The organism is Streptomyces sp. PA03-6a (genome assembly GCF_033792765.1).
Lineage (GTDB): Bacteria > Actinomycetota > Actinomycetes > Streptomycetales > Streptomycetaceae > Actinacidiphila.
This window is the reverse complement of the sequence record NZ_JARAVK010000015.1, coordinates 1-56,309: the sequence shown is the minus strand read 5'-3', so window position 1 is coordinate 56,309 and position 56,309 is coordinate 1. Positions and strand designations below refer to the sequence as shown.

General features: G+C 72.4%; 54 protein-coding genes, 2 tRNA genes and 1 riboswitch (1 of these 57 running past the window's edge). Of the genes, 30 read left to right on the top strand and 26 right to left on the bottom strand.

Annotation, left to right across the window (positions count from 1 at the left end; translation table 11 throughout):
• Positions 1-120 carry the beginning of an NUDIX hydrolase gene (locus tag PV350_RS06270; protein ID WP_499513844.1) on the bottom strand. It extends 408 nt beyond the left edge of the window, so 120 of the gene's 528 nt are visible here — the first part of the coding sequence; the start codon lies at positions 118-120; its stop codon lies off the left edge, out of view.
• Positions 117-1,565 carry a zinc-dependent metalloprotease gene (locus PV350_RS06265; RefSeq protein ID WP_499513845.1) on the bottom strand — a complete coding sequence of 483 codons (1,449 nt, stop codon included), beginning with the start codon at positions 1,563-1,565 and terminating at the stop codon, positions 117-119. Before PV350_RS06265 ends, PV350_RS06270 begins: the two co-directional genes overlap by 4 nt.
• Before the next feature lie 128 nt (positions 1,566-1,693).
• On the opposite strand from PV350_RS06265, the gene PV350_RS06260 reads away from it, so the two are divergent.
• The 4 genes from PV350_RS06260 (at position 1,694) to PV350_RS06245 (ending at position 4,741) form a co-directional block, all read left to right on the top strand.
• Positions 1,694-2,797 carry an SDR family oxidoreductase gene (locus PV350_RS06260; protein WP_499513846.1) on the top strand — a complete coding sequence of 368 codons (1,104 nt, stop codon included), beginning with the start codon at positions 1,694-1,696 and terminating at the stop codon, positions 2,795-2,797.
• 59 nt (positions 2,798-2,856) lie between these two features.
• Positions 2,857-3,315 carry a molybdenum cofactor biosynthesis protein MoaE gene (locus PV350_RS06255; RefSeq protein WP_500333085.1) on the top strand — a complete coding sequence of 153 codons (459 nt, stop codon included), beginning with the start codon at positions 2,857-2,859 and terminating at the stop codon, positions 3,313-3,315.
• 146 nt (positions 3,316-3,461) lie between these two features.
• Complete coding sequence (locus tag PV350_RS06250; protein ID WP_179279782.1) at positions 3,462-3,629, top strand: hypothetical protein; 168 nt, start codon at positions 3,462-3,464, stop codon at positions 3,627-3,629.
• Between the two features lie 44 nt (positions 3,630-3,673).
• Positions 3,674-4,741 carry a YlbL family protein gene (locus PV350_RS06245; RefSeq protein ID WP_499513848.1) on the top strand — a complete coding sequence of 356 codons (1,068 nt, stop codon included), beginning with the start codon at positions 3,674-3,676 and terminating at the stop codon, positions 4,739-4,741.
• Positions 4,742-4,806: 65 nt separating this feature from the next.
• Here PV350_RS06245 and PV350_RS06240 read toward each other — a convergent pair whose 3' ends face one another.
• Positions 4,807-5,361, bottom strand: a complete 555-nt coding sequence (locus PV350_RS06240; RefSeq protein ID WP_499513849.1) for a PPA1309 family protein — start codon at positions 5,359-5,361, stop codon at positions 4,807-4,809.
• Positions 5,362-5,486: 125 nt separating this feature from the next.
• Between PV350_RS06240 and PV350_RS06235 the strand changes: the two genes are divergently transcribed.
• The 5 genes from PV350_RS06235 (at position 5,487) to PV350_RS06215 (ending at position 12,135) form a co-directional block, all read left to right on the top strand.
• Positions 5,487-8,369: a UPF0182 family membrane protein gene (locus PV350_RS06235; RefSeq protein ID WP_499513850.1), complete on the top strand. Its 2,883-nt coding sequence runs from the start codon at positions 5,487-5,489 to the stop codon at positions 8,367-8,369.
• Between the two features lie 39 nt (positions 8,370-8,408).
• A tRNA-Met gene (locus tag PV350_RS06230) sits at positions 8,409-8,482 on the top strand.
• A 201-nt stretch (positions 8,483-8,683) separates the two neighbouring features.
• Entirely contained in the window at positions 8,684-10,546 is a 1,863-nt protein-coding gene (locus PV350_RS06225; protein ID WP_499513851.1) for a tetratricopeptide repeat protein, read from the top strand.
• A 51-nt stretch (positions 10,547-10,597) separates the two neighbouring features.
• Positions 10,598-10,671 (top strand) — tRNA-Met (locus tag PV350_RS06220).
• 204 nt (positions 10,672-10,875) lie between these two features.
• Positions 10,876-12,135 carry a hypothetical protein gene (locus tag PV350_RS06215; protein ID WP_500333084.1) on the top strand — a complete coding sequence of 420 codons (1,260 nt, stop codon included), beginning with the start codon at positions 10,876-10,878 and terminating at the stop codon, positions 12,133-12,135.
• Here PV350_RS06215 and PV350_RS06210 read toward each other — a convergent pair.
• Positions 12,105-12,515, bottom strand: coding sequence for a Fur family transcriptional regulator (locus PV350_RS06210; RefSeq protein ID WP_499513853.1), 411 nt, complete (start codon positions 12,513-12,515; stop codon positions 12,105-12,107). The two genes, PV350_RS06215 and PV350_RS06210, sit on opposite strands and share 31 nt — an antisense overlap.
• A 156-nt stretch (positions 12,516-12,671) precedes the next feature.
• On the opposite strand from PV350_RS06210, the gene PV350_RS06205 reads away from it, so the two are divergent.
• On the top strand, positions 12,672-14,132 hold the full coding sequence (locus PV350_RS06205) for a catalase (protein WP_500333083.1): 1,461 nt from the start codon (positions 12,672-12,674) through the stop codon (positions 14,130-14,132).
• A gap of 78 nt (positions 14,133-14,210) precedes the next feature.
• On the opposite strand, the gene PV350_RS06200 is transcribed toward PV350_RS06205, so the two are convergent.
• Together PV350_RS06200 and hisN are read right to left on the bottom strand one after the other, a co-directional pair.
• Positions 14,211-14,600 carry a CBS domain-containing protein gene (locus PV350_RS06200; protein ID WP_499513855.1) on the bottom strand — a complete coding sequence of 130 codons (390 nt, stop codon included), beginning with the start codon at positions 14,598-14,600 and terminating at the stop codon, positions 14,211-14,213.
• 142 nt (positions 14,601-14,742) lie between these two features.
• Positions 14,743-15,540 carry an FIG domain-containing protein gene (hisN, locus tag PV350_RS06195; RefSeq protein ID WP_499513856.1) on the bottom strand — a complete coding sequence of 266 codons (798 nt, stop codon included), beginning with the start codon at positions 15,538-15,540 and terminating at the stop codon, positions 14,743-14,745.
• Between the two features lie 161 nt (positions 15,541-15,701).
• Here hisN and PV350_RS06190 point away from each other — a divergent pair, with 161 nt between their 5' ends.
• Entirely contained in the window at positions 15,702-16,328 is a 627-nt protein-coding gene (locus tag PV350_RS06190; RefSeq protein ID WP_500333082.1) for a TetR/AcrR family transcriptional regulator, read from the top strand.
• 39 nt (positions 16,329-16,367) lie between these two features.
• Here PV350_RS06190 and PV350_RS06185 read toward each other — a convergent pair whose 3' ends face one another.
• From PV350_RS06185 to PV350_RS06170, 4 genes are all read right to left on the bottom strand, one after another.
• On the bottom strand, positions 16,368-16,691 hold the full coding sequence (locus PV350_RS06185; RefSeq protein WP_361798116.1) for a DMT family transporter: 324 nt from the start codon (positions 16,689-16,691) through the stop codon (positions 16,368-16,370).
• A 65-nt stretch (positions 16,692-16,756) separates the two neighbouring features.
• Positions 16,757-17,758, bottom strand: a complete 1,002-nt coding sequence (rsgA, locus tag PV350_RS06180) for a ribosome small subunit-dependent GTPase A (protein ID WP_499513858.1) — start codon at positions 17,756-17,758, stop codon at positions 16,757-16,759.
• Between the two features lie 3 nt (positions 17,759-17,761).
• A complete protein-coding gene (gene aroA / locus PV350_RS06175; protein WP_499513859.1) occupies positions 17,762-19,108 on the bottom strand; it encodes a 3-phosphoshikimate 1-carboxyvinyltransferase in 1,347 nt (448 codons plus the stop codon).
• An 86-nt stretch (positions 19,109-19,194) separates the two neighbouring features.
• Positions 19,195-19,890: a M50 family metallopeptidase gene (locus PV350_RS06170; protein ID WP_499513860.1), complete on the bottom strand. Its 696-nt coding sequence runs from the start codon at positions 19,888-19,890 to the stop codon at positions 19,195-19,197.
• Between the two features lie 54 nt (positions 19,891-19,944).
• On the opposite strand from PV350_RS06170, the gene PV350_RS06165 reads away from it, so the two are divergent.
• The 9 genes from PV350_RS06165 to PV350_RS06125 all read left to right on the top strand — a co-directional run bounded on the left by PV350_RS06165 (position 19,945) and on the right by PV350_RS06125 (position 28,023).
• Positions 19,945-20,760 carry an SOS response-associated peptidase gene (locus tag PV350_RS06165; RefSeq protein ID WP_499513861.1) on the top strand — a complete coding sequence of 272 codons (816 nt, stop codon included), beginning with the start codon at positions 19,945-19,947 and terminating at the stop codon, positions 20,758-20,760.
• 38 nt (positions 20,761-20,798) lie between these two features.
• The gene (locus tag PV350_RS06160; RefSeq protein WP_500333092.1) at positions 20,799-21,431 is read left to right on the top strand and encodes an alpha/beta hydrolase family protein; all 633 of its coding nucleotides are present in this window, start codon (positions 20,799-20,801) and stop codon (positions 21,429-21,431) included.
• Between the two features lie 232 nt (positions 21,432-21,663).
• The gene (locus PV350_RS06155) at positions 21,664-22,323 is read left to right on the top strand and encodes a sigma-70 family RNA polymerase sigma factor (protein ID WP_026251453.1); all 660 of its coding nucleotides are present in this window, start codon (positions 21,664-21,666) and stop codon (positions 22,321-22,323) included.
• Positions 22,320-22,640, top strand: coding sequence for a mycothiol system anti-sigma-R factor (rsrA, locus tag PV350_RS06150; RefSeq protein WP_499513862.1), 321 nt, complete (start codon positions 22,320-22,322; stop codon positions 22,638-22,640). The genes PV350_RS06155 and rsrA overlap by 4 nt, the downstream gene beginning before the upstream one ends.
• A gap of 120 nt (positions 22,641-22,760) precedes the next feature.
• On the top strand, positions 22,761-24,062 hold the full coding sequence (locus tag PV350_RS06145; protein ID WP_499516939.1) for an HD-GYP domain-containing protein: 1,302 nt from the start codon (positions 22,761-22,763) through the stop codon (positions 24,060-24,062).
• Positions 24,059-25,270 carry an HD-GYP domain-containing protein gene (locus PV350_RS06140; protein ID WP_500333081.1) on the top strand — a complete coding sequence of 404 codons (1,212 nt, stop codon included), beginning with the start codon at positions 24,059-24,061 and terminating at the stop codon, positions 25,268-25,270. The genes PV350_RS06145 and PV350_RS06140 overlap by 4 nt, the downstream gene beginning before the upstream one ends.
• A gap of 232 nt (positions 25,271-25,502) precedes the next feature.
• The gene (locus PV350_RS06135) at positions 25,503-26,474 is read left to right on the top strand and encodes a tetratricopeptide repeat protein (RefSeq protein ID WP_499513864.1); all 972 of its coding nucleotides are present in this window, start codon (positions 25,503-25,505) and stop codon (positions 26,472-26,474) included.
• Positions 26,475-26,547: 73 nt separating this feature from the next.
• The gene (gene def, locus PV350_RS06130; RefSeq protein WP_499513865.1) at positions 26,548-27,168 is read left to right on the top strand and encodes a peptide deformylase; all 621 of its coding nucleotides are present in this window, start codon (positions 26,548-26,550) and stop codon (positions 27,166-27,168) included.
• A 66-nt stretch (positions 27,169-27,234) separates the two neighbouring features.
• Positions 27,235-28,023, top strand: a complete 789-nt coding sequence (locus tag PV350_RS06125; protein ID WP_500333080.1) for a hypothetical protein — start codon at positions 27,235-27,237, stop codon at positions 28,021-28,023.
• A 49-nt stretch (positions 28,024-28,072) separates the two neighbouring features.
• On the opposite strand, the gene PV350_RS06120 is transcribed toward PV350_RS06125, so the two are convergent.
• Positions 28,073-29,083, bottom strand: a complete 1,011-nt coding sequence (locus PV350_RS06120; RefSeq protein WP_499513867.1) for a ribonucleotide-diphosphate reductase subunit beta — start codon at positions 29,081-29,083, stop codon at positions 28,073-28,075.
• Positions 29,083-31,467, bottom strand: a complete 2,385-nt coding sequence (locus tag PV350_RS06115; protein ID WP_499513868.1) for a ribonucleoside-diphosphate reductase subunit alpha — start codon at positions 31,465-31,467, stop codon at positions 29,083-29,085. The genes PV350_RS06120 and PV350_RS06115 overlap by 1 nt, the downstream gene beginning before the upstream one ends.
• 130 nt (positions 31,468-31,597) lie before the next feature.
• Positions 31,598-31,757: riboswitch (cobalamin riboswitch) on the bottom strand.
• Positions 31,758-32,004: 247 nt separating this feature from the next.
• Between PV350_RS06115 and PV350_RS06110 the strand changes: the two genes are divergently transcribed.
• A complete protein-coding gene (locus PV350_RS06110; RefSeq protein ID WP_499513869.1) occupies positions 32,005-32,976 on the top strand; it encodes a GlxA family transcriptional regulator in 972 nt (323 codons plus the stop codon).
• Between the two features lie 57 nt (positions 32,977-33,033).
• Here the strand turns inward: PV350_RS06110 and mctP are convergent, their stop codons facing one another.
• From mctP to PV350_RS06095, 3 genes are all read right to left on the bottom strand, one after another.
• Positions 33,034-34,665 carry a monocarboxylate uptake permease MctP gene (gene mctP / locus PV350_RS06105; RefSeq protein WP_500333079.1) on the bottom strand — a complete coding sequence of 544 codons (1,632 nt, stop codon included), beginning with the start codon at positions 34,663-34,665 and terminating at the stop codon, positions 33,034-33,036.
• Positions 34,662-34,919, bottom strand: coding sequence for a DUF3311 domain-containing protein (locus tag PV350_RS06100; protein WP_499513871.1), 258 nt, complete (start codon positions 34,917-34,919; stop codon positions 34,662-34,664). The genes mctP and PV350_RS06100 overlap by 4 nt, the downstream gene beginning before the upstream one ends.
• A gap of 133 nt (positions 34,920-35,052) precedes the next feature.
• Complete coding sequence (locus PV350_RS06095) at positions 35,053-35,832, bottom strand: GntR family transcriptional regulator (protein ID WP_499516940.1); 780 nt, start codon at positions 35,830-35,832, stop codon at positions 35,053-35,055.
• A 225-nt stretch (positions 35,833-36,057) separates the two neighbouring features.
• On the opposite strand from PV350_RS06095, the gene PV350_RS06090 reads away from it, so the two are divergent.
• The 6 genes from PV350_RS06090 to PV350_RS06065 all read left to right on the top strand — a co-directional run bounded on the left by PV350_RS06090 (position 36,058) and on the right by PV350_RS06065 (position 43,745).
• Positions 36,058-37,335, top strand: coding sequence for an extracellular solute-binding protein (locus tag PV350_RS06090; RefSeq protein WP_499513872.1), 1,278 nt, complete (start codon positions 36,058-36,060; stop codon positions 37,333-37,335).
• A gap of 98 nt (positions 37,336-37,433) precedes the next feature.
• The gene (locus PV350_RS06085; RefSeq protein ID WP_499513873.1) at positions 37,434-38,399 is read left to right on the top strand and encodes a carbohydrate ABC transporter permease; all 966 of its coding nucleotides are present in this window, start codon (positions 37,434-37,436) and stop codon (positions 38,397-38,399) included.
• 5 nt (positions 38,400-38,404) lie between these two features.
• The gene (locus tag PV350_RS06080; protein ID WP_499513874.1) at positions 38,405-39,292 is read left to right on the top strand and encodes a carbohydrate ABC transporter permease; all 888 of its coding nucleotides are present in this window, start codon (positions 38,405-38,407) and stop codon (positions 39,290-39,292) included.
• A complete protein-coding gene (locus tag PV350_RS06075) occupies positions 39,289-40,812 on the top strand; it encodes a glycoside hydrolase family 3 protein (RefSeq protein WP_499513875.1) in 1,524 nt (507 codons plus the stop codon). The genes PV350_RS06080 and PV350_RS06075 overlap by 4 nt, the downstream gene beginning before the upstream one ends.
• 47 nt (positions 40,813-40,859) lie before the next feature.
• The gene (locus tag PV350_RS06070; protein WP_499513876.1) at positions 40,860-41,930 is read left to right on the top strand and encodes an SIS domain-containing protein; all 1,071 of its coding nucleotides are present in this window, start codon (positions 40,860-40,862) and stop codon (positions 41,928-41,930) included.
• A 366-nt stretch (positions 41,931-42,296) separates the two neighbouring features.
• Positions 42,297-43,745 carry a sensor histidine kinase gene (locus PV350_RS06065; RefSeq protein ID WP_499513877.1) on the top strand — a complete coding sequence of 483 codons (1,449 nt, stop codon included), beginning with the start codon at positions 42,297-42,299 and terminating at the stop codon, positions 43,743-43,745.
• Between the two features lie 174 nt (positions 43,746-43,919).
• Here the strand turns inward: PV350_RS06065 and PV350_RS06060 are convergent, their stop codons facing one another.
• Together PV350_RS06060 and PV350_RS06055 are read right to left on the bottom strand one after the other, a co-directional pair.
• On the bottom strand, positions 43,920-44,177 hold the full coding sequence (locus tag PV350_RS06060; RefSeq protein ID WP_018563321.1) for a WhiB family transcriptional regulator: 258 nt from the start codon (positions 44,175-44,177) through the stop codon (positions 43,920-43,922).
• 317 nt (positions 44,178-44,494) lie between these two features.
• On the bottom strand, positions 44,495-45,463 hold the full coding sequence (locus tag PV350_RS06055; protein ID WP_499513878.1) for a diacylglycerol/lipid kinase family protein: 969 nt from the start codon (positions 45,461-45,463) through the stop codon (positions 44,495-44,497).
• Positions 45,464-45,537: 74 nt separating this feature from the next.
• On the opposite strand from PV350_RS06055, the gene PV350_RS06050 reads away from it, so the two are divergent.
• Positions 45,538-45,960 carry a hypothetical protein gene (locus PV350_RS06050; protein WP_499513879.1) on the top strand — a complete coding sequence of 141 codons (423 nt, stop codon included), beginning with the start codon at positions 45,538-45,540 and terminating at the stop codon, positions 45,958-45,960.
• 42 nt (positions 45,961-46,002) lie between these two features.
• Here the strand turns inward: PV350_RS06050 and PV350_RS06045 are convergent, their stop codons facing one another.
• From PV350_RS06045 to PV350_RS06005, 9 genes are all read right to left on the bottom strand, one after another.
• Positions 46,003-46,959 (bottom strand): RNA polymerase sigma factor SigF, encoded by a 957-nt coding sequence (locus PV350_RS06045; RefSeq protein ID WP_499516941.1) that lies wholly within the window; start codon positions 46,957-46,959, stop codon positions 46,003-46,005.
• A gap of 43 nt (positions 46,960-47,002) precedes the next feature.
• Positions 47,003-47,416, bottom strand: coding sequence for an ATP-binding protein (locus PV350_RS06040; RefSeq protein ID WP_319138557.1), 414 nt, complete (start codon positions 47,414-47,416; stop codon positions 47,003-47,005).
• A gap of 206 nt (positions 47,417-47,622) precedes the next feature.
• On the bottom strand, positions 47,623-48,132 hold the full coding sequence (locus PV350_RS06035; protein WP_499513880.1) for a GNAT family N-acetyltransferase: 510 nt from the start codon (positions 48,130-48,132) through the stop codon (positions 47,623-47,625).
• Positions 48,133-48,142: 10 nt separating this feature from the next.
• Positions 48,143-49,033 carry a 1-aminocyclopropane-1-carboxylate deaminase/D-cysteine desulfhydrase gene (locus tag PV350_RS06030; protein WP_500333078.1) on the bottom strand — a complete coding sequence of 297 codons (891 nt, stop codon included), beginning with the start codon at positions 49,031-49,033 and terminating at the stop codon, positions 48,143-48,145.
• Between the two features lie 16 nt (positions 49,034-49,049).
• A complete protein-coding gene (locus PV350_RS06025) occupies positions 49,050-50,567 on the bottom strand; it encodes an ArnT family glycosyltransferase (RefSeq protein WP_499513882.1) in 1,518 nt (505 codons plus the stop codon).
• A gap of 597 nt (positions 50,568-51,164) precedes the next feature.
• Complete coding sequence (locus PV350_RS06020) at positions 51,165-52,226, bottom strand: NAD(P)H-dependent flavin oxidoreductase (protein ID WP_499513883.1); 1,062 nt, start codon at positions 52,224-52,226, stop codon at positions 51,165-51,167.
• Positions 52,226-52,957, bottom strand: coding sequence for a CoA-transferase subunit beta (locus PV350_RS06015; RefSeq protein WP_499513884.1), 732 nt, complete (start codon positions 52,955-52,957; stop codon positions 52,226-52,228). The genes PV350_RS06020 and PV350_RS06015 overlap by 1 nt, the downstream gene beginning before the upstream one ends.
• Positions 52,954-53,784 (bottom strand): CoA transferase subunit A, encoded by an 831-nt coding sequence (locus PV350_RS06010; protein WP_499513885.1) that lies wholly within the window; start codon positions 53,782-53,784, stop codon positions 52,954-52,956. Before PV350_RS06010 ends, PV350_RS06015 begins: the two co-directional genes overlap by 4 nt.
• Entirely contained in the window at positions 53,781-54,548 is a 768-nt protein-coding gene (locus PV350_RS06005) for an enoyl-CoA hydratase family protein (RefSeq protein ID WP_499513886.1), read from the bottom strand. The genes PV350_RS06010 and PV350_RS06005 overlap by 4 nt, the downstream gene beginning before the upstream one ends.
• Before the next feature lie 54 nt (positions 54,549-54,602).
• Between PV350_RS06005 and PV350_RS06000 the strand changes: the two genes are divergently transcribed.
• The gene (locus PV350_RS06000; RefSeq protein ID WP_499513887.1) at positions 54,603-55,388 is read left to right on the top strand and encodes an SDR family oxidoreductase; all 786 of its coding nucleotides are present in this window, start codon (positions 54,603-54,605) and stop codon (positions 55,386-55,388) included.
• Positions 55,385-56,309 (top strand): SDR family oxidoreductase (locus PV350_RS05995; protein ID WP_500333077.1); only part of this gene is annotated, 925 nt, incomplete at its 3' end. The genes PV350_RS06000 and PV350_RS05995, both read left to right, overlap by 4 nt.

Sequence of the window (56,309 nt, the reverse complement as noted above, 5' to 3'; positions counted from 1 at the left end):
CCACATGCCGTCCGGGTGCGCCTCCAGGTGGGCCAGGTAGGTCTCCCGGAGCCGCTCCTGCCCCGTGTCGGGCGCGGACCAGTCCTTCAGGACGCGTACGGCGTCGTCGTGCAGGCTCACTTCTCGTCGTCGCCCTTGCCCTCGTCGGTACCGTCGTGCTCGTCCTCGTCCCGCCGGACGTCCTTCCCATGGCCGCCCGCGGCCTCGCCGAGGATCTTGTCCAGCTCGGAGAAGTCCAGCTGCTCGTGGTGGACGAAGCCGTCGGGGTCGTCCAGGTCGGCGGCGGTCGGCAGCATGTCGGGGTGGGCCCACAGCCCGTCGCGCCCGTCGACGCCGCGCGCGTCGGTGAGCGAGGCCCACAGCCGGGAGGCGTCCCGCAGCCGGCGGGGCCGCAGCTCCAGGCCGATCAGCGTGGCGAAGGTCTGCTCCGCGGGGCCACCGCTCGCCCGGCGCCGGCGCAGCGTCTCGCGCAGTGCCCCGGCCGACGGCAGGTGCGGGGCGGCGGCCGCGTGCACGACCGCGTCCACCCAGCCCTCGACGAGGGCCAGGGCCGTCTCCAGACGGGCCAGCGCCGCCTTCTGCGCGGGGGTGTCCTCGGGCTGGAACATGCCCTGCTGCAGGGCGTCCTGGAGCGCCTCGGGGTTCGACGGGTCGAGCTGGCCGACCGCGTCCTCCAGCTTCGCGGTGTCCACCTTGATACCGCGGGCGTACCCCTCGACGGCGCCGAACAGGTGTGCCCGCAGCCACGGCACGTGGGCGAACAGCCGCTGGTGCGCCGCCTCGCGCAGCGCCAGGTAGAGCCGGACCTCGTCCTGCGGCACGCTCAGGCCCTCGCCGAAGGCCTCCATGTTGGCGGGGAGCAGCGCGGCCTTGCCGGCCGGGCCGAGCGGCAGGCCGATGTCGGTCGAGCCCACGACCTCACCGGCGAGCGTGCCCAGCGCCTGCCCGATCTGCGTGCCGAACATGGCGCCGCCCATGGAGCGCATCATGCCGAGCAGCGGGCCCGCCATGGCCTGCATCTCCTCGGGCAGCACATCGCCCATCGCCGTCCCGACGCGCTCGGCGACCGGGTCGACCAGCTCCTTCCACACGGGCAGGGTCGCCTCGACCCATTCGGCCCGGCTCCACGCCACGGCCGAGCCGGCGCCGGAGGGCATCGACGTCACCCCGTCGAGCCACAGGTCAGCCAGCCGCAGCGACTCCTGGACCTTCGCCCGGTCCGCGGGACCCACGCTGACGTCCTTCGAGCCGTCCGGGGTGCCCTGGGCCACCGTCTGCCGGGCGATGTCCTTGGCCATGTCCCAGTTCACCGGGCCGCCCTCGTACGAGAGCATCTGGCCCAGCTGCTGGAAGGCCGCGCCCAGGTCGTTGGGGTTCAGCGAACCGAACATGGCGGCGAACGGGTTGTCCCCGCCGGCGCCGCCGCCGAAGGGATTCCCGCCGCCGTAGCCGAAGGGATTGGCCGGTCCCCGGGAGCCGCCGCCGGAACCGCCGGACTTCTTGCCGTCGTCCCCTTCCTCGGGCTCCTCGGGAGGGACTCCGAATCCGAATGGGATGTCGCTCACGGTTTCCTCGGCTCTGTGTGTTGTGGGCTGTACCTCCAGCCTAGACACCCGTCAGGCAGGATGGCTGCGTACGGACCGCGGTTGCGGACCGCGCACCCGGTACCAGAGACAACCGTGGGAGACACCTGGTGAGTTCCCCAGAACCGACCGTTCGCCCAGAGCGGAGCGGCGGCAGGGCCCCCGCCGGACCTGTGGTCGCCGTCACCGGCGCCGCCTCCGGTGTCGGCCTGCTGCTGGCCCTGCGGCTGGCCGAATCCGACCAGGTCAAGAAGGTCGTGGCGATCGACGAGCGCCGCGGCGACGTCCCCGGTGCCCAGTGGGCGGTGCTCGACGTACGGGACCCGGCGATCGCCGAGCGGCTGCGCGGCGTGGACGTCGTCGTCCACCTCGCGCTCGACCTGGACCTGGAGTCCGACCCCAAGGCGCGCAGCGCCTTCAACGTGCGCGGTACCCAGACGGTGCTCACCGCGGCGGCCGCCGCCGGCGTGCCGCGCGTGGTGCTGTGCACCTCGGCCATGGTCTACGGCGCCCACCCGGACAACGACATCCCGCTCGCCGAGGACGCCCCGCTGCGCGCGACCGCGGAGGCGTCCTTCGTGGGCGACCTGCTGGAGATCGAGCGGCTGGGCAAGCGCGCCCCCCGGGCGCACCCCGGCCTCAACGTGACCGTCCTGCGCCCGGCCGTGCTGGTCGGCGGCACCGACACCGCGCTGACCCGCTACTTCGAGTCGCCGCGGCTGCTGGTGGTGGGCGGCAGCCGCCCCTGCTGGCAGTTCTGCCACGTGGAGGACCTGGTGACGGCGCTGGAGCACGCGGCGCTGGAGAAGGTGGACGGCGAGATGACCGTGGGCTGCGACGGCTGGCTGGAGCAGGAGGAGGTCGAGGAGCTCTCGGGCATCCGCCGCATGGAACTGCCGCCCGCGGTGGCGCTCGGCGCGGCCTCCCGGCTGCACAGGCTGGGGCTCACCCCCTCCCCGGCGGGCGACCTGGCGTACACGATGCACCCGTGGGTGGTCAGCGGCAGCCGGCTGCACGAGTCGGGCTGGCGGCCGAAGTGGACCAACGAGGAGGTGCTGGCCGTCCTGCTGGAGGAGGTCTCCGGCCGCAACTCCGTCGTCGGGCGGCGCCTGGGCCGCAAGGACGCGGCCACGCTCGGCGCGGCCGGTGCGACGGTCGCCCTGGTCGGCACGGCGGCGATGGTGCGGCGGGCGCGCAAGCGCCGCGGTGTCTGAGCGTAGCCGCGCGAACTCGCTCCGGAAGGGGGTTTCCGCATGGCGGGTGATGGGGCAGCATGAGCCGCATGGCACAGACGCACGACGAACCCGTCCGGCTCATCGCGGTCCGGGACACGGAGCTGTCCGTGGACGAGGTCTTCCGCGCCGTGGGGCACGATTCCGCCGGGGGCACCGCGCTGTTCGTCGGCACGGTCCGTGACCACGACGGCCCGTCGGGCGCGGAGGTGACCGGGCTCGGCTACTCGGCGCACCCGGGCGCGGAGGCCGAACTGCGCCGGGTCGCGGAGAAGGTCGTCGCGGACTTCCCGGTCAAGGCACTGGCCGCCGTCCACCGGGTGGGCGACCTGCGCGTCGGCGACCTCGCGGTCGTCGTCGCCGTCTCCTGCCCGCACCGGGCCGAGGCCTTCGCCGCCTGCCGGCGGCTCATCGACGACCTCAAGCGCGAGGTCCCGATCTGGAAGCACCAGGCCTTCGCCGACGGGACCGAGGAGTGGGTCGGCGCCTGCGCCCACTGACCCCCGGGGGAGGGCGGTCGCCGCCCGCCTCGCCACTGAGTGGCCCACCTGCGGTTGCGTAACCTGCCACCCACTCTGAACGTTGTAGCAGCAGAAGATTAGTCTGCTCATAGTTCTTGATCGGCATGCGCGTCCAGGAGGCCGAAGTGGCAGCGCTCGCATGGTTGCTCATCCCGCTGGTCGCCGCGATCGCCGCGGCCGTCTGGGGAAGCTGGGCGGCGCGTACGCGGTCCACCGGGGACGGCGCCTCGCTCGCCGACTACGAGCGTTTCCGCGAGGCCATGCAGCGCACCGGATCGGGCGGCCCGGCCTGAGGCCCCACGGGGCGGCTGCGGGTTCCGTACCGTACTGTCGTTCCATGCCACGCCGCACCGCGACGCTGCTCGCATCGACCCTGACCCTGATAGCGCTGCTGTGCGTCGCGCTCCTGTGGCCCGTGCCGTACGCGGAGATGTCGCCGGGGCCGACGGTGAACACGCTCGGGTCGCACGGCGGGGCTCCGGTGCTGCAGATCTCGGGGCACAAGACGTACCCGACCAGCGGTCACCTCAACATGACCACGGTGCGGGTGACGAGCGCGGACTACTCGATGAACCTGGTCGAGGCGGTCGTCGGCTGGCTGGCGCACGACCAGAAGGTCGTCGAGCACGACACGCTCTACCCCAAGGGGCAGACGGCCGAGGAGGCCGACCAGGAGAACGCCGAGGAGTTCACGCAGTCCCAGGACAGCGCGAAGGTCGCGGCGCTCGACGAGCTCGGCATACCCGTCGGTTCCCGGGTGATCGTCTCCGCCGTGGTCAAGGGCGCCCCGGCCGAGGGCGAGCTGCACGCCGGAGACGTGATCAAGGCCGTGGACGGCGAGCCGGTCAAGGCGGCGGGCGACGTCGCATCGCTCGTCACCAAGCACCAGCCGGGGCAGAAGGTGGTCTTCACCGTCGTGCCCAAGGGCGCCAAGGGCGACGCCACCCAGGACGTGACCATCACCACGGCGAAGTCGGACGACGACGGCGAGGCCCGGGCGGTCGTGGGCATCCAGGCCGGCGTCGAGCACACCTTCCCGTTCAAGATCGACATCAAGCTGGCGGACGTTGGCGGCCCGAGCGCCGGCCTGATGTTCGCGCTGGGCATCGTCGACAAGCTCACCCCGGAGGACCTCACCGGCGGCAAGTTCGTCGCGGGCACCGGCACGATCGACGACGAGGGCAAGGTCGGTCCCATCGGCGGCATAGACATGAAGACCATCGGCGCGCGGCAGAAGGGCGCCGAGTACTTCCTGACCCCCGCCGACAACTGCGCGGAGGCGGCGACCGACACCCCGAGCGGCCTCACCCTGGTCAAGGTGAAGACCATCGACGACGCCCTGGACGCGCTCAAGGACATCCGCGACGGCAAGACGTCGGCCCTGCCCTCCTGCACGAAGGGCTGAGCGGCGGACGCATCCCGCATCCGTACGGACCGACGGCCCCGGGGAACTCCCCGGGGCCGTCGGCGTCACTCCTCGAAGGTCGCCGCCAAGGCGTCGGCCAGCCCCGGCACCAGCGCGGAACCGGTCAGCACCTCGGTGGGGGAGTCCTTCTCGCGCAGCCGCACCGCCGACTCCCGGGACCCGTCCCGCAGCACGCCCACCGTCATGCGGACCTCCTGGCGGTCGGGGTGCCCGGCGACCCAGCGGGCCAGCGCGGCGTCGTCCAGCCCCTGCGGGATGGACTCCTCAGCGGACGGCGGCAGCATCAGCCGCTCCACGGTGAGCGCGCAGCCGCTGACGACACCGGGCCAGGCGATGGTGGCCAGGAACTCGTCCAGCGCGGCGCCCGGCGGCAGCTCGTCCTGCTCGATCGGGGTCAGCCCCGCGGCTGCCCCGTCTCCGAGGCCGAGTTCCTCGGCCAGCTTGGGCTCCTGTACGCGCAGCGCCGCGGTGTCGACGAGGGCGAAGAGCCGGGCGGGCTGGTCCCAGCCGAGGCCGGACGCGTAGTCGTCGATTTCCAGGACGGCACGGGTGAGCGGGTTCGCGGTGAGCGGCGCACCTTCGGACGTGTTGTTGGACATGCTCAACATCCTGCCTGTTCTGTGACCCGCATCCCCAATCGGGAGCCTTGGGGAACTGAGTAAACGCTGAGTAAGTTGCATCAGTGGGCGCCGGTAGGGCGTCCGACGGAGACCGACACTTCGAGGTGCGCACCTTGGTATTCCAGATGCCGGACCGCGGCGGGGGTCCGCACGGGCCGCGGATCAGAGTGGGCCGCCCGTCGCGGCGAGCCCGGACACTGCTCATGACCCTGGGCGTCCTGGCCGTGCTGGCCATGGCCTTCGTCATGTTCTCGGGTTTCTGGACCGACTGGCTCTGGTACCGCTCCGTCCACTATTCCTCGGTCTTCACCACCACCCTGTGGACCAAGATCGGCCTGTTCTTCGTCTTCGGCCTGCTGATGGCCGCGGCCGTCGGCGTCAACGTGTACCTCGCGCACCGGCTCCGGCCGCCGCTCAGCGCGATGTCGATGGAGCAGCAGAGCCTCGACCGCTACCGGATGGGCATCGCCCCCTACAAGAAGTGGGTGCTGCTCACCGTCTGCGCGCTCGTGGGGCTGATCGCCGGAGCCTCCGCCTCCAGCCAGTGGCGCACATGGCTGCTGTGGACGAACTCCACGTCGTTCGGCACCAAGGACCCGCAGTTCCACGTGGACATCTCCTTCTACGCCTTCGACCTGCCCTGGTACCGCTTCCTGCTGAGCTTCGGCTTCGCGGCGGTCGTGCTGTCGCTGCTGGCGGCGGCGCTGGTGCACTACCTGTACGGGGGCCTGCGGCTCACCTCCCCGGGCGGCCGGGCGACGGCGGCGGCGACCGGGCACCTGTCGGTGCTGCTGGGCCTGTTCGTCACCCTGAAGGCCGTCGCGTACTGGCTGGACCGCTACTCGCTGGCGGTGAAGTCCGGCAACCTCAGGTCGGGCGACTGGACGGGTCTGCGCTACGTGGACGCCAACGCCTACCTGCCGGCGAAGACGATCCTGTTCGCCATCGCCATCATCTGCGCGCTGCTGTTCTTCGCCACCCTGTGGCGGCGCACCTGGTCGCTGCCGCTGATCGGCTTCGGCCTGATGGTGCTGTCGGCGATCCTGATCGGCGGCCTGTACCCGGCGATCGTGCAGAAGTTCCAGGTGCAGCCGAACGAGGCCGCCAAGGAGCAGCCGTACATCCAGAAGAACATCGACGCCACGCGTGAGGCGTACGGCATCGACCACGCCGACGTGACGGACTACTCGGGCACGAGCGGGGACGGCAAGGAGAAGCTGCGCAGCGACGCCGACACGGCGGCGTCCATCCGCCTGCTGGACCCGAACGTGGTCTCGCCGACCTACCAGCAGCTGCAGAAGGTGCGCGGCTACTACGCGTTCCCGTCCACGCTCGACGTCGACCGCTACACGATCGACGGCAAGGAGCAGGACACCGTGGTGGGCCTGCGGGAGCTGAACCTCGAGGGCATCCCGCAGCACAGCTGGATCAACGACCACTTCAAGTACACGCACGGCTACGGCATGGTGGCGGCCAAGGGCACCACCACGACCGCCAGCGGCGAGCCGGACTTCACCGAGTACAACCTGCCCACCAAGGGCGACCTCGGGACGTACCAGCAGCGGATCTACTACGGCGAGCAGACCAAGCAGTGGTCGATCGTCGGCGACAAGACCACGCCGGAGATCGACTACACCGACGACAGCGGCGAGAAGCCGTACACGTACACCGCCAAGAGCGGCGTCGGCCTGAAGAACCCGGTGACCAGGCTCGCGTACGCGGTGTCCTTCGGCGAGCCGCAGATCTTCTACTCCGGCGCCGTCGGCGACGACTCGCAGATCCTGTACAACCGCATGCCCAAGGAGCGGGTCGAGGCGGTCGCGCCCTGGCTGACGATCGACGGCGACTCCTACCCGGCGGTCGTCGACGGCCGGATCGTGTGGATCGTCGACGCCTACACGACGAGCAACGGCTACCCGTACTCGTCGCGCACGACGCTGGGCGACACCACCGCGGACTCGCTGACCGACGGGCAGCGCGCCGTGCTGGCGCAGCAGAACCAGGTCAACTACATCCGCAACTCGGTGAAGGCGACCGTCGACGCGTACAGCGGCAAGGTCACGCTCTACCAGTGGGACACCGAGGACCCGGTGCTGAAGACCTGGATGAAGGCCTTCCCGGACACGGTCGAGCCCAAGACGGCGATCGACGACGCGCTGATGGCGCATCTGCGCTACCCGCAGGACCTGTTCAAGGTGCAGCGCGAGCTGCTGACGCGCTACCACGTCACCAAGGCGTCGACCTTCTACAGCGGCAGTGAGGTGTGGGCGGTTCCCAACGACCCGGCCGCCAAGACCGGCAAGTCGGTGCCGCCGTACTACCTGAGCCTGAAGATGCCCGGCCAGAACGACCAGGCGTTCTCGCTCACCACGACCTTCACGCCGAACAAGCGCGAGAACCTCAGCGCCTTCATGGCGGTCGACGCGGACGCGAAGAGTCCGGAGTACGGCGCGATCAGGGTGCTGAAGCTGCCGTCGAACACCACGGTGTCCGGACCGCAGCAGGTGCAGAGCCAGTTCAACTCCGACCCCGACGTGGCGGAGAAGATCAGGCTGCTCAAGGGCGGTGACTCGGAGGTCGAGTACGGCAACCTGCTGACCGTGCCCCTCGACGGCGGGCTGCTGTACGTCGAGCCGGTCTACGTCCGCGGCGCGGGCACCAACTACCCGCTGCTGAAGAAGGTGCTGGTGAGCTACGGCGGCCAGACCGAGTTCGAGGACACGCTCGCGCAGGCGCTCGACGCCGTGTTCGGCTCGGACGGCGGCACGCCCGAGACGCCACCGGAGACGGGCGGGGGCACCCAGCCGCCGGCCTCCGGCAATCCGACGGTCGCCCAGGCCCTGGAGGACGCCCAGCAGGCGTACGACGCGGGCCAGAAGGCGCTCAAGGAGGGCGACTGGGGCGCGTACGGCCAGGCGCAGAAGGATCTCGCCGACGCGCTGAAGCGGGCCCAGGAGGCCGAGCAGCAGGCGGGCGGGCAGGGCTGACGGGGCCCACCCCGCGTCGTGGTACTGTTGTTCCACCGACGCGGGGTGGAGCAGCTCGGTAGCTCGCTGGGCTCATAACCCAGAGGTCGCAGGTTCAAATCCTGTCCCCGCTACTGTTGGAGAGGGCCCGGAGTCAATAGACTCCGGGCCCTTTCACTTGTAGGGGGGGAACTGGTACCGCAGAGGTTTCGGTTGGCATCATGTCGGGAAGTCGACAAAACGCTGTAGTGACCTACGAAGTGACCAACTGGGATCGGCTGAACTCTGCAGGTTTGCCGCATACCAGGTGTACTGCGGGTACGGGTGATGCGACGATGGACCTCATGGGGGATGGTGCAAGGCTGCTGAAGACTCGTCAGATCCGGGATCCCGGGTCCGCGGGGCGGACGACCGTGCCCGCGGCCGGGGCCGCGCTGGTGCCGGCCGTCGCCGACCTGCTGCCCGGTCCGCGGGTGGGCGGTCTCGACGAGGAGCGCCTCATCGAGTCCGACCTCCCGGACGAGGAGACCCTGGAGGCCCGCGAGGAGGCCGAACTCGAGGCGCGCCACCGGCGGGCCGCCGAGCACGGCGACATCGGGGCCATGAGCGTCCTGGGCACCCTGCTGCTGCGCCGCGGCGACCTCGAGGGCGCCGAGCCCCATCTGCGCGGCGCCGCCGCCGGAGGGGACCGCCCGGCCGCCAACAACCTGGGCCTGCTGCTGCACCAGCGCGGCTACGCCGACGAGGCCGCCGCCTGGTGGCGCATCGCGGCGGTCGCCGGTTCCGCCGCGGCCGCGCACGCGCTCGGCCGGCACTTCCGCGAGCGCGGCGACGAGCCCGGCGCGGAGTACTGGCTGCGCCAGGCCGCCGAGTCCGGGCACACCCTGGGCGCGTACGCGCTGGCCGACCTCCTGGACCACCGGCGCGACGTCGGTGCCGAGCGCTGGTTCCACGCCGCCGCCGAGCACGGCCACCGCGAGGCCGCCTACCGGCTCGCCGGCATCTGCGCCGAGCGCGGCGAGGAGCGCGAGGCCGAGCAGTGGTACCGGCAGGCCGCCGCCCGCCGGCACCGCAGGGCCGCCCTGCGCCTCGGCACGCTCCTGGAGGAGCGCGGCGAGTTCGAGGAGGCCAAGCGCTGGTATCTGACCGCCGCCCGCGACGGAGAGCCGCGCGCCGCCTGCGCGCTCGGCTTCCTGCTGCGCGACGCCGGTGACGTCGACGGGGCCGCCACCTGGTGGCGGCGTGCCGCCAACGCCGGCGACGGCAACGCCGCCAACGCCCTGGGCGCGCTGCACGCCCAGGAGGGCGAGACCCAGACCGCCGAGCGGTGGTACCGGGCCGCGCTCGAGGCGGGGGACATCAACGGCGCCTTCAACCTCGGTCTGCTCTGCGCCGGTCAGGGCCGCACGGCCCAGGCCGAGCAGTGGTACCGCAAGGCCGCCTACACCGGGCACCGCGAGGCGGCCAACGCGCTCGCCGTGCTCCTGCTGCAGCGCGGCGACGCGGCGGGCGCCGAGCCCTGGTTCTCCAAGGCGGCGGAGGCGGGCAGCGTGGACGCCGCCTTCAACCTCGGCATCCTGTACGCCGGGCGGGGCGACGACGCCACCGCGCGGCGCTGGTACGAGCGCGCTGCGGCCAGCGGTCACGGCGAGGCCGCGCTCCAGGTGGCCATCGCCCTGCAGAAGGAGGGTGACGCGCACGGCGCCGAGCGCCACCTGCGCTGCGCGGCGGGCGGCGGCAGCCCGGAGGGCGCCTTCCGGCTCGGTGCGCTGCTGGACGCGCAGGGCACGCAGGAGGCCGAGGGCGAGGCCGAGGAGTGGTACGCACGCGCCGCTGGCCAGGGGCACCGCCGTGCCCAGGTGCGGCTCGGCATGTGTGCCGCCAAGCGCGGGGACGTCGTGGACGCCGCCCACTGGTACCGGGAGGCCGCCGAGGGCGGCAGCCGCAACGGGGCCTTCAACCTCGGGCTGCTCCTCGCCCGCGAGGGCGCGGAGCCGGAAGCCGCCCTGTGGTGGACGCGTGCCGCCGACGCGGGCCACGGACGCGCCGCGCTGCGGCTGGCGCTGCTGGCCGCACGGCACGGACAGCTGGCGGACGCCCAGGCGTGGTGCGCCCGTGCGGTGGAGTGCGGCCCCGCCGAGGTGGCCGAGCGGGCGGCCCGGCTGACCGACGCCCTGGAGCACGAGCTGTCCGCGTGAGAAGCGATTTGCGCTGCTCAGCGCCGGGAGGGTAGTCTGAAGACACAACGACGCGGGGTGGAGCAGCTCGGTAGCTCGCTGGGCTCATAACCCAGAGGTCGCAGGTTCAAATCCTGTCCCCGCTACTGAAGAGAAGGCCCGGAAGCCATGGCTTCCGGGCCTTCTCGTATGCGTTGGGTACAGGCCAGGCATGGTTCGGGCAAAAGGGTGCCGACGATCCTGGGCCCACCGGCGCCGGCGCGCGATCCTGAGGACAGGCCCTCAGGCGGCGCGAGGAGGCGGGGTTGCTGCGCAGGCGGCGTAAGCGGCGGCCGACGGAACTCAGGGATGTGACGCGGTGGGGTCGGTTGTGCGCGGCCGCCGAGGCGGAGGGCCTGCTGCGCGAGCTGCGCGGCGCCGCCGACGACGAGGAGGCCGCCTACGACCGCGCGGCGGCGCTCAAGGCGCTGGCCGCGGCGCCGCCCCGGCTGTGGCTGCTGCTGGACCGTGCCGCCCGGGTGCAGGAGGGCACGCCCCCGGCGCCCGGCGACAGTGAACCGCTGCGCCTGTTGCTGGCCGCGATGGACCGGGACGGCCGCATCCGGCAGGCCGCCGTGGAGGAGCTGGCGGTGCACGGCGGGCCGCTGGTGGCCTCCGCCCTCGCGCTGCGGACGGCGGACTGGGTGGACCAGGTCCGCGACCGGGCCCTGGAGGCGCTGCTGCGCCGTACCGCCCCGGACGAGGCCGCCGCGGCCGTACGGCTGCTGCTGAGGCTGCGCGGACGGAGCCGGGCGACGCACACCCCCGAGGCGTACCGCGGGGTGCTGGCGGCGCCCGAGGCACGGCGGGCGGTGCGTGCGCTGGCCGCCGACACGGACCCGCTGACCCGGCGCTTCGGGGTCGAGCTGGCCCTGGAACTCGGCGAGTTCGTCCGCGGGGACCTGGTGCGCACGGCGCTGCGCGACCCGGACCAGGTGTGCCGCAGACTGTGCGCCGAGCGGCTGCTGCAGATGGACCCGGACCAGGCGGGGCGGCTGCTGTGGGCCCGCTCGGCGGCCGTGCGGGAGCTGGCGGTCGCGGCGCTGCCGGACGACGTGCCGGCGGCCCGGCTGACCGCGCCGCTGGCCGACCCGGCGCGGATCGTCCGCGCCCAGGCCCGCTGGCGGCTGTACAGCAGGGGAGAGCCCCCGGCACTGGCGTACCGCAGGCAGCTGCTGCGCTGCGGCCCGCAGAGTCCGCCGCGGCTGGTGGCCGGGCTGGTGACGGGGCTGGGGGAGTGCGGGGACGCCTCGGACGCGCCGCTGCTGCTGAGGCTGGCCCGTGAGGTGCGCACTCCGTGGCCGCCCGTGGTGCGCCGTGCCGCGGTGCGCGCCGCGGGACGGCTCGTCCCGCGGGAGGGGCTGTTGCGGCAGCTGGCGCCGCTGGCCGTGGATCCGGACCCCGGGGTGGCCAGGGAGGCCTTCGAGGCGCTCTCCAAGGTCGCCGGCCAGGTGCCGGTGGAGACGGTGTGGGTGGGGCGCACCCGGCCGGAGCCGGGGGTGCGGAAGGCCGCGGAACGCGTGCGGCGGGCCGCGCAGCGTCAGGCGCAGGCGGGGCACAGGCCCCGGTAGGTGACCTCGACCTGGGAGACGGTGAACCCGAAACGCTCCGCGTCGGGCAGGTCCGCCAGCGGGTTGCCGTGCGGGTGGACGTCCCGGACGGTGCCGCAGCTGGAGCACACCAGGTGCTGGTGCGGGCGGTGGGCGTTGGGGTCGTAGCGCTTGGCGCGGCCGTCGGTGGCGACCTCTATGACCTCGCCGAGCGACACCAGTTCGCCCAGGGTGTTGTAGACGGTCGCGCGGGAGATCTCGGGCAGTCGCGCCGCCGCGCGGGCGTGCACCTCGTCGGCGGTCAGGTGGACGTGGTCGCCGTCCAGGACCTCGGCCACGACGCGCCGCTGCGCGGTCATGCGCCATCCGCGGCCGCGCAGTCGTTCCAGCAGGTCACTCATTCCATTTCACCTATCAGTGGGATGGCAACAGCTTAACAGTGACGGTCCGTGTTCCGACCGAGTACGAGTTTGGGGCTCTTCTTGACTTGGACTCTGTCTATCGTAGGATCGCTTCCGGCGTAAGCCACGGCACAGCACCAACCCAGGGAGAAGCACGTGACGGTTCAGGAGACCGGCCCGCTGACCACGGAGGCGGGCGCCCCGGTCGCGGACAACCAGAACAGCGAGACCGCGGGCCCCGGGGGACCGGTCCTGGTCCAGGACCAGCAGCTGCTGGAGAAGCTCGCCCACTTCAACCGCGAGCGCATCCCGGAGCGCGTGGTGCACGCCCGTGGCGCCGGCGCCTACGGCACCTTCACGGTGACCGCCGACGTGACGAAGTACACGCGGGCGGCGTTCCTCTCCGAGGTCGGCAAGCAGACGGAGACCTTCCTGCGGTTCTCCACCGTCGCCGGCAACCTGGGTGCGGCGGACGCCGTGCGCGACCCGCGCGGCTGGGCGCTGAAGTTCTACACCGAGGAGGGCAATTACGACCTCGTCGGCAACAACACCCCGGTGTTCTTCATCAAGGACGCCATCAAGTTCCCCGACTTCATCCACACCCAGAAGCGCGACCCGTACACCGGGTCCCAGGAGGCGGACAACGTCTGGGACTTCTGGGGGCTGTCGCCCGAGTCGACGCACCAGGTGACCTGGCTGTTCGGCGACCGCGGCATCCCGGCGAGCTACCGCCACATGAACGGCTACGGCTCGCACACCTACCAGTGGAACAACGAGGCCGGCGAGGTCTTCTGGGTCAAGTACCACTTCAAGACCGACCAGGGCATCCAGAACCTCACCCAGGAGGAGGCCAACCGGCTCGCCGGTGAGGACCCGGACTCCCACCAGCGCGACCTGCGCGAGGCCATCGAGCGCGGCGAGTTCCCGAGCTGGACCGTGCAGGTGCAGATCATGCCCGCGGCAGAGGCGGCGGCCTACCGCTTCAACCCGTTCGACCTCACCAAGGTGTGGCCGCACGAGGACTACCCGCCGATCGAGATCGGCAGGCTGGAACTCAACCGCAACCCGCAGAACATCTTCGCCGAGGTCGAGCAGTCGATCTTCTCCCCGGCGCACTTCGTGCCCGGCATCGGCCCGTCCCCGGACAAGATGCTGCAGGGCCGGCTCTTCGCCTACGGTGACGCCCACCGCTACCGCGTCGGCATCAACGCCGACCACCTGCCGGTGAACCGCCCGCACGCGACCGAGGCGCGCACCCACGGCCGCGACGGCGCGCTCTACGACGGCCGCCACGGCGGGGCCAGGAACTACGAGCCGAACAGCTTCGGCGGCCCGGCGCAGACCGGCCGTCCCCCGTGGTCGGCCACCGCGGTCGCCGGGTCCACCGGCAACGACGAGGCGCCCTCGCACGCCGAGGACGACGACTTCGTGCAGGCGGGCAACCTCTACCGGCTGATGTCGCAGGAGGAGAAGGAGCGCCTGGTCGCCAACCTCTCGGGATTCATCGCCAAGGTGTCGCGCGACGACATCGCCGAGCGCGCGATCGGCAACTTCCGCCGTGCCGACGAGGACTTCGGCAAGCGGCTGGAGGCCGCCGTCCAAGCCCTGCGCGGCTGACGGGCGTCCCGTCCCACAGACCCGGAGGGGACCGGGTGCGTCCAGGCACCCGGCCCCCTCCGATCCATGTCCGGGCCGTCAGCCGGCCAGGGCGCGCGCGGGCTGCCAGCAGCGCACGATGTCGCGTACGGAGACCATGCCGACCGGGTTGCGGTCGTCCAGCACCACCAGGTGCCGGAAGCCGCCGCGTACCATCGCGGCGGCCGCCTCCTCGAGGGTCCACCGGGGCGCGGCGAAGACCACGTCGGTGGTGGTGTGGGCGGCGGCGAGTTCGTGGTCGGGGTCGAGCCCCGCACCGATGGCGTTGAGGATGTCGCGCTCGGTCAGGATGCCGAGACCGCAGGTGTCGGGATCGAGTACCACCGCCGCGCCCACCCGTCGGGCGGACATCAGCCGGGCGGCCTGGCGGAGGGTGTGGGCGGGACCGACCGTGAGAACGACCGTACTCATGGCGTCGCGTACGAGCATGGGATACCCCTCGGGCTGCGTCGTGGCCGTCTTGAGAACCGTTTCACAAATGCACAAGCTCACGCATTCTCATGTTCACATGCGCCGCGGTCCGCAGCAAGGGGCGCGCGGAGGGTGATCGGTAGTGTGAGGGGTCGGTCGGTTACGGGCGGTTCAGGAAGTCGAGCATGTCCTCGTGCAGCAGCCCGTTGGACGCCGCCGCGTTCCCGCCGTACGGTCCCGCGGTCCCGTCCAGGCTGGTGAAGCGCCCTCCGGCCTCGCGGACGATCACCTCGTTCGCCGCCATGTCCCACAGGCTGAGTTCGGGCTCGGCGCAGATGTCCACGGCGCCCTCGGCGACCATCATGTAGGGCCAGAAGTCACCGTAGGCGCGCGTCCGCCAGCAGGACCGGGTCAGGTCGAGGAAGCCGTCCAGGCGGCCCTGCTCCTCCCAGCCGCTCAGCGAGGAGTACGCGAAGGAGGCGTCCGCCAGCCGGCTCACCTGCGACACCCGCAGCCGCGTGGCCGAGGACAGGCTGCGCCCGGTGTACGCCCCGCCGCCCTTCACCGCCCACCAGCGGCGCCCCAGGGCGGGCGCGGACACCATGCCGACCACGCCCTCGTCGCCCCGCTCCCCGCGCACCATGAGCGCGATCAGGGTGGCCCACACCGGCACCCCGCGGACGTAGTTCTTGGTGCCGTCGATCGGGTCGACGATCCAGCGCCGCGGACCGCTGCCCTCCGTGCCGTACTCCTCGCCGAGCACGGCGTCGCGCGGCCTGGCCCGTCCGAGCTGACTGCGGATCAGTTCCTCGGCGCGCTTGTCCGCCTCGCTGACCGGCGTCATGTCGGGCTTGGTCTCGACCTTGAGGTCCAGGGACTTGAAGCGCTCCATGGTGGCGGCGTCGGCGGCGTCGGCAAGGATGTGCGCGAGGCGCAGATCGTCGTTGAAGTCCGGCATGGAGCGAACAGTATCGATCGCGGCAGGTCGAGGTCACGCAGGGTACGCGGGGAGGGTTGACACGGACCGACGGCCCGTCAATTCTGGCCCACAGCCCCCTGAGGCCGCCCGGTACCGGTGGAGACCGCTCGAGACCCGCTTGAGACCGCTTGGAGGCGATCATGCCGACAGCGCGTGAATCACTCCTGGACGCGGCGCTGTCCGCTCTGGGCGACCGCTCGTGGGCGACGATCAGGATGGTCGACGTCGCGGCCACGGCCGGGGTGTCGCGGCAGACCCTCTACAACGAGTTCGGCACCAAGGAGGGGCTCGCGAGAGCTCTGGCGCGGCGGGAGGCGGAGGCGTTCCTGGCGGGCGTGGAGCGCGCCCTGGACGCCGCCGGGCGGCAGGGCGCCGACGCCGGCGACTGCTTCGCCGCCGCGACCGCCTGGACCCTGCACAGTGCCCGCCGCAGCCCGCTGGTGCGCGCGGTCCTCACCGGCTGCCGCGGGGACCGGGTCCCGGCGGCGGCCGTCGTGCCGGTGCCGGTGCCGCGGCTGCCGGGCCGGCGGCAGCGGAGGGACGACGCCCCGCTCGCCCCGGCCGAACTCCTCGACGGCTTCCGGGCGCGCGCCGCGACCGTGCTGGGGCGGCGCTTCCCCAGACTCGACCGGGCCGAGGCCGACTGGGCCTGCGAGACCGCGGTGCGCGTCACCGTCTCCTACGTCGTCGCACCCGCGGCCTCCGACGAGGAGGCGTGCCGGCGGGTCGCCCGGCTGGTCCGGGGGCTGCTCCAGCGCGGCTGGTGACGGGCGCGGCCCGGCCCCGGTGCGGACCGGCCGGGGCGGTCAATGGGTGGAGCCGGAGAGCTGGAGCCCGATGACGCCCAGGACGACCAGGCTGATGGAGATCAGCTTCAGGGTCGAGACGACGTCGCCGAGGAAGGCCATGCCGTAGATCGCGGTCCCGGACGCCCCGATGCCCGTCCACACCGCGTACGCGGCCCCGACGTCCAGCTTCTTCAGGGCGAGCGTGAGCAGGCCGAAGCTGCCGAGCGCGAAGGCGCAGAACGCGATGGTCGGCCACAGGCGGGTGAACCCGTGGGAGAGCTTGAGGCAGACCGCGAAGCCGGTTTCGAGGAGTCCAGCGACCACCACGAGGAGCCAGGCCATCGAACGCCCTCCCGTTTCCGTCTGTCGATGAGCGATCATCACACAGCATGCCCGGAAATGGGGTCTCAGTCCCCTTCCTTGCGCTCACGCGTCGCGAGCAGCCGCCGCAGCGAGAACAACCGGGCGGGTTCCGCGTGCCCGTCGGCGACCCAGGCGTCCAGCGCGCAGTCGGGTTCGTCGTGGCTGCAGGCCCGCGGACAGTCCTCCGTGCCCGGCTCCAGGTCGGGGAAGGCGTGGATGACCCGGGACGGATCGACGTGGTGGAGGCCGAAGGAGCGCACCCCCGGGGTGTCGATGACCCAGCCCTCCGCGCCGCTGAGCGGCAGCGCGAGCGCCGAGGTGGTGGTGTGCCTGCCGCGTCCGGTGACCGCGTTGACGAGGCCGGTCGCGCGCTGACGCTCCACCAGGGCGTTGACCAGGGTGGTCTTCCCGACGCCGCTGTGGCCGACGAAGGCGGTGATCCGGCCCTTGAGGTGCTCGCGGACGGCCGCCGTCGCGTCGGCGTCGAAGTGCTCGTGGCTGGTGACGACGTAGGGGACGCCCAGGGGCGCGTACGTCTCCAGCAGCGTTTCCGCCGAGGCGAGATCGGACTTGGTGAGCACCAGCAGCGGTTCGAGCCCGGCGTCGTACGCCGCCACCAGACAGCGGTCGATGAGCCGGGGGCGCGGCTCGGGGTCGGCGAGGGCGGTGACGATGGCGAGCCGGTCGGCGTTGGCGACGACGACCCGCTCGTACGGATCGGTGTCGTCGGCGGTGCGGCGCAGCACCGAACTGCGCTCCTCGACGCGCACGATGCGCGCCAGCGTGTCCTTCTCGCCGGACAGGTCGCCGACGATGCCCACCCGGTCGCCGACCGCGATGCCCTTGCGGCCCAGTTCGCGGGCCTTCATCGCGGTGACCGTGCGGTCCTCGACGAGGCAGGTGATGCGGCCGCGGTCGATGGTGAGGACGAAGCCCTCCTCGGCGTCCTCGTGCTTGGGCCGGATGCTGGTGCGGGGGCGGTTGCCCTTGCGGTTCGGGCGGACCCGGACGTCGTCCTCGTCGGTGTGCTTGCCGTAGCGCCGCATGGTTCAGGCCCGCACGGGGGACGCGGAGGCCGCCGGTGCCGTGCCCAGCATGGCCGTCCACATCTCGGGGAAGTCGGGGAGCGTCTTGCCGGTGGTCGCGACGTTCTCGACCCGGACGCCGTCGACGGCGAGGCCAAGGACGGCGCCCGCGGTGGCCAGCCGGTGGTCCTCGTAGGTGTGGAAGACACCGCCGCGCAGCGGCCGCGGCCGGATGCGCAGTCCGTCCTCGGTCTCGGTGACGTCGCCGCCGAGCTCGTTGATCTCCTTGCTCAGCGCGGCCAGCCGGTCGGTCTCGTGCAGACGCAGGTGCCCCACGCCGCGCAGCACGGACTCGGAGTCGGCGAGCGCGGCGACCGCCGCGATGCCGGGCGTGAGTTCGCCGACGTCCGACAGGTCGGCGTCGATGCCGTGGATCCGGCCGGAGCCGGTGAAGACCAGGCCCGTGTCCGTCAGCTCGCACGAACCGCCCATCCGGGTGAACAGCTCGCGCAGCGCGTCACCGGGCTGGGTGGTGCGCCGCGGCCAGTCGGGGATGACCACACGGCCGCCGGTGACCAGCGCGGCGGCGAGGAAGGGCTGGGCGTTGGAGAGGTCCGGCTCGACGGTGAGGTCGACGCCGAGCAGCGCGCCGGCGTCGACCCGCCACACGTCGGGCTCGCCGCCGTTCTCCGGGGTGTCGACCTTGGCCCCGGCGTGCCGCAGCATCTCCACGGTCATCTTGATGTGCGGCAGCGACGGCAGCGTCGGGCCGGTGTGCCGCACCTCGACACCCTGGTTGAAGCGGGGGCCGGACAGCAGCAGGGCGCTGACGAACTGGGAGGACGAGGACGCGTCGACCGACACCGGCCCGCCGTCCAGCGCCCCACCGCCGTGCACGGTCAGCGGCAGTGCGCCGCGGCCCTCGTCGTCGATGCGAGCGCCCAGGGTGCGCAGCGCGTCGATGACCCCGTTCAGCGGGCGCTCGTGGCTGCGCGGGTCGCCGTCGAAGTGCACCGGGCCGTCGGCGAGCGCGGCGACCGGCGGCAGGAACCGCATGACCGTGCCGGCGTTGCCGACGTCGACGGAGGCCGGACCATGCAGCCCCGCCGGGATGACCCGCCAGGCCTCGCCGCCGTAGGGATTGACCACCTCGTCGATCTGGACGCCCATGGTGCGCAGCGCGTCGGCCATCAGCACGGTGTCCCGGCTGCGCAGCGGGCGGCGCAGCCAGCCCGGCTCGGAGGCGAGCGCAGCGAGCACCAGGGCGCGGTTGGTGACCGACTTGGATCCGGGCACGGTGACCGTCGCCTGGACGGGGGCGGACGCGAGCGGCGCGGGCCACAGGGCGGTGTGCGCGGGGTTACCGGTCATGGCCCCCAGCGTAGTGGCTCAAGGAGAAGGCGAATCGCTCACAAAGCGGACGAAACCTGAAGGAAACAGATACCCGCTCGCAAGGCCTACAGACCCACCAGCCAGCGGCCGCCGCCGAACAGCGACAGCAGCGCCACCGCGTAGAACAACAGCATCCACAGTGCCGCCGGGGTGTGCGTCAGCCGGGCCAGCTGGTCCGCGTCCGATCCGGGCGCCGCACCACCGCGCCGCTTGCGCTGGAGCTCCAGGACCGGCCGTACGCCCCCGAACAGCAGGAACCACACCACCAGGTAGGCGAAGGCCGCCTGGACCCCGGGCTCGGTCAGCCAGGACACCAGCAGGAAGAGGCCGCCGGTCACGAGGACGGTCAGCACCCCGTACGCGTTCCTGATCATCACCAGCATCACCAGGAGCAGGGCCGTCGCCCCCCACAGCAGTGCCGTGATGTGCCCCGCCGCGAGCAGCAGGGCCCCGCCGAGGCCCAGCAGGGACGGCGCGGTGTAGCCGGCCGCCGCGGTGAGGATCATGCCGAGGCCGTACGGCTTGCCGCGGGAGACGGTCAGGCCCGAGGTGTCCGAGTGCAGCCTGATGCCCTGCAGACGGCGTCCGGACAGCAGGGCGACCAGGCCGTGGCCGCCTTCGTGGGCGATCGTGATCGCGTTGCGGGACAGCCGCCACAGGACGTGCGGCAGCACCGCGGCGAGGGCGACGGCCGCCGTGGCGCCGACCAGCCAGGGGGAGGGCGCGGGCTGGGTGCCGAAGATGGAGTCGAAGAGCTGCACGGTTCCGCACCATACGACGGCCGGCTGTGTCCGCGCCGTGGCAATCTGGCACTCATGTGCGGTCGATATGCAGCGAGCCGAGGGCCCGAGGATCTCGTCGGGCTCTTCGACGTGCGGAAATGGGATCCCACCGAGGCGCTGGACCCCAATTGGAACGTCGCGCCGACCGACAGCACCTACGCGGTGCTGGAGCGGCCCGACAAGGAGACCGGCGAGATCGTGCGCCAGCTGCGCACCCTGCGCTGGGGGCTGGTGCCGAGCTGGGCCAAGACGCCCGACGTCGGCGTGAAGATGATCAACGCCCGGGCCGAGACCGTGCACGAGAAGGCCTCCTACCGGCGCCCCTTCGCCTCGCGCCGCTGCCTGCTGCCCGCCGACGGCTACTTCGAGTGGGTCACCGGCAGGGACGAGCGGCAGCTGGAGGAGGAGGGGAGGAAGAAGCGGCCCCGCAAGCAGCCGTACTTCGTCACCCCCGTCGACGGCTCGGTCTTCGCGATGGCCGGGCTGTACGAGTTCTGGCGCGACCGCACCCTGCCCGACGAGCACCCGCGCGCCTGGTGGGTCACCTGCACCGTCATCACCACAGAGGCCGAGACCGAGCCCTTCGCCGACGCCGACGAGCGCCCCGGCGGCCCGCGCTCCCTGGCCGAGATCCACCCGCGCATGCCGTTGTGGATCACCCCGGAGCACTGGGACGACTGGCTCGACCCCGCGCGCACCGACGTCGCGGACCTGCGCGGCCTGCTCGTGCCGCCGCGGCCCGGCCTGCTGCGCGCGTACCCCGTGCGCACCGAGGTGAGCAACGTCCGCAACAACGGGCCCGAACTGGTCGAGCCGATCGAGGCGCCCGAGGAGGCGACCCTGTTCTGACCGCCCGCGGTGCCAGACTGGCCGCTGTGAGCGAGATCATGGAGACCGTGCCGACGCCCGTGGGGGACGCCCGTGTCCTCTGGCACCGGGCCCGCCGGCCGCGCGCCGTCGTGGCGCTGGGCCACGGTGCGGGAGGCGGCGTCGAGGCCCGTGACCTGCAGGCCCTGGCCGGTGCCCTGCCGCCGCGCGGCTGGACGGTCGCGCTGGTGGAGCAGCCCTGGCGGGTGGCCGGCAAGAAGGTGGCGCCCGCGCCGAAGACCCTGGACACCGCGTGGACGGCGCTGTGGCCCGCACTGGCCCGGCCCGGCCTGCCGGTCGTCGCCGGCGGCCGCAGCGCGGGGGCCCGGGTGGCCTGCCGTACGGCGGTGGAGCTGGGCGCGGTCGCGGTGCTGGCGCTGTCCTTCCCGCTGCACCCGCCGGGCAAGCCGGAGAAGTCCCGGGCCGGCGAGCTGACCGGCGCCGGGGTGCCGGTCCTGGCCCTGCAGGGCGGGCGCGACCCCTTCGGCCGCCCCGACGAGTTCCCGGAGGGGTACGAGCCGGTCGAGGTGCCGCACGGCGACCACGGGTTCACCGTGCCGAAGTCCGCGGACCTCACCCAGGAGGCAGCACTCAGCGTCATCACGGACGCGGTGCTGGGCTGGCTGGAGGAACTGCCCCCGCTTCGGGAATGAGCGGTGCGCGACCCGTGTTGTGCGAGTCGTCCACGCGAAAGAACGTACGCACAGTGAGGAAGGCAGCCGGATGGTCAGAGCCGAGTGCCGCGCCCGTGCCGAGGCGCCCTACCTGTCGTGGCCGGAGTGGCCGGCGATGGGCGGGGCGGACAGGAACAGCGCGCCGATCCCGCCCGGGATATCCTCCGATGGCGTGGGGTCCGCTTACGGCCCCGTGACCGTCGTGGAGGAGGTGGGTCCGGTCAGCGGCAACGACGACAGCCCGTCCGAGGTGCCTGAGGTGCAGGTGACTCCGGAGTCCGACGTCGAGCGCAGCGCGCGCTTCGAGCGGGACGCCCTGGAGTACCTGGACCAGATGTACTCGGCGGCGCTGCGCATGACCCGCAACCCGGCCGATGCCGAGGACCTGGTGCAGGAGACGTACGCGAAGGCGTACGCGTCGTTCCACCAGTTCCGTGAGGGCACCAACCTGAAGGCGTGGCTGTACCGCATCCTCACCAACAGCTTCATCAACTCCTACCGCAAGAAGCAGCGCGAGCCCCAGCGCAGCGGCACGGAGGAGATCGAGGACTGGCAGCTGGCCCGCGCCGAGTCGCACATGTCGACGGGTCTGCGCTCCGCCGAGTCCCAGGCGCTGGACCACCTTCCCGACTCGGACGTGAAGCAGGCGCTGCAGGCGATCCCGGAGGAATTCCGGATCGCGGTCTATCTCGCGGACGTCGAGGGCTTTGCCTACAAGGAGATCGCCGACATCATGGGAACCCCCATCGGTACGGTGATGTCCCGTCTGCACCGGGGGCGGCGGCAGCTGCGTTCGTTGCTGGAGGACTACGCGCGGGAGCGCGGGCTCGTCCCGGCGGGCGCGGGAGATGAGAAGGGCTCGGGCACATGAGCTGCGGCAACCCGCATGAGACGGACTGCTCCGAGGTACTCGAACATCTTTACGAGTACCTGGACAACGAGATGTCCGACGACGCCTGCGCCAAGTTCAAGCAGCACTTCGACGAGTGCCACCCTTGCTTGGAGAAGTACGGCCTGGAGCAGGCCGTCAAGAAGCTGGTCAAGCGCTGCTGCGGGCACGACGACGTGCCCACGGACCTGCGGTCCAAGGTGCTCACGCGGATCGAGCTGATCCGCGCGGGCGAGGTGGCGCCGGTGCCGGAGCCCGCGGACGGCGGCAGCACGCCGACCGGTTTCCCGGCCGGCTGACGCAGCCCGTACAGGCAAGCCACCCGGGATCACCCGAAGGCGGGAATCGCGGCCGCTCGCCCACCGCGCGACGGCCGCGCCCCTAGCCTCGGTGGGGTGCGTGCGAAGCGGACGGTCCGGATGCTCCCCGCGGCGGCGCGGGTGTACATCCCGCTCGTCGTGGTGTCGGCGTGCGGCGCCCTCGTCACCGGCCCCCACGAGGGCACTCCCTGGGCGACCGCGGCCGTGCTGGCGGTGGTCTACGCGGCAGGGGAACGGACGGGGGCGTCCCTGCCCCCGGTGCTCTTCGCGGCCGCGCTCCTGCTTCCCCCGGGCGCGGCCGCACTCGTCGCCGTACCCGGTGGCCTCCTCGCGCCGGTCCGGGGCGAGCCGGGCCCGGTGCGCCGGGTCTGGCACGCCGCGCAGCTCGCCCTGGCCACGGCCGCCGCGGCCCAGGTCCGGCACGCCTTCGGGGAAGGCGACTTCGCGCGGTTGCCGGGACTGCTGGTGCCCGCGCTGGCGGCCGTCCTCGCCTTCTGCCTCTACTCCGCCGCCCTCACCGCCGGCGTGCTGATCACCGCCGAGCGCACCGCCCCGGCCGTGGCCTTCCGGGAGGCCCTGCTCGAACCGCTCGCCCCGCACCTCACCTACGGCCTGGTGGGGCTCATGGCCGCGGTGCTCTGGCAGGGCCCGTACGGGGCGGTGGCCGCGGTCCTCGCCCTGCTGCCGACGCACATCGCGCGCTGGGTCGTCGGCCAGGCGCGCCGCGAGCGGGCCGCGCACCAGGCCACGGTGCGGGCGCTGGTGCAGGCCGTGGAGATCAAGGACCGCTACACCCGGGGCCACAGCGAGCGCGTCGGCCGGGCGTCGGCACTGATCGCCCGCGAGATCGGACTGCCGCCCGAGCGGGTGGAGGCCCTGCGGCTGGCCGGCATCCTGCACGACATCGGCAAGCTGGGGGTGCCCACCCGGGTGCTGCGCAAGGACAGCCCGCTCACCCCCGAGGAGCGGCGGATCATCGAGCTGCACCCCGGCTACGGCCACGAGATGGTGCGCGGCATCGCCTTCCTCGACGACGCCCGCACCGCGATCCTCCACCACCACGAACGCCTCGACGGATCGGGCTACCCGTACGGCCTGGCCGGCGAGGCCATCCCGTCCTCGGCGCGGCTGGTGGCCGTGGCGGACGCCTTCGACGCGATGACCTCCACGCGGGCCTACCAGGCCACCCGCGGAGTCGACGACGCCCTGGGGGAGCTGCGCCGCTGCGCCGGCAGCCACTTCGACCCCCTCATGGTGCAGGCCCTGATCCGCGCCGTCCGGCGGGACGGCTGGAACCCGGCGGTCACCGCCGACGAGCCGGAACCCTTCGCCCCCGCGCAGACCCGGCGCCACGCCCGCCGCGAGGCCCCGCCCGGCCGTACCCCCGAGCCGCGCCCGTGAGCGCCACCGGACGCCGCGGAGGCGGCGACCACCGGCGCCGTCGCAGACGCACGCCCTTCGTCGTGCTCGCCGTCCACGGGGTCGCGCTCGCCGTGGGCGGCGCCGCCCTGGTCTGGACGGCGTCGCACGGCGTGGCCGATCCCGCGGCGGCCGCCGCGTTCGGGGCGCTGGTCGTGGTCGGCGAAGCCTTCCGGATCCCGGAGCCCGAGGGACGGGAGGCAGCCCCCGTCGCCTTCGCCGGGGCCCTGGCGTACGCGCTGCTCGCGGCCGAGGCGGTGGCGGTGGTGGTGGCGGTCTCCGCCGCCGCGGTGGTCGCCGGGCAGTTGAGGGGCGCGCCACGGGACGCGGCGGCACGGCGCGTGCTGACGGTGGCGTTCGCCGCGGCGACCGGGCAGCCGCTCTACGGCGGCAGCGGCGGCCATCCGGGCTACGCCGTCCTCCTGCTGGCCAGCACGATCCTGTGCGACGCCGTGCTGGCCGCCGTGCTGGGCGCCGCCCGCACCGGGCATCCCTTCGCCTCCGTCCTCCGCGACGAACTGGCCGTCCTGCCGGGCGTCGGCTCCGCCGTGTGCGCCGGCGGGGTCGTGCTGGCGCAGGCCGAGCAGGCGGCCGGGCTGTGGGCGCTGCCCGTGTGCGGGGTGCCGCTGCTGCTGACGCAGACGGCCTTCCGGCGGCACGCGGCGATCCGGGCCACCCATCGGGAGACCATCGCCTCGCTGGCCCGGGCCACCGAGGTCGCCGGCTACACCCCGGTGGGGCACGCCCGCCGGGTCAGCGAGCTCAGCCACGCCATGGGACGGGAACTCGGCCTGGGCGGACGGTCGCTGGCGGCCCTGGAGCACGCCGCGCTGATGCACGACATCGGCCAGCTCTCCCTCGTCGACCCCGTGTCCGGCGGTGCCACCTCGTCCCTCGATCAGGTGGAACGGCGCCGCATCGCCCTGCTCGGCGCGGAGGTCGTACGCCGGACGGGTGCGCCCGAGGAAGTCGCGCGGATCGTGGAGGGACAGGCCGATCCGTACCGGGAGCAACCGCTCGCGGGACGCATCGTGCGTACGGCCAACGCCTACGAGGACCTGGCCGGAGGCGGCACCGCCGTGGGCCGGGGGCTGCAGGCGCTGGAGCGGTTACGCCTCGATACCGCGCACGAATACGACCCTCGCGTGGTCGAGGCGCTGACCAGGGTCGTTGCCCGGGCCGGGCAGTGAACCCACCGGTAATGAGCGGGCGCACCAAGGGGCATGGTTGGATGCCCGCAGGGGCGCAGAGCGCTCAAGAGGCGCACCATGGCGGCGATGCTGCCAAACCGACGCGCCCGGCCGTGTGTGACAGGCCCTGCCGATGGCAAGGAGGACTGATGAGCACCGCTGAGCACGGGACGTGGGGGGACGGACGGGGCACCGTGGGGCACCAGCGAAAGCGAACGGCAGGCGGGACACCTTGAGGATCTTCGGCAGGGCACGGCACCGGCCCTCCGCCACGTGGCGGCAGGCGACCGACCGGGCGTTCACGTTGATCAGCGACGGACGGTACGAGGACGCCGGTGCGCTGCTGATCCGTGCGGCCGACCTGGAGCCCTGGCGTTCGGAGTCCTGGTACAACCTCGCGCTGCTGCACAAGTTCCGGCACGACTGGGAGCAGGCCCGCACCACCGGCCTGCGGGCCGTCGCCCTGCTGGACCGCGCGCCCGGCGCCCCCGACTGGTGGAACGTCGGCATCGCCGCCACCGCACTGCAGGACTGGCCGCTCGCCCGCCGCGCCTGGCAGGCGTACGGGCTGCGGCCCGACGCGTCAGGGACCGGCCCCGTCGAGATGGAGCTGGGCAGCTCGGCGGTGCGGCTCTCCCCGGAGGGCGAGGCCGAGGTGGTCTGGGGCCGCCGGATCGACCCGGCCCGCATCGAGGTGCTGAGCATCCCGCTGCCGTCCTCCGGCCGCCGCTGGGGCGAGGTCGTGCTCCACGACGGCGTCCCGCACGGTGAGCGGCGCACCGCCGGCGGCGCCACGTACCCCGTCTTCGACGAGATCGAGCTGTGGGCGCCCTCGCCGGTGCCGACCTGGCTCGTCCTGCTGGAGGCGGCGACCGAGTCGGACCGCGACGCCCTGGAGCAGCTCGCCGCCGACGCCGGGTACGCCGCCGAGGACTGGTCGTCCTCCGTACGGCTGCTCTGCCGCACCTGCTCCGAGAGCCGCATGCCGACCGACGACGGCTCCGACGCCTCCCGCGACCCGCACGACCAGGGCGAACCCGGTCACCCGGGCCACCTCAGCCACCGCACCCCCGGCGCCCTGTGGGCCCCCGAGCGCGAGTGCGGCATCGCCGCCCCGGTCGGCCTGGTGCGCGGGCTGCTGGACAGCTGGGTCGCCGACAGTCCGGACACCCGGGACTGGCGTGATCTCGAAGAGGTCTGCTGACACCGTCGCGGGCACGTACCCTTGATGGGCTATTGAGCTTTGGAGAAGGCCCCAGGAAGGCGTACGACGGACCATGTCGCAGCAGGAGACCGAGCAGACCGCATTCACCGACGACGTGACGGACGCGGAGGAGCGTGAGGCCGCCCACCGCGAGCGCGGCACCGTCCGCCCCATCACGGTCGTCGGCAACCCGGTGCTGCACCAGCCGTGCAAGACGGTCACGTCCTTCGACGACGAGCTGGCCACGCTGATCGACGACATGTTCGCCAGCCAGCGCGCCGCCGAGGGCGTCGGCCTCGCCGCCAACCAGATCGGCGTGCCCCTGCGGGTCTTCGTGTACGACTGCCCGGACGACGACGGCGTCCGCCACGTCGGCCACGTGGTCAACCCCGTCGTCGACGACCTTCCCGCCGAGCGCCGCGTCCTGGACGACGGCAACGAGGGCTGCCTGTCCGTGCCGGGCGCGTACGCCGAACTGCCGCGCCCCGACTACGCGGTCTGCCGCGGCCAGGACCTGCACGGCAACGACGTCGTCATCGAGGGCAAGGGCTTCTTCGCCCGCTGCCTGCAGCACGAGACCGACCACCTCAACGGGTACCTCTACATCGACCGGCTCTCCAAGCGGGACCGCAAGGACGCGCTGAAGCAGATGGCGGAGCTGACGCCGAAGTACGAGACCGTCCCGAACGACTGATCGGTTCCTGCCGTTAACCTGTTCGTCCCCCGGCATGATCGCGCCGGGGACGAGCAGGGGAGGGACATGCGACACAGAGCGCTGACGGCCGCGGCGGCGGGTGCTGCGGCGATGGTGGTCCTGACGGCGCCAGCCGCGCACGCCGAGGGGCGGGGGGACATCCGGGTCATCAAGACCGTGGTGGACCACGGCACCAATGTGATCGTCGGGACGAAGAAGGCCGTCGAGTTCCCGATCGTCATGACGATCAGGGACAACTCGGGGGTCAAGAAGGTCTCGCGGGTGGGTGCCTTCAACACGGCCAACGCGTGGGGCCCCGCCGACGCGTTCGACACCCGTTGCGTGAAGAAGAGCGCCACCACGTCGGTGTGCACGGCCACGTTGCTGATCGACCCGACGTCGATCCGTTCGTCGGTGGTGGGCGATCCGGACTGGAACGCCAACCAGGTCGCGGGTGTCTGGCGGGTCGACGCCACGGTGCACGCGAACGACCGTGACTACTGGATCAGCGACGACATCGCCCGGTTCAAGGTGAAGCGCGCCTCGGTGCTCACCACCGACGCGGGCCCGGAGCCGGTCGCCAAGGGCGGCAAGCTCACCGTCAAGGGCAAGCTCACGCGGGCGAGTTGGCAGAGCCTGAAGTACTGGGGCTACGCGGGGCAGCCCGTGAAGCTGCAGTTCAAGAAGGCGGGCTCCACGAAGTGGAGCACCGTCAAGACGGCGACCACGAGCAGCAACGGCTCGCTGAGCACCAAGGTGACCGCCACCGCGGCGGGCAACTGGCGCTGGTTCTTCCCGGGCACGACCACGACGGCCCAGGTGACCTCGGCCGCCGACGCGGTCGCCCTGAAGTGACCGCGGGCGGGGCCCGGCCGATCAGGCCGGGCCCCACCCGTTCAGTCGGTCAGAAGTCGTCGTCGAAGGAGACCGAGCCCTCGACCGCCACCTGGTACGCGGAGGCGCGGCGCTCGAAGAAGTTGGTCAGCTCCTGGACGTTCTGCAGCTCCATGAAGGAGAAGGGGTTCTCCGAGCCGTAGCGGGCCGGCAGGCCGAGGCGGACCAGGCGCTGGTCGGCGACGCACTGCAGGTACGCGCGCATGGAGTCGGTGTTCATGCCGGGCAGGCCGTCGCCGCACAGGTCGCGGGCGAACTGGAGTTCCGCCTCGACGGCCTCCTCCAGCATCGCGGTGACCTGCTTGCCCATCTCCTCGTCGAAGAGCTCGGGCTCCTCCGCGCGGACGGTGTCGACCACGTGGAAGGCGAAGTCCATGTGCATCGACTCGTCGCGGAACACCCAGTTGGTGCCGGTGGCCAGCCCGTGCAGCAGGCCGCGCGAGCGGAACCAGTAGACGTAGGCGAAGGCGCCGTAGAAGAACAGGCCCTCGATGCAGGCCGCGAAGCAGATCAGGTTGAGGAGGAAGCGGCGGCGGTCCTCCTTGGTCTCCAGGCGGTCGATGGACTCCACCGAGTCCATCCAGCGGAAGCAGAACTGCGCCTTCTCGCGGATGGAGGGGATGTTCTCCACGGCCGCGAACGCGGCCGTGCGTTCCTCGGGATCGGGCAGGTAGGTGTCGAGCAGCGTCAGGTAGAACTGGACGTGCACGGCCTCCTCGAAGAGCTGCCGCGACAGGTACAGCCGCGCCTCGGGGGAGTTGATGTGCTTGTACAGGGTCAGCACGAGGTTGTTCGCCACGATCGAGTCGCCGGTGGCGAAGAAGGCCACCAGCCGGCCGATCATGTGCTGTTCGCCGGGGGAGAGCTTGGCGAGGTCGGCGACGTCGGAGTGGAGGTCGACCTCCTCCACGGTCCAGGTGTTCTTGATGGCGTCGCGGTAGCGCTCGTAGAAGTCCGGGTAGCGCATCGGACGCAGGGTCAGCTCGAAGCCCGGGTCGAGCAGTCTCTTGGTGGAGCTCATTACTGGCAGGCCTCGCAGGACTCGGGGTTCTCAAGGGAGCAGGCGATCGCGTCGGCGTCGGGCGTCGTCTGCTGGAGCGGGATGGGGGCGGCCGCGCGGGCGGACTGGGCGATGCGGGTGGCCGGGCGGGAGCGCAGGTAGTACGTCGTCTTCAGGCCCTGCTTCCAGGCGTACGCGTACATCGAGCTGAGCTTGCCGATGGTGGGTGCGGCCATGAAGAGGTTGAGCGACTGGCTCTGGTCGAGGTACGGCGTACGGGCCGCGGCCATGTCGATCAGGGCGCGCTGCGGGAGTTCCCAGGCGGTGCGGTACAGCTCGCGGACGTCCGCGGGGATCCAGTTGAAGCCCTCGACGGAGCCGTTGGACTCGCGCAGGGCGTCGCGGGTCTGCGCGTCCCAGACGCCGAGCTTCTTCAGGTCGTCCACCAGGTAGGAGTTGACCTGCAGGAACTCACCGCTGAGCGTCTCGCGCTTGAAGAGGTTGGAGACCTGCGGCTCGATGCACTCGTACACGCCCGCGATCGAGGCGATCGTGGCGGTCGGGGCGATGGCCAGCAGCAGCGAGTTGCGCATGCCGGTGGCGGCGACGCGGGCGCGCAGCGCCGCCCAGCGCTCGGGCCAGTTCTCCTCGGTGTCGTAGTGGTCCGGGTGGAGCACGCCGCGGGCGGCACGGGTCTGCGACCAGGCCGGGTGCGGGCCGTGGCGCTCGGCCAGGTCGCAGGAGGCCTCGTACGCGGCGAGCATGATGCGCTCGGCGATCTTCGTGGACAGGGCCTTGGCCTCGGCTGAGTCGAAGGGCAGCCGCAGCTTGAAGAACACGTCCTGCAGGCCCATCGCGCCCAGGCCCACCGGGCGCCAGCGCTCGTTGGAGGAGGCGGCCTCGCGGGTCGGGTAGAAGTTGATGTCCACCACGCGGTCGAGGAAGGTCACGGCGGTGCGGACGGTGGCGTCCAGCCGCTCCCAGTCGATGACCTCCTCCCCGGCGCCGCCGTCCTTGCCCACGAAGGCGCCGAGGTTGACCGAGCCGAGGTTGCAGACCGCGGTCTCGCCGTCGTCGGTGACCTCCAGGATCTCCGTGCAGAGGTTGGAGGAGTGGATCACGCGGCCGGGCTCGGCGGTCTGGTTGGCGGTGCGGTTGGACGCGTCCTTGAAGGTCATCCAGCCGTTGCCGGTCTGCGCGAGGGTGCGCATCATGCGGCCGTACAGCTCGCGCGCGGGGAGGGTCCTGCGGGCCAGGCCCGCGGCCTCGGCCTTGCGGTAGGCGGCGTCGAACTCCTCGCCCCACAGGTCGACCAGCTCGGGCACGTCGGCGGGGGAGAACAGCGACCAGGTGCCGTCGGTGTCGACGCGGCGCATGAACTCGTCCGGGATCCAGTGCGCCAGGTTGAGGTTGTGGGTGCGGCGCGCCTCCTCACCGGTGTTGTCGCGCAGCTCCAGGAACTCCTCGATGTCCGCGTGCCAGGTCTCCAGGTAGACGCAGGCCGCGCCCTTGCGGCGGCCGCCCTGGTTCACGGCGGCGACGGAGGCGTCGAGGGTGCGCAGGAACGGGACGATGCCGTTGGAGTGGCCGTTGGTGCCGCGGATCAGGGAACCGCGGGAGCGGATGCGGGAGTACGACAGGCCGATGCCGCCGGCGTGCTTCGACAGCCGGGCGACCTGGTGGTAGCGGCCGTAGATGGAGTCCAGCTCGTCCAGCGGGGAGTCCAGCAGGTAGCACGAGGACATCTGCGGGTGCCGGGTACCGGAGTTGAAGAGCGTGGGGGAGCTGGGCAGGTAGTCCAGCCGGCTCATCAGGCCGTAGAGCGCGGCGACCTCGTCCACCGAGCGGCCGGTGCGGTCCTCGGCCAGGCCGCAGGCGACGCGGAGCATGAAGTGCTGCGGGGTCTCGATGACCTGGCGGGTGATCGGGTGGCGCAGCAGGTAGCGGCTGTGCAGGGTGCGCAGGCCGAAGTAGCCGAAGCGGTCGTCCGCGCCGTCGGCGAGCGCGCCGTCGACCAGGGCGTCAAGCCGCGCGGCGTGCTCGGCGACGAAGGCGGCGGTGCCGTCGGCGATCAGGCCCTCGCGGTGGCCCACCGCGATGGACGTGGAGAACGACACGGCGCCCTCGCCCGCGGCCTCGTCGGCGACGGCGAGGGCGAGCAGGCGGGCGGCGAGCCGCGAGTACTGCGGGTCCTCCGCGATCAGCCCGGCGGCGGCCTCGGTGGCCAGCGCCCGCAGTTCCGCCTCGTCCGCCGTGGCGCTGCGGCCGCGCAGCGCGGCGGCGGCGACCCGGCCGGGGTCGGTGTCGGGGAGGTCTGCGGTCAGTTCCGTCAGGACGCGCAGCAGATCGGCTCCGGTTGAGGCAGGTTCCGATGCGGTGGCGGGTGCGGCGGGCGCGATGGTCACGTGTGCTCTCTCCCTCGTACGGCGGCGACGCGGAGGAGCGACGGGGCGCACGCGGGGCAGGCCAGGGCATGCCGCGGCGCGTCCGCCGGCCCAACCCGCGAGGCCCGGACACTTCACCGTCCGGGCGGCGCGCCGGACGGTGCCGTCGGCAGGTACTCGGACTCGCGGGCACGCCTTCAGGCGCCCGCACACCGTTGCGGGGCAGTCCCGGATTCCCACCGGCTTCCCCTGCGGCGACAGCGGAGTTGAGCATACATCTAGTGGCGCCCGCCCGTGACACCACCAGATGTTGTGTCGGTGCGGTTACACAGTGACGGACTCACCGGTGCCAGTCATGGCCGTCGCGGGAGTCGTGGACGTGCCCGGTCAGGGCGGCGAGCGCCAGGGCCAGGAAGAAGACCAGTGCGGTGACGGTGGCGAGGAAGGTTTCCATGCCTTCGACTGTGCTCCTCGCGCGACCCCGCCGGGAGTGGCAGGACCGACGTGCTACCTCGAAATCCTGCCACGCCCGCGCGAGCCCTCTGCCATCCTGGACACATGCTGCAGAACGTGGCCGTGGTCCTGCTCGACGGTGTCCATCCCTTCGAACTGGGGGTGGTCTGCGAGGTGTTCGGAATCGACAGGTCGGACGACGGCCTGCCGGCGTACGACTTCGCCGTGGCGTCCGCGGAGGGCCCGACGCTGACCTCGTCCGCCGGGTTCACCATCGGCACCCGGCACGGGCTGGAACGGCTGGAGGAGGCCGACCTGGTCGCGGTGCCCGCCGGGGACTCCTACGTGCGCCGGGAGTACCCGCCGGAGCTGCTGGAGGCGCTGAACCGCGCCGTCGGGCGCGGGGCGCGGGTGCTCAGCGTCTGCTCGGGGGTCTTCGTGCTGGCCGCCGCCGGCCTGCTGGACGGCCGTCGCTGCGCCGCCCACTGGCGGCACGCGGAGGAACTGGCGCGGCGTCACCCCCGGGTGCGGGTCGAGCCCGACGTGCTGTACGTGGACGAGGACCCGGTGATCACCTCGGCCGGCACCGCCGCCGGGATCGACGCCTGCCTGCACCTGGTCCGCAAGGAGCAGGGCAGCGACGTGGCCAACGCCATCGCCCGGCGCATGGTGGTACCCCCGCACCGCGAGGGCGGCCAGGCGCAGTACGTCGACCGCCCGCTGCCGCGCACGCGCTGCGACACCGTGGGCGAGGTCCTGGCGTGGATGGAGCGCCACCTGGACCGCGAGGTCACCGTCGACGAGCTGGCCGCCCGGGCGCACATGTCGCCGCGCACCTTCGCGCGCCGCTTCCAGCAGGAGACCGGCACGACGCCGTACCGCTGGCTGCTGGGCCAGCGGGTGCTGCTGGCACGGGAGCTGCTGGAGGGCACCGACGAGACGGTGGACGCCGTCGCCGCGCGCGCCGGCTTCGGCAACGCGGCGACCCTGCGGCACCACTTCGCCCGCTGGGTGGGCACCACCCCGCAGGCGTACCGCCGCACCTTCCGCTGCCCGGAGCCGGCCCGTACGGCATGACGACGGGCCGCCGCCCCGTCCCAGGGCGGCGGCCCGTGATCGTGGCCGGAGCGGCGGTCAGTGACCGGCGCCCACCGGCAGGTCCTTCTGCACGCCGGGGTCGCCGGCGTCGGCGGTGAAGTCGCTCTTGCTGGTCTCGTCCACGCCCTCGGGGGCCTTCAGGGCCCGCAGGACGAAGGTGAGGACGACGGTGACCACCAGGTTGAGCACGAAGGCGGTCAGGCCGATGTAGCCGATCTGCCCGATGACCGGGATGGTGTCGGAGGAGCCGCCGAAGTGCTTCTGGGCCGGGCTCGCGACGCCGTACGCCACCCAGGTGCCGTAGACCATGCCGACGGCCCAGCCCGCCAGCAGCGCCCAGCGGTGGAACCACCGGGTGAACAGGCCGCCGACCAGGGCCGGGAAGGTCTGCAGGATCCAGATGCCGCCCAGCAGCTGGAAGTTGATCGCGACCGTCTTGTCCATGGTGAGGACGAAGACCAGGGCGCCGACCTTGACCAGCAGCGAGACCACCTTGGAGACCTGGGTCTCCTGCGCGGGGGTGGCGTCCGGCTTGAGGAAGTCCTTGTAGATGTTGCGGGTGAACAGGTTGGCCGCGGCGATCGACATGATCGCCGCCGGCACCAGCGCGCCGATGCCGATCGCGGCGAAGGCCACGCCCGCGAACCAGGACGGGAACATGTTCTCGAACAGCTGCGGGATCGCCAGCTGGCCGTTGTAGCCCTTGACCCCGGCCCCGACACCGCTGGCCAGCGCCATGAAGCCGAGCATCGCCAGCAGGCCCAGCATCAGCGAGTACAGCGGCAGCACGGTGGTGTTGCGGCGGATGACGTCACGGCTGCGGCTGGAGAGCACGGCGGTGATGGAGTGCGGGTACATGAACAGCGCGAGCGCCGACCCCAGCGCCAGCGTGCCGTACGCCCACTGGGCGGTGTCGCCCGGCGCCAAAGATCCGCGCGGCTTGCCCGTGGCGGGGTTGACCTGGGAGTAGGCGTCGCCGGCCTTGGCGAAGATGTCGTCGAAGCCGCCCAGCTTGATCGGGATGTAGATGATCGCCACCGCGATGACGATGTAGATCAGCGTGTCCTTCACGAACGCGATCAGCGCCGGCGCCCGCAGGCCGGAGGAGTAGGTGTAGGCCGCCAGGACACCGAAGGCGATCAGCAGCGGCAGGTCCTTGACGAACCAGTTGGACGACTCGCCGCCGCCCACGCCCATCACGTCCAGCACGGCCTGGATGCCCACCAGCTGCAGCGCGATGTAGGGCATCGTGGCCAGGATGCCGGTGACCGCCACCGCCAGCGACAGGCCCTTGGAACCGAACCGCCCGCGCACGAAGTCGGAGGTGGTGACGTAGCCGTGCTTGTGCGACACCGACCACAGCCGCGGCAGGAAGGTGAAGATCAGCGGGTACACCAGGATCGTGTACGGCACGGCGAAGAAGCCGGACGCACCCGCCGCGTAGACCGCCGCCGGCACCGCCACGAAGGTGTAGGCCGTGTACAGGTCACCGCCGAGCAGGAACCAGGTGATCCAGCCGCCGAAGCTGCGGCCGCCCAGGCCCCACTCGTCCAGGTGCAGCGCGTTCTCCGCCCTGCGCCAGCGTGCGGCCAGGAAACCCAGGACCGTCACGACCAGGAAGAAGAAGATGAAGACGCCGAGCGCGACGCCGTTGACCCCGTCCTTCACTTCGTGGCCTCCTTCCGTGCCCGCTCCTCACGACGGACCAGCACGTACGCGGCGTACGTCAGTCCGGAGGACAGGAACACCCACAGCATCTGGTACCAGTAGAAGAACGGGATGCCGATGAACTCCGGCGTCAGCTTCGCGTACGAGCCGACCCAGAGCATGGCGACGAAGGGGATGACGAGGCAGACACCGGCGATCACGCGGGTGGTGGTGACCACCGGTGGCCGCCCGGAGGTTCCGGATGGTTCGGACATTGCTACGGCTCCGTCCTGATCTCTTACTCCTGTGTAATGCGCAGGCAATCTAGAGTCAGGACGGGAGGCGCGTCACTACCTGCCCGCATTGCGGTATGGGAACGATCTACAAGACCCGGGAACCGCGCGGGAGTCAGGGTCGTTGCAGGCGGGCCACGAACTTGTAGCGGTCGCCGCGGTAGACCGAGCGCACCCACTCCACGGGCTCGCCGCCGGTGTCGATCGAGTGCCGGGACAGCAGGAGCATCGGCAGCCCGACGTCCGTGCCCAGCAGGCCCGCCTCGCGCGGGGTGGCGAGCGAGGTCTCGATGGTCTCCTCCGCCTCGGCGAGCCGGACGTCGTAGACCTCGGCGAGGGCGGTGTAGAGCGAGGTGTACTTCGCCAGGCTGCGGCGCAGCGCGGGGAAGCGCTTGGCCGACAGGTGGGTGGTCTCGATGGCCATCGGCTCGCCGTTCGCCAGGCGCAGGCGCTCGATGCGCAGCACGCGGCCGCCGGCCTTCATGTCCAGCAGTTCGGCCAGCCGGTCGTCGGCGGTGATGTAGCCGATGTCGAGCAGCTGTGAGGTCGGCTCCAGGCCCTGGGCCCGCATGTCCTCGGTGTACGAGGTCAGTTGCAGCGCCTGGGAGACCTTGGGCTTGGCGACGAAGGTGCCCTTGCCCTGGATGCGCTCCAGGCGGCCCTCGACCACCAGTTCCTGCAGCGCCTGCCGCACGGTGGTGCGCGAGGTGTCGAACTCGGCGGCCAGGGTGCGCTCGGGGGGCACCGGGGAGCCGGGGGGCATCGTCTGGGTCAGTTCGAGCAGATGGCGCTTCAGACCGTAGTACTTGGGCACCCGCGCGGTCCGTCCGGCCACGGTCCCGGGCGCCTCCGCGGTCTCCGTAACCGCTGTGCCGGCCTCGCCGTCCGTCTCCATCGCCTCTGCTCCCGAGTGCTGTCGTGCTGCCGTCACCGGCTCCTCCGTCATTCGCGGCTCACATCGTGGCACGGGCCGGGCTCATATCGCGTTACGAGCCCAGATGTCGGTCCGGTAACGGACGCGTCCGGTGCTCTTATACACCCTTGACACCCCTAAAGGTCTAGGCCAAGCTTCGGGCACTGGTCTACACCACTTGGTACTCACTGCCCTGGGGAGGGTGTTGTGAAGCGCAAGCTGATCGCGGCGATCGGTGTCGCCGTCATGGTCGCCGGCGTTGCGGCCTGCGGTTCGGACGACAAGGGCTCCGACAAGGCCTCGGCGCCGAAGGAGATCACCGTCTGGCTGACGGTCGACGCACAGAAGAACTGGCCCGAGCTGGTCAAGCAGGCGGACGACGCCTTCACGGCCGAGCACAAGGGCGTGAAGATCCACCACGAGTACTACGAGTGGACCGCCAAGAACCAGAAGCTCGACGCCGTCCTCGCCACCAAGAAGGTGCCGGACGTGGTCGAGATGGGCAACACCGAGACCCTCGGCTACCTGGTCAAGGGCGCGTTCGCGCCCGTCGACAAGAGCAAGTTCGAGAACTCCGGCGACTGGCTGGACGCCCTCGAGGGCTCCGTGACGTACAACGGCAAGACCTACGGCGTGCCTTACTACGCCGGTGCGCGTGTCGGCACCTGGCGCAAGGACGTCGCCAAGGCGGCCGGCGTCACCAAGGCCCCCACCACCTGGGCCGAGCTGACCGACGCGCTCGACAAGATCCAGAAGAAGAACGGCGACAAGTTCTCCGCCTGGTACCAGCCCAGCCGCGACTGGTACACCGCGCTGGCCTTCGTCAAGGACGCGGGCGGCGACGTCGCCAAGGAGGACGGCGGCAAGTGGACCGCCACCCTCTCCGACCCCAAGTCCATCGAGGGCCTGAAGACCTGGAAGGGCGTCCTCGACGCGTACTTCCACGGCGACAAGAACAAGGACGAGTCCGACCGTTACATCGTCTACGGCCAGGGCAAGTCCGCGCTCATCTACGGCGCCAGCTGGGAGGGCGGCGCCGCCGCCGACCCGAAGACCGACAAGACCGGCAAGCTGAAGGACAACCTGGAGACCTTCGCGCTGCCCGGCCCCAACGGCGAACTGCTGCCGAACTTCATCGGCGGCTCCGACCTGGTCATCCCGGCCAAGTCCGCCGCGCAGGACCTCGCCGCCGACTGGATCAACGGCTTCACGAACAGCGCCGCCCAGAAGGTCCTCATCTCCAAGGGCAACCTGCCCAACGCCAAGTCGCTGCTCGCCCCGCTGAAGGACGACCCGGCGACGGCGGCCTCCGCCCGGGCCAACGAGAACACCTGGTTCGTCCCGACCGCCCCGGGCTGGCTGCAGGTCGAGAAGAAGCAGATCCTGCAGAACATGCTCAACGACATCGCGGTCGGCAAGGCGTCCATCGAGGACGCGACCAAGTCCGCGGACGAGCAGATCAACGCGGTGATCAACGCCGGCTGACCGGCACACGGGCAACACAGTGATCGACGCCGGCCGGCCGCCCCAGGGCGGCCGGCCCCGGCGCGACGCCAGGGACTGGAGTAGCCGAGGAGCACATGATGAGTGCCGTTGACACACCGTTGGACAAGGTGCCGCGCCCGCGGCCGGCGGGACCGGGCCGCAGGCCACGCCGCTTCGGCGGAGCCGCGCTCCCGTGGACGCTGCTCGCGCCGACCATCGGCGTCCTGCTGCTGGTCCTCGGCTATCCGCTGGTCCGGCTGGTCACCCTCTCGTTCAAGCAGTACGGGCAGGCCGAGCTCTGGCAGGGGCTGCCCGGCGACTGGCAGGGAGTCGCCAACTACACCCACGTTCTGGGGGACTCGGTCTTCTGGGGCGTCGTCCTGCGCACGCTGCTCTTCACCCTCGCGGCGGTTCTGCTCACGCTCGTCGTCGGCATGGGGGTGGCGCTGCTGATGCAGCGGGTCTCGCCCTGGGTCAAGGCGCTGATCAACATCGTGCTGGTGGCGAGCTGGGCGATGCCCGTGGTCGTCGCCATCACCATCTTCAAGTGGATGTTCGACAGCGACTACGGCGTCCTCAACTGGCTGCTCAGCCGGCTGCCCGGGGTGGACCTCAGCGGCCACAACTGGTTCACCGACACCAAGCAGGGCTTCCTGGTCATCACCCTCATGGTGGTGTGGGGCGCCATCCCCTTCGTCGCCATCACCCTGCACGCCGGCCTCACCCAGGTGCCCAAGGAACTGGAGGAGGCCGCCCGCATGGACGGCGCCGGGCCGGTCAAGGTCTTCCGGCACGTCACCCTGCCGGTGCTCAAGCCGATCATCGTCATGCTGACGACGCTGTCGGTCATCTGGGACATGGGCGTCTTCCCGCAGGTCTTCCTCATGCGCGACGGCCACCCCGAGCCCGCGTACCAGGTCCTCACCACCTACTCCTACGACCAGGCCTTCGTCGCCAACGACTACGACGCGGGCGCGGCCATCGCCGTCATCACCGTGCTGCTCCTCCTCGGGGTGATGGCCGTCTACATGCGCCAGATGCTGAAGATCGGAGAGGTGGAGTGACGGCCATGCTCGACACGGCTCCCGCCGAGAGGGTGCCGGCCGCCGCTCCGGCGGCGCGCGCCGCCCGGCGGCCCCGGCGCAAGGGGCGGACGGTCTACAACCTGCTCGGCCTGCTGGTCGTGGTGGTCTCCGGCTTCCCGGTCTACTGGATGCTCAACACGGCGTTCAAGCCTGCCAAGGACGCCATCGACCCCGACCCCAAGCTCTTCCCGACCAGCCTGTCCTTCCAGAACTTCTCCGACGCCCTCGACGTCGGCGACTTCTGGGGATCGGTCGGCCGCAGCCTGATCGTCGCCGGCTCCACCGTCGGCCTCGGCCTGGTCATCGGGCTGCTGGCGGCGCTGGCCATCTCCCGCTTCGTCTTCCGCGGACGCAAGGCGGTGATCGTCGCCATCCTCGCCGTGCAGATGGTGCCGCTGGTGGCGATGATCATCCCGGTCTTCCTGCTGCTCAACCAGATCGACCAGATCGACAAGCTCTCCGGGCTCGTCATCACGTACCTGACCTTCGTGCTCCCCTTCACGGTGTGGACGCTGCGCGGATTCATCGTCAACATCCCCAAGGAGCTGGAGGAGTCGGCGATGGTCGACGGCTGCACGCGCATGGGCGCGTTCTTCCGGATCATCCTGCCGCTGCTCGCCCCGGGCCTCGTCGCCACCTCCATCTACGCGCTGATCCAGGCGTGGAACGAGTACCTGTACGCGATGCTCATCATGAGCCAGGAGCACCAGACGGCGACGGTGTGGCTCGGCAACTTCGTCACCTCGCGGGGCACGGACTACGCGCCGATGATGGCCGGTTCGACCATGATGGGCGTGCCCGTGGTGATCTTCTTCCTGATCGTGCAGCGCAGGGTCGCCGCCGGACTGACCGCCGGGGCGGTGAAGGGATGACCGAGACCTTGAGCCAGATCCACGACGGCACCGCGGATCCGGGCGACCTCGTCCGCGACGCCCTCACCGTCCTGCAGCCGGGCTTCCACGGCACCACCGCACCCGAGTGGCTGCTGCGCAGGCTCGCCGAGGGACTGGGCTCCGTCGCCCTGTTCGCCCGCAACATCGAGTCGCCCGGGCAACTGGCCGCGCTCACCGCGCAGCTGCGCGCGGTACGGCCGGACGTCCTGATCGCCGCCGACGAGGAGGGCGGTGACGTGACCCGGCTGGAGGCCCGCAGCGGTTCCTCCTTCCCCGGCAACCTCGCCCTCGGCGCCGTCGACGACACCGCCCTGACCCGCGACGTCGCCGCCGCACTCGGCCGCCGGCTGGCCGAGTGCGGGGTCAACCTCAACTGGGCGCCGTCCGCGGACGTCAACTCCGACCCCCGCAACCCGGTCATCGGCGTGCGCTCCTTCGGCTCCGATCCACTGCTCGTCGCCCGGCACACCGCCGCGTACGTCGAGGGCCTGCAGTCCGCCGGGGTCGCCGCCTGCACCAAGCACTTCCCCGGTCACGGCGACACCTCCGTCGACTCCCACCACGCCCTGCCCCGGGTGGACGTCGACCCGGACACCCTGCACGCCCGTGAACTCGCCCCGTTCCGGGCCGCCCTGGCCGCCGGCAGCAAGGCCGTGATGAGCGCGCACATCCTCGTGCCCGCCCTCGACCCGGACCGCCCGGCCACCCTCAGCCCCGCCGTGCTCACCGGACTGCTCCGCGACGAACTGGGCTACGACGGCCTGATCGTCACCGACGGCATCGAGATGCGCGCCATCGCCGACGCGTACGGCATCGAGCGCGGCACCGTCCTGGCGCTCGCCGCCGGCGCCGACGCCATCTGCGTGGGCGGCGGCCTCGCCGAGGAGGAGACGGTGGTCGCCCTGCGCGACGCCATCGTCGCCGCCGTGCGCGACGGCGACCTGCCCCGGGAGCGGCTCGCCGACGCCGCCGGACGGGTGCGGAGCCTGGCCGCCTGGGCCGCCGAGCGCTCCGCGGCTCCGGCGAGCGCGGCACCGGACCCCGCAATCGGCCTGGTCGCGGCCCGCCGCGCCCTGCGCGTGACCCGTACCGACGCGTACCTGCCGGTCGCCGAGGCGCCGTACGTCGCAGCGTTCACCCCGGTCGCCAACATCGCCGTCGGCGACGAGACCCCGTGGGGCGTCGCCGCCGAGCTCGACCGGATCTTCCCGGGCACGGTGACCGGGAGCTTTCGCGAAGGTGACGCGCTGACCGCACATGTGCTGCGGTCGGCGGGGACTCGTAGGATCGTCGCAGTGGTGCGTGACGTGCACCGTCACCCCTGGATGGCCGAGGCGCTGGGCGCGCTGCTCGCCGCCCGTCCGGACACTGTGGTGGTGGAGATGGGCGTTCCCCAGGCGGCACCGTCCGGCGCGCTGCACATCGCGACCCACGGCGCCGCCCGCGTGTGCGGGCGGGCGGCCGCGGAGGTCATCGCGGGCAAGGAGGCCGGCGACTGAGGTCCGCCGCGGCACATCCGTTCCGGATCCACCTGGAGGCCCCGAGAATGTCCGCCCCGTCGCCGGCCGAGCAGCAGCCGATGCCCGGCCGGATCATGTCCGGCGAGATGGCCGAGCAGCCCGCGGTGCTGCGCCGCATCCTCGAGGAGGGCGCCCCGCGGATCCGGCGGACCGCCGAGCGGATCGCCGCGCGCGGACCGCGCTTCGTCCTGCTCACCGCGCGCGGCACCTCCGACAACGCGGCCCTGTACGCCAAGTACCTGGTGGAGGTGGTCCTCGGCAAGCCCGCGGGGCTGACGTCGATGTCGACCACCACCGCCTACGGCGCGCGCCCGGACCTGACGGACTGCCTGGTCGTCACGGTCAGCCAGTCCGGCGGCTCACCGGACCTGGTGGCCTCGACCCGGGCCGCCCGCGAGGCCGGCGCGATCACCCTGGCGGTCACCAACAACGCCGACTCGCCGCTGGCCGAGGTCTCCGAGTTCCACATCGACGTCCTGGCCGGCCCGGAGAAGGCGCTGCCGGCGACCAAGACGTACACCGCCGAGCTGCTCGCGCTCTACCTGTTCGTCGAGGGGCTGCGGGGCGGCGACGGCAACGCCGCCAAGGTCCTGCCGGAACTCGCGGAGCAGATCCTCGCCCGCCAGGACGAGGTCAGGGCGCTCGCCGCGCGCTACCGCTTCGCCGAGCGCCTGGTGCTCACCTCACGCGGCTACGGCTACCCGACCGCGAAGGAGGCCGCGCTGAAGCTGATGGAGACCAGCTACATCCCGGCTCTGTCCTTCTCCGGCGCCGACCTGCTGCACGGCCCGCTGGCCATGGTCGACAACGTCTCCCCGGTCATCGCGATCGTCACCGAGGGCAAGGGCGGCGAGGCGCTCCAGCCGGTGCTGGACCGGCTCCGCGGCCGTGGGGCCGATCTGGTGGTCATCGGCAACCAGGCGTCGGTCGACGCCGCCTCCGCCGGCTTCGTCCTCCCCACCGAGGGCGTGGCCGAGGAGGTGCAGCCGATCCTGGAGATCCTCCCGCTGCAGATGCTGGCCTACGAGATCACCATCGCCCGCGGCCAGGACCCTGATGCGCCGCGCGCGCTGGCGAAGGTGACCGAGACGCGCTGAGCCGGAGGGCGGGCCGGAAAGGGCCCTGACACCACTTCGGGCCGCGGCGCCGGGACGGGACCCTCAACCCGCCCAGCACCGCAGCCCGGAGCTGCCGTCGGCCCGTGGCACGCGGGATGTGCGGTTCCCGCGGCCCGTCAGGGCCGACCATGAGGCCTGGCGCAGTCAGGGCAGAGAGCGCCGGGGCCTCGCTCCACCCTTCTGTGCGGGAAGGATGGAAGTTCGGTTGTACGTCAATTCTGGACTAGACCACTAACGCCTGTCCACAAGGTGACGCAGTCAGATCATAGGTCGTCGGAGACCTTTGTGGGGACTGGATGACGGCGCCTGCCATGAGCGCGGGATACGCTCATTTGCGTGCCCTCCATGAACGATCTCGTACGCCAGCACACGGACCTCGACGATTCCGATCTCGAGTGGCTCCACCTGCTGGTATCGGAGTGGCAACTGCTCTCCGACCTCTCCTTCGCGGACCTCGTGCTGTGGGTCCCGACGAGTGACGGGACGCGCTACGTCTCCGTCGCCCAGATGCGGCCGAACACCGGCCCGACCTCGTACCAGGACGACATGGTCGGCCACCTGGTGCCGCGCGGCCGGCGCCCGATGCTGGACGCCGCACTCGACGAGGGCCGGATCGTCCGGGAGGGTGACCCGGAGTGGCGCGAGGAGGTCCCGGTCCGGGTCGAGTCCATCCCGGTGCGCCGTGCGGGGCGGGTCCTCGGGGTCATCGCCCGCAACACCAACCTGCTCACCGTGCGGACCCCCAGCCGCCTGGAGCTCACCTACCTGCAGAGCGCGTCCGACCTGGCGCAGATGATCGCGGCGGGCAGCTTCCCGTTCCCCTCCGAGCAGGTCGACATGGACGCCTCGCCGCGGGTCGGCGACGGCCTGATCCGGCTCGACGCCGAGGGCGTCGTCCAGTACGCCAGTCCCAACGCGCTCTCCGCCTACCACCGGCTCGGCCTGGCCGCCGACCTCGTCGGCCACCACCTGGGCTCCGTCTCCGCCGAACTGGCCCCTTCGCGGACCAAGAGCCACGAGGCGCTGGTGACCGTCGCCGGCGGCAAGGCGCCGCGGGAGACCGAGATCGAGGGCAACGGCGGCGTCATCCAGCTCAGGGCGATCCCGCTGAGCCCCAAGGGCACGCACAACGGCTCCCTGGTGCTGCTGCGGGACGTGACCGAGCTGCGCCGCCGGGAGCGCGAGCTGATGACCAAGGACGCCACCATCCGGGAGATCCACCACCGGGTGAAGAACAACCTGCAGACGGTCGCGGCGCTGCTGCGGCTGCAGGCCCGGCGGATGGACTCCGACAAGGGCCGGGAGGCGCTGGAGGAGGCGGTGCGGCGGGTCGGCTCGATCGCGATCGTGCACGAGACCCTGTCGCAGAACCTCGACGAGTGCGTCGAGTTCGACGAGATCGCCGACCGCGTGCTGGCGATGGTCGCCGAGATCTCCCCGGGCAGGGTCACCGCGCGCCGCAGCGGGCGGTTCGGCATCCTGACGGCCGAGGTGGCCACCCCGCTGTCGATGGTCCTCACCGAACTGCTGCAGAACGCCCTGGAGCACGGGTTCGGGCCGGGCGAGCAGGGCACCGTCGAGGTGGCCGCCGAACGGCACGGGCAGAAGCTGGGCATCGCGGTACGGGACGACGGGCGCGGCCTGCCCGCGGAGTTCGACCCGCAGCGGGCCGGCAACCTGGGGCTGCAGATCGTACGGACCCTGGTGGTGGGGGAGTTGGGCGGAAGCTTCGACATGGTCCCGGCCGGGGAACGCGGGACGAAGGTCGTCCTGGAACTGCCGCTGGAGGGCTGAAACCCGTCGAGGTCCTGCGAGTCCGGCGGGTCCGGTGGGTCGGCAGACCTCGCAGGAGCGGGCTCCGGGAACGCCGAAGCCCCGGCTGCTCGGGGAGCGGCCGGGGCTCTTCGCGTCGCGATGCTGCGCGGTTCGGAGGTGCTGCGCGCTGCGGCTCGGGGGTAAGCGAGTGCGTCAGGCGCTGGCGTTGCGGGCGCGGTTGCGGGCGGCGCGGCGCTTCATTGCGCGACGCTCGTCCTCGCTGAGGCCACCCCACACGCCGGCGTCCTGGCCGGTCTCCAGCGCCCACTGCAGGCACTGCTCCATCACGGGGCAGCGGCGGCAGACGGCCTTGGCTTCCTCGATCTGCAGCAGCGCAGGACCGGTGTTGCCGATGGGGAAGAAGAGCTCGGGGTCTTCCTCGCGGCAAACGGCGTTGTGACGCCAGTCCATGGCTGCTCCATCTCCTTGTGTTGCATGTAAGTTGCTTGTGAATGTGAACGCTTTCACGAATCCTCAGACACGACACGGGACATCGCCCAGTCTCCTGGTGCGGTCCCGCGGGGGTGTGGTGAGGATTCCGGCTACCGAGGACGCCCGATGAGCGGCTGTCCCGATCGCCAGGAAGAGCCTCGCAAACCTGGGCTGCGGATACAACCCCTTCCGAAAAGTTTTTTTTGAATCCTCGGTGTCGGCTCCGTCACAGCCGTACTTCCATGGGGTGTAGGGCAGCCTAAACGTTCGAGTGAAAGGACTTTATGTCCTTCTGCTTACACAATCACACGCAGTGCACGGCGTACGCCTGTGAAGGTTGCGCTCATTCGCAGTCCCAGGTGGTCTCCGTCCACCTGGAACGGCAGTGGCGCCTGCGAATGCAAGGTGAAGTCCGTCAGATCGTGCAGGGAGGTCGCGTGCTTGCCCTGCGGCCCGCGCTCCGGGGTCGAACGGAGCAGCTGGGTGGCGTAGCGGGTGACCGCCGTGCTGGTCAGCCGGGAGAGTCCCAGCACGTCGAGGGCGGTGTCGAAGGACGCGCGCGGCGAGGCGTAGATCGGGCGGTTGCCCAGGTAGGTCCACGGCGCGGTGTTGCACACCAGGGCCAGCACGAGGTCGGTCACCGGGTCCTCACCCGGCCGGTCCAGGGTGATCGCACCGGCGCGCCGGTTCGGCTCGGTGAGGAACTGGCGCACGACCTGGCGTATGTAGAGCGCGTGGGTGGAGCGCTTGCCGTGCTCGCGCTGCTGTTCCACCCGTCCCACGACGCCCGCGTCGAATCCCAGCCCGGCGCAGAAGGTGAACCAGCGCGCCGGCACCCCCTCGTCCTCCGTGCCCGGGGTGCCGCTCACCAGGCCCAGGCCGACCGTGCGGGAGCTGCGCTCGCGCAGCGCGTCCAGCAGCGCGCCGGTCGCCTCCACGGCGTCGTTGGGCAGCCCCAGGGCGCGCGCGAACACGTTCGTGGACCCGCCGGGCACCACCGCGAGCTTCGGCAGGCCGTCGGGGTCGGGGCCGTTGTGCAGCAGACCGTTGACCACCTCGTTGACCGTGCCGTCCCCGCCCAGGGCGACGACCAGCTCGATCTCCCCGCCCTCCGCGGCCTGCCGCGCGAGGTCGCGGGCGTGGCCGCGGTACTCGGTCGCGGCGACCTCCAGCTTCAGGTCGCTGGCGAGCGCGTGCGCGAGTACGTCACGCGTCCGGGCGCTGGTGGTGGTGGCGGCTGGGTTGACCACGAGAAGGGCGCGCATGCCCGCCAGGGTACCTACCGGGCGGTACCGGGCCGCACCCCTGGTGGCCCGGATACGGCGGCTACCCTGCTGGGGTGAGTGGCAACGAGAAGCCCGCGCAGCCGGGCCGTACGCGCCGCCTCGCGGCGGCGGCCGCGGTCGCGGCACTGGAAGGCGCCGCGCTGGCGGCCTGGGGGATCGCGATGCTGGCCCTGGGGATCCTCGGCGACCCCGACAGCCCGCGCCAGGCGGAGGCCGGAGGCGTGACCGTCCTCGCCCTGGCGGCCATGCCGCTGGCGGCCGCGTACGGGCTCTGGCACGCGCGCCGCTGGAGCCGCGGCCCCGCGCTGATCATCCAGCTCGTCGCGCTCCCCGTCGCCTGGAGCATGGTGCAGGCGGGCGGCGTCATGATCGCCGCCGGTGCCGCGCTGGGAGTGGCCGCCGTCGCCGAGCTGGTGCTCCTGGTCCACCCCGCGGCCACCGACGCCCTCGGGATCGGGCGTACGGCGGAGCAGTGAGCCGCGGCGCCCGGGGGCGCCGCCGTCACCTCCGCCGTCCCGTCACTCCTCGACCAGGAGCTTGTCGCGCAGCTGGGCCAGCGTCCGGGCCAGCAGCCGGGAGACGTGCATCTGGGAGATGCCGACCTCCTGGGCGATCTGCGACTGGGTCATGTTCCCGAAGAATCGCAGCAGCAGGATCTTCTTCTCGCGCGGCGGCAGCTGCTCCAGCAGCGGCTTGAGCGACTCCCGGTACTCCACGCCCTCCAGCGCGTCGTCCTCGGCGCCGAGGGTGTCGGCGACGGCCGGCGACTCGTCGTCGGTGTCGGGCACGTCCAGGGAGAGCGTGCTGTAGGCGTTGGCGGATTCGAGGCCCTCCAGGACCTCCTCCTCCGTGATCTTCAGGTGCTCGGCCAGCTCGTGCACCGTCGGGGCCCGCCCGTGCTGCTGCGAGAGCTCGCCGGTCGCCGTCGTGAGGGCGAGCCGCAGCTCCTGCAGACGGCGCGGGACGCGCACCGCCCAGCCCTTGTCGCGGAAGTGCCGCTTGATCTCGCCGACGACGGTGGGGGTCGCGTAGGTGGAGAACTCCACCCCGCGGTCCACGTCGAAGCGGTCCACGGACTTGATCAGCCCGATCGTGGCGACCTGGGTGAGGTCGTCGAGCGGCTCGCCCCGGTTGCGGAAGCGCCGGGCGAGGTGCTCGACCAGCGGCAGGTGCATGCGGACCAGCCGGTTGCGCAGCTCGGCGCGCTCCGGGGAGCCCGGGGGGAGCTTGCTGAGCTCCACGAAGAGCGCCCGGGCCCCGGCCCGGTCGTGGGTCTCGTGGTGCCCGTGCTGCTCCTGCCCGTGGTCCTGTTCCTGCTGTTCCTGCTGCTCCTGCGCCATGCGATCCGCCCGATCCGCCTGATCCGTCTGCCCGGCCGCGTCACTGCTCCCGAGGCCGGACACGGGCCCGGTACCGGGATGCGGCCGCGCCTCCTGGCGCCGCGCCGCAGGGGCGGGTACGGGGCGGCCCCGCACCCCCGGCGTGCTGCCTTCCAGATCGTTCACGGCGATTCCCCCGTTACAGCTGTCCCGGTCCGGCACCGCGCTTCTTGTGCAGGGCGATGCTCACGGTCTTGTCGTCGGCCACGCTGGAGTCCACCTCGCCGGCCAGCGCGGACAGCACGGTCCAGGCGAAGGTGTCGCGCTCCGGGGCGCGGCCGTCAGTGGTGGGCGCCGACACGGTCACCCACAGGGCGTCCCCGACCAGGCGGAAGACGCAGCTCAGCACGGACCCCGGGACGGCCTGCTGGAGCAGGATGGCGCACGCCTCGTCCACGGCGATGCGCAGGTCTTCGATCTCGTCGAGGGTGAAGTCCAAGCGGGCCGCAAGTCCTGCCGTCGCCGTACGCAGCACCGACAGGTAGGCCCCCGCCGCGGGCAGCCGGACCTCGACGAAGTCCTTCGACCCGGGCTCGCCTGCGATCTGGGACACCCTCACCTCCAAGGTGGCACACGCACTGCCCACATCGGCATTGCACTGGATCTGATTCGGTTCGCCAGCGACGCTATCGCGATCCGTACCCCGGTGTCGCCCGGACGGAGCACGGTCGCCGCCATGAATGAGCCCTGACCCGGCACCCCATGGCTGTCACCCATAGTAGGCGCACGAGCACGCAACGTCGCTAGTGGTCGGCGGTGTCAAATCGAAAGAGATGTCGCTTTGTTGACACGTGCCTGCTCAGCGAGGGCACGAAGGGGGTCGCCGGTCAGTCGTTGCACCGTCCATTCGTCCTGGGGGCGGGCGCCCATCGCACGGTAGAAGGCGAGGGACGGCTCGTTCCAGTCCAGCACGGACCATTCGAAACGTTCGTAGCCCCGTTCCACGCATATGGCGGCGAGTCCGGCGAGCAGGGCCTTGCCGTGGCCGCCGCCGCGCGCAGAGGGGCGCACGTACAGGTCCTCCAGGTAGACGCCGTGGGTCCCGGTCCAGGTGGAGAAGTTCCGGAACCACAGCGCGAAGCCCACGGGCGTGCCCAGGGCGTCGTCCTCGGCCAGGAGCGCGAAGACGGCCGGATCCGGGCCGAAGAGCGCGTCGTGGAGCTGCTGCGTGGTGGCCCGCGCGCTGTCCGGCTCCCGTTCGTACTCCGCGAGTTCGCGGATCATCGCGTGGATCTCCGGGACGTCGGCAGGTGTCGCGGCTCGGATCATGCCAGCAAGGCTAACCGGTCGGCCGCCCGGTCACGACGGCCACGACCGTCGTCCCGGGCGCGAAGGCACCTTCCTGCGCCAGCGAGAACAGGCCGTGGAGCATCTTCGCGACGTAGACGGGGTCCGGGACGAAACCGTGCCGCGTGCCGAAGTCCGCCGCGAACGCATGGAGCTCGGGCGAGGTACGGGCGTAGCCGCCGTGGTGGAAGCGGTCGTCCAGCAGCCAGGACCCGCGCGGCCCGCCGAACGCCGCCTCCTGGAGCCGGCGTATCTCCCCGGCCAGGAACCCGCCGCCCTTGAGGACCGGGAACCCGATGACCCGCTGCCCCGGATCCAGACCGGCCGCCAGGCCCGCCAGGGTGCCGCCCGTCCCGCAGGCCACGCCCACGACGTCCGCCCTGCCGCGCAGCTCCTCGCCGAGCGCCACGCAGCCCCGTGCGGCGAGCGCGTTGCTGCCGCCCTCGGGGAGGACGTAGGCGGGCCCCAGACGGTCCAGGAGGGCCGCCAGGACCTCAGGTTCGTCCTTGCGGCGGTAGGTGCCCCGGTCGACGAAGTGAAGCCGCATGCCGTCGGCGGCGGCCCGCGCGAGGGAGGGGTTGAGCGGGCGCCCGGCCAGCTCGTCGCCGCGGACGACGCCCGTGGTGGCGATGCCGAGCAGCCGGCCCGCGGCGGCGGTGGCGCGCAGGTGGTTGGAGTAGGCGCCGCCGAAGGTCAGCAGGCGGCGGTGGCCGCCGTCGAGGGCGGCCCGCAGGTTGAGGTGGAGCTTGCGCCACTTGTTGCCCGGCAGGTCGGGGTGGATCAGGTCGTCCCGCTTGACGAGCATCCGGACGCCGCGCCCGGCCAGCCGCTCGTCGTCGCGCAGCTCGACCAGCGGGGAGGGCAGGCGGACGTCCGGGATCACCCGTCCATTGTGGCCGTCACCTGGGCGAGAGGTGGACGCGGTAGCCCTGGTGGTAGTTCAGGTCCGGCAGCGGGTGGGAGGGCCAGTCACGCGCGTACGCGGGCGGTTGCCCGCCCCGCGGGGTGAGGACGGCGACGGGCTGGGTGCGGGCCAGGCGCAGGATGCCGGCAGGGGTCAGGTTCTCGTTGTTCCCCGCGGTCTGGCCGGAGGCGCAGCGTGCCTGGTAGCCGACGGGCGTCGCCATCGGCCCGGTCACCAGGCACGGCGGGCGCACCCCCAGCCGGTTCAGTTCCGCGGCCATGCGGGCGTAGTCCTCGTTGCCGATGGTCGAGCTGCGCACCGCGCGGTGGAGCACGATCTGCTGGGTGACGAGCTGCGCGAGCACGACGGCGACCACGGCGCCGGTGACGGCCGGGCGCAGCGCCGGCCGTACCCGCGCGGGGAGCAGGAGGAGGCACTGGGCCGCGGGCAGGGCGAGCAGGGCGTACGCGGGGAGCAGGAAGCGCGGTGCGGCGTAGTCGATGAGCACCAGATAGGGCAGCGCAAGGGACAGGCCGCACACCGCCGGCAGGAACCGCGCCCCGGGCGCCTGCCCCTCGCGGCGCGGCGCGAGGGCGACCCCGGCCGCCACCAGGACGGGCAGGGCGAACCACCACACGGCGTCACCCTTGTGCTGCCAGACGGCGTCGCAGGGGCGGCACAGTGTGTGCGACGCGTCCAGGGTGCTGAGCTGGTCGGCGAAGGCCAGGTGCCAGCCGAGGCCGCCCTCGATGGCGTTCGCGCGGTCCATCCGGGCCAGGATGCCGCCGTAGCTGGTGAACGCCTCGACCACCCACTGGGCGCCGCCCAGCAGCACCCCGGCCGCGATGGCCGCGAGCAGCACCGGCCGGCGCCGGCCGCGCACGAAGAGCGCGGCGACGCCCAGGGGCAGGGCCAGCCAGGCGGCGTCGTGCGGGCGCAGCAGGGTCAGCGCGGCGAACGCCACCGCCAGGCCGGCGAGTGCGCCCCGACCGGTGTGGCCCGGCGCCGCCGCGTGCAGGTAGCAGCCCACCGCGATCAGGGCCACCAGCGCGACCCAGAGGTTGGGCATCGCCTGGGGGCCGTACAGCAGGGTCACCCACAGCCCGGTGAAGAGCAGCCCGGCCAGCGCCACCACCCGGGTGCCGAGCAGCGGCCGCCACAGCCACAGGGCCAGGAACAGGGCCGCGCCCGACAGGACCGCCAGATAGACCCGGAGCGCGAGGGTCGACGCGGTCAGCAGCGCGATCGGCGCGACGAGGACCGGCACGCCCCGGGAGCGGGGCGCGCTGAAGAAGGCCGAAGGGATGTCCGGGGAGACCTGGCTGACGTAGACCGACTCGTCCCAGCCGAGGCCCATGCCGGGCGCGACGACCAGGAGGAGCTGGACCACGGTGAAGAGCGCCGCCAGGGAGGCGAGCAGATGGACCTCGGAGTGCGGGCGGCTGCGCGGCGGTGCGGCGTGGCGCGCGCGGGGCCGGGCATCCGGTGACGTCAGCTCATGCGTCGTCGCCATAGTGCGTCATGGCAACAGCCGTGGCGCACGTGATCAAGGCGGCGCGCCGCTCCCCCGGGGCGGCTCGACCGGTGGGGTGAGCGCCGCCGGGCCCGTTCGCCCGGGTGGCGCCGCCGGCGGCGACGACGGGAGACGTGGCGCCTTCGCCGGTCCGTGTGCGGGGCCGCTCCGCTCGGCCGGGCCATGAGGGGTGGCGTGTCCGTCGCAGCGGGCCTCCCTCGGCCCTGGCAGCGCTCGCGGCGCGTCTGGGCCCCGGGCCGTGGGGATCGGTGACCTCGTAGGCCGGCAGCCGCGGCGGGAGCATCGCCGGGATCGGCTGGGTCTGCTCGGCGAGGCCCTTGGCGGCGAGGACGAGCTCTTGCGCAAGTTCGGCGGGCGCCCACGGTGCCCGGGGCATTGCCGCCGTCGCGGAGTCGGCTGCGGCATGCGGCTACAGCCGCGATGGTGCTGGGGCCGGGCGTCGTCGGCGGCCGGAAACGGCACGGGGGCCTGCACGCCGGGGACGCGTGGTCGTCCGTGAGGGTGGCGTCAGCGGTCCGCGGGTACCGCTTTGCCGTCGCGTGGCCGGGCGGCCGCGAGGGGGCCCGCCACGGGCCCTCAGGCGGGCGTGGCGAGGGAGGCCAGCCGGGCGAGGGCGTCCTCGGCGTCGGCCATGACGCGAGCGACGAGTTCCGCGCAGGAGGGCAGGTCGCCGATCACGCCCGCGACCTGCCCGGCGGCCATCACCCCCAGGTCCGGGCGGCCGTCGACCATCGCGGACTTCAGCATCATCGGCGTGCCGGCGGCGAGCAGGGTCTGACTCCAGGTCAGCTTTCTGCCGTGCCGCATCGCCAGGCCGTCGCGGACCATGGCGCGCGGGCCCATCCCCGAGACGCGGCGGAAGGCCGCCGCGTGCCGCAGGGCCCGCAGCAGGGCGGCCGCCTTCCCCGAGCGCTCCAGGGCGGCCACCAGGTCGGTGCGGAGCATGCGGTGCGGCAGCCCGTCGACGCGGTCGGTGACGACGACGTCCCGCACGGACGCGGCCAGGTAGCGGGCCTTGACCGGGTCGGGCACCGGGCTGTCGGAGGTGAGCAGGAAGCGGGTCCCCATACCGACGCCCGCCGCACCGTACGCGAGGGCGGCCGCCAGGCCGCGGCCGTCGAAGAAGCCGCCCGCCGCGATCACGGGGATGCCGACGGCGTCCACGACCTGCGGCAGCAGCACCGTGGTGGCGACGTGCCCCGTGTGGCCGCCGCCCTCGGCGCCCTGCACCATCACGGCGTCCGCGCCCCAGGCGGCGACCTTCTCGGCGTGCCGCCGCGCGCCGACGGAGGGGATGACGACCACCCCCGCGTCCTTGAGACGGCCGATGAGTTCACGGGTGGGGGCCAGCGCGAAGGAGGCGACGCGGACGTCCTCCTCGACGATGATGCGCACCCTTTCCGCGGCGTCGCCCGCGTCCGCCCGCAGGTTGACCCCGAACGGCGCCCCCTCGGTGCGCTCCCGTACCTCCCGCACAGCCCGGCGCAGATGCTCCGGGCTCATGGTGGCCGAGGCGAGGATGCCGAGCGCGCCGGCGTTCGCCGTCGCCGACACCAGGCGGGGACCGGCGACCCAGCCCATGCCGGTCTGCACCAGGGGGTGGCGGACCCCGACGAGCCGGGTCAGCGCGGTCTCCATCAGGCCCGCACCTCCCGCTCCCGCAGCCCCTCGGGGTCGAGGACGGTACGGATCAGCCGCAGTTCCTCGGCGCCGGGCGCGCGGGTGCGCGGCGGGTCCGCGGGGAGCGGCAGCGGGAAGCCGGTGGCCTCCTGGAGGGCGGCCGGGCTCACCCCGGGGTGCAGGGACCGGACGCGCATGGTGCGTTCGGGGGTCTCGAAGTCGAAGACGCCGAGGTCGCTGACGACCCGCCGGATGTCGTGGAACCGGGTGGCGGACGGGCCGGCGGCGGCCGCCCTGTCGTGGCCGACGCCGCACACCATGTCGACGCGTTCGACGAAGACGCGGGGCGAATGCCGCGGCACCCAGTAGCTGGTCGGGTTGTTGAGCGTGTTGACGGGCGCGCCCCGCACCCCCAGCAGCTGCCGGGTGGGACGCCGCCAGTCGCCGATGCAGGAGATGTTCTGGTTGCCGTACCGGTCGAGCTGGCTCGCGCCCATCATGACGTGCCGCCGCCCGCCGGTGACCAGCGCCAGGTGCTGCCGGTAGGGCAGCCAGCCCTCCACCTCGCCCGCCGCGTCCAGGAGGAGGGCCTCACCGTCGGTGAGCAGCAGGCCGGGTGCGAAGGTCAGCCGGGCCAGCCGCGCGCCCAGGGAGGGGATCAGCCCCATGGGGGCGGCCAGCACCTCGCCGTCGCCACGCCACGCCTCGGCGCAGGCGACGACGGCGTATTCGGCGCGGGTGGGGTTCACGGCCGTTCCTTCCCCGCGCCGGACACCAGACGTTCCGCGAAGGCCGTCCAGGCGTCGGGATCGGCGGCGGCCCGGGCGTACTCCCGCTGGACGTCCTCGTCGCGGTCGTAGTCGGGGACGCAGGAGGTGAAGTGCGCTCCGTGCGGGGCCTCGACGACCCCGGTGACGAACTGCCGCTTCACCAGAAGGGACTGGGGGCCGGCCGCCTTGAGCAGGTCGGCGGTGTCCACGACGCGTTCGCACGACACATAGGCGGTGTCCGCCGCCTCGCAGAACAGGTCGTCGAAGTACGGGTCGGGGCCGAGGTACTGGCCGTTGCCGCGGGCGTCGGCGCGGTTGAGGTGCACCAGGGCGGCGTCCAGGTGCAGCGCGGGGACGGCGACCAGCTCCTCCCCGTCGTCGTAGGGCGAGGTGACCGTCCGCAGCCAGGGGTTGACCCGCATCACGTCGGAGCCGAGCCCGGCGCGCACCGGCAGGAAGGGCAGCCGGTGGGCGGCCGCGGTCAGGCCCCACATCATCATGGCCTCGTCCAGCTCGCCGAGTTCCAGGGCGCCGCGTTGCCGGGCGGCGCGGAAGTGCGGTTCGAGCGGGATCGAGTCCAGGGTGACGAAGGCGGTGACCAGCCTGCGGATCCGGCCCGCCGCGGCCAGCAGGCCGACGTCCGGGCCCCCGAAGGAGACGACCGTCAGGTCCGTGACGCCGGACCGCAGGAGGGCCGTCACCAGGGCCATCGGCTTGCGGCGGGAGCCCCAGCCGCCGATGCCGACGGTCATCCCGGAGCGGAGCTCGGCCGCCACCTCGTCCGCGGTCATGAGCTTGTCGCTCATCGTCGCCCCCCGGACCCGGACGCGGAACCGGACACGAAGGCGTCGCGGTGCCGGTCCGCGACGCCACTGAGGTTGGCCTCGAAGGTGAAGCCCTGTTCGAAGCGGTAGCTGCGGCGGACGTCGACGGGGTCGATGCCGTTGATGGCGGCCTTGGCGAGGCGGAGCAGCTCGCCGTCCTTGGCCGCGATCTCGCGGGCGAGGGCGAGGGCCGCGGCGTCGAGTTCCCCGCGGGGCACGACCTGCCAGACCGAGCCGTGGCGGTGGAGTTCGGCGGCGGTGACCGTGCGGGAGGTGAAGTAGAGCGTGCGCATCAAGTGCTGGGGGACCAGCCGCGCGAGGTGGGTGGCCGCGCCCAGGGCGCCGCGGTCCAGCTCGGGCAGGCCGAAGGAGGCGTCCTCGGCGGCGACGACGGCGTCCGCGTTGCCGACCAGACCGACACCACCGCCCAGGCAGTGCCCCTGCACGGCGGCGACGACCGGCACCTCGCACTCGTAGACGGCGGCGAAGGCCTCGTAGCAGCCGCGGTTGGCGCCGATCAGGGCCGTGTGGCCCGCGGTGCGCTGCATCTCCTTCAGGTCGACGCCCGCGTTGAAGCCGCGGCCCTTGGCGCGCAGGACGACGCAGCGGGTGCCCGGGTCGCGGCCGGCGGCGCGCAGGGCGTCCGCCAGTTCGTACCAGCCGCTTACGGGAAGGGCGTTGACCGGCGGGTGGTCGACGGTGACGGCGGCGACGCCGGGTTCGGGGTGCGCGGTGGAGACAGTCATCCGTGGATCAGCTACCTTTCCACCAAACGTTTGTTAGGGGAAAGGTACTCCGGCGTGAGCATGACTGTCGATCTGTCGGACCGGGTCGCCGTCGTCACCGGCGGCACGCGCGGGGTCGGCGCCGGCATCGCCCGTGCGTTCGCGGAGGCCGGCGCCCGCGTCGTGGTCTGCGCCCGCCGCCCGCCGCCCGGGCCGCCGCCCGACGGAGCCGACTTCCGGGCGGTGGACCTGCGCGATCCGGGCGCCACCGCGGGGGTCCTCGACACGGTGGCGGAGACCTACGGGCGCATCGACGTCCTGGTCAACAACGCGGGCGGGACGCCCTACCGGCTGCTCGGCGAGGCGGGACCCGAACGGCACGCGCGGGTAGTCGAGCTCAATCTGCTGGCGCCGCTCAACGCCTCGCTCGCCGCCCATCAGGTGATGGCCCGTCAGCAAGAGGGTGGCGCGGTCGTGATGATCGGCAGCGTCAGCGGCGGCCGCCCCTCACCGGGAACGGCGGCCTACGGCGCGGCCAAGGCGGGCCTGGAGAGCCTGGCCCGCTCCATGGCCGTCGAATGGGCCCCGCTGATCCGCGTCAACACCCTGGTGCTCGGCATGGTCCGCACCGAGTCGTCGCACCTGCACTACGGGGACGAGGACGGCGTCGCCGCCGTGGAGCGCACGGTGCCGCTCGGGCGGCTCGCGGAGCCGGTGGAGGTGGGGGACGCCTGTGTCTTCCTCGCCTCCGAGCGGGCCCGTTACATCAGCGGCGCCAGCCTGCACCTGCACGGCGGCGGCGAGGCCCCGGTGTTCCTCACCGCGGCCGGGTACGGAAGGGGAGCGGGATGGGCGGGATGACCGCACAGGGCGGCGCCACGACGGGGGTCTGCGCCGGGCGCGTGGTCGCCGTCACCGGTGCGGGGCGCGGGCTGGGCCGGGCGCACGCCCTGGCGTTCGCCGCCGAGGGCGCCCGGGTCGTGGTCAACGACCTCGGCGGCGGGCCGGACGGCGCCGGGAGTTCGGCCGCGCCCGCCCACGAGGTGGCGGCCGAGATCCGTGCCCGGGGCGGCGAGGCCGTCGTGCACGACGGCGACATCGCCACCCCGCAGGGGGCGGCGTCCCTCGTCGCCACCGCACTGGAGGCGTTCGGGCGGCTGGACACCCTGGTCAACAACGCGGGATTCCTGCGTGACCGGATGCTCGTCAACCTGGACGAGGACGACTGGAACGCCGTCCTGCGGGTCCATCTCACCGGCCACTTCCTGCCGCTGCGGCACGCGGCCGCGCACTGGCGGGCCGAGACCCGCGCGGGCCGCACCCCTGACGCGCGGATCGTCACCACCACGTCCGGTGCCGGGCTGCTGGGCAGCGTCGGGCAGGGCAACTACGCGGCCGCCAAGGCGGGCGTCGTCGGCCTGACCCTGGTGGCCGCCGCGGAGCTGGCGCGGTACGGGGTACGGGTCAACGCCGTCGCCCCGGCGGCCCGGACCCGGATGACCGAGGCGGTCTTCGCCGAGGCCATGGCCGCGCCCGGGGCAGGCGCCTTCGACGCCATGGCGCCGGGGAACGTCTCGCCGCTCGTCGTCTGGCTCGGGTCGGCCGCCTCGGCCGGTGTCACGGGGCGGGTCTTCGAGGCCGAGGGCGGCCGCATCACGGTCATGGAGGGCTGGCGGCCGGGGCCGACCGCCGACCGGGGCGCCCGCTGGACGCCCGCGGAGGCGGGGGAGGCCGCCGTGAAGCTGCTCGCGGCGGCGGAGCCCCCCGGGCGGGTGTACGGGG

Bases quoted from the DNA above. Each gene is read 5' to 3' on its own strand.
- PV350_RS06110 (WP_499513869.1), top strand. From the start codon at position 32,005: ATGCTGCAGAACGTGGCCGTGGTCCTGCTCGACGGTGTCCATCCCTTC.
- PV350_RS06160 (WP_500333092.1), top strand. From the start codon at position 20,799: ATGGAGACCGTGCCGACGCCCGTGGGGGACGCCCGTGTCCTCTGGCAC.
- PV350_RS06120 (WP_499513867.1), bottom strand. From the start codon at position 29,083: ATGAGCTCCACCAAGAGACTGCTCGACCCGGGCTTCGAGCTGACCCTG.
- PV350_RS06145 (WP_499516939.1), top strand. From the start codon at position 22,761: ATGCTCCCCGCGGCGGCGCGGGTGTACATCCCGCTCGTCGTGGTGTCG.
- PV350_RS06055 (WP_499513878.1), bottom strand. From the start codon at position 45,463: ATGCGCGCCCTTCTCGTGGTCAACCCAGCCGCCACCACCACCAGCGCC.
- aroA (WP_499513859.1), bottom strand. From the start codon at position 19,108: ATGACCGGTAACCCCGCGCACACCGCCCTGTGGCCCGCGCCGCTCGCG.
- PV350_RS06185 (WP_361798116.1), bottom strand. From the start codon at position 16,691: ATGGCCTGGCTCCTCGTGGTGGTCGCTGGACTCCTCGAAACCGGCTTC.
- PV350_RS06100 (WP_499513871.1), bottom strand. From the start codon at position 34,919: ATGTCCGAACCATCCGGAACCTCCGGGCGGCCACCGGTGGTCACCACC.
- PV350_RS06035 (WP_499513880.1), bottom strand. From the start codon at position 48,132: ATGATCCGAGCCGCGACACCTGCCGACGTCCCGGAGATCCACGCGATG.
- PV350_RS06005 (WP_499513886.1), bottom strand. From the start codon at position 54,548: ATGACTGTCTCCACCGCGCACCCCGAACCCGGCGTCGCCGCCGTCACC.
- PV350_RS06255 (WP_500333085.1), top strand. From the start codon at position 2,857: ATGAGCCGCATGGCACAGACGCACGACGAACCCGTCCGGCTCATCGCG.
- PV350_RS06080 (WP_499513874.1), top strand. From the start codon at position 38,405: ATGCTCGACACGGCTCCCGCCGAGAGGGTGCCGGCCGCCGCTCCGGCG.
- PV350_RS06085 (WP_499513873.1), top strand. From the start codon at position 37,434: ATGAGTGCCGTTGACACACCGTTGGACAAGGTGCCGCGCCCGCGGCCG.
- PV350_RS06210 (WP_499513853.1), bottom strand. From the start codon at position 12,515: ATGAGTGACCTGCTGGAACGACTGCGCGGCCGCGGATGGCGCATGACC.
- rsgA (WP_499513858.1), bottom strand. From the start codon at position 17,758: ATGCGGCGCTACGGCAAGCACACCGACGAGGACGACGTCCGGGTCCGC.
- PV350_RS06240 (WP_499513849.1), bottom strand. From the start codon at position 5,361: ATGTCCAACAACACGTCCGAAGGTGCGCCGCTCACCGCGAACCCGCTC.
- PV350_RS06245 (WP_499513848.1), top strand. From the start codon at position 3,674: ATGCCACGCCGCACCGCGACGCTGCTCGCATCGACCCTGACCCTGATA.
- PV350_RS06010 (WP_499513885.1), bottom strand. From the start codon at position 53,784: ATGAGCGACAAGCTCATGACCGCGGACGAGGTGGCGGCCGAGCTCCGC.
- rsrA (WP_499513862.1), top strand. From the start codon at position 22,320: ATGAGCTGCGGCAACCCGCATGAGACGGACTGCTCCGAGGTACTCGAA.
- PV350_RS06125 (WP_500333080.1), top strand. From the start codon at position 27,235: ATGCGACACAGAGCGCTGACGGCCGCGGCGGCGGGTGCTGCGGCGATG.
- PV350_RS06200 (WP_499513855.1), bottom strand. From the start codon at position 14,600: ATGCTCGTACGCGACGCCATGAGTACGGTCGTTCTCACGGTCGGTCCC.
- PV350_RS06225 (WP_499513851.1), top strand. From the start codon at position 8,684: ATGGACCTCATGGGGGATGGTGCAAGGCTGCTGAAGACTCGTCAGATC.
- PV350_RS06190 (WP_500333082.1), top strand. From the start codon at position 15,702: ATGCCGACAGCGCGTGAATCACTCCTGGACGCGGCGCTGTCCGCTCTG.
- hisN (WP_499513856.1), bottom strand. From the start codon at position 15,540: ATGCCGGACTTCAACGACGATCTGCGCCTCGCGCACATCCTTGCCGAC.
- PV350_RS06020 (WP_499513883.1), bottom strand. From the start codon at position 52,226: ATGGAGACCGCGCTGACCCGGCTCGTCGGGGTCCGCCACCCCCTGGTG.
- PV350_RS06165 (WP_499513861.1), top strand. From the start codon at position 19,945: ATGTGCGGTCGATATGCAGCGAGCCGAGGGCCCGAGGATCTCGTCGGG.
- PV350_RS06075 (WP_499513875.1), top strand. From the start codon at position 39,289: ATGACCGAGACCTTGAGCCAGATCCACGACGGCACCGCGGATCCGGGC.
- PV350_RS06070 (WP_499513876.1), top strand. From the start codon at position 40,860: ATGTCCGCCCCGTCGCCGGCCGAGCAGCAGCCGATGCCCGGCCGGATC.
- PV350_RS06060 (WP_018563321.1), bottom strand. From the start codon at position 44,177: ATGGACTGGCGTCACAACGCCGTTTGCCGCGAGGAAGACCCCGAGCTC.
- PV350_RS06095 (WP_499516940.1), bottom strand. From the start codon at position 35,832: ATGGAGACGGACGGCGAGGCCGGCACAGCGGTTACGGAGACCGCGGAG.
- def (WP_499513865.1), top strand. From the start codon at position 26,548: ATGTCGCAGCAGGAGACCGAGCAGACCGCATTCACCGACGACGTGACG.
- PV350_RS06065 (WP_499513877.1), top strand. From the start codon at position 42,297: ATGAACGATCTCGTACGCCAGCACACGGACCTCGACGATTCCGATCTC.
- PV350_RS06025 (WP_499513882.1), bottom strand. From the start codon at position 50,567: ATGGCGACGACGCATGAGCTGACGTCACCGGATGCCCGGCCCCGCGCG.